This is a genomic window from Coleofasciculus sp. FACHB-542, from assembly GCF_014695825.1.
In the GTDB taxonomy this organism is placed as follows: domain Bacteria; phylum Cyanobacteriota; class Cyanobacteriia; order Cyanobacteriales; family FACHB-T130; genus FACHB-T130.
This window is the reverse complement of sequence record NZ_JACJPB010000055.1, coordinates 57,672-113,443: the sequence shown is the minus strand read 5'-3', so window position 1 is coordinate 113,443 and position 55,772 is coordinate 57,672. Positions and strand designations below refer to the sequence as shown.

Here is a 55,772-nt window from a genome sequence, read left to right as displayed (position 1 = left end):
GCTGAACGGGAAGAAAACGTTTATTTGTCAGCCCGGAACGTTGCCAAAATGAAGATCATCCCTGCCACCCAATTGAATATCTTTGACCTGTTGGCAGCTGACAAAATCGTGACAACGCCATCCGCCCTTGCCAAAATTCAGGAGGTTTACAGTGAGTCAGTATAACCCCCGCGAACTTGCGGATCTGGTGTATCGACCGATCGTAACTGAAAAGGCAACTCTGCTGATGGAGCAGAACAAGTATGTCTTTGAAGTTGTTCCCAAAGCGACTAAGCCAGAAATTAAAGCAGCAATTGAAGACCTGTTTAAAGTAAAGGTTGTGAGTGTGAATACCCTTCGCCTACCGCGCAAAAAGCGCCGCGTCGGCAAATTTGCAGGGTTTAAGCCTCAGTACAAGCGAGCAATTGTAACTCTGGCAAGCGGAGAAACCATCACCCTCTTCCCAGAAGTTTAATAAGTTGGAAAGTTGAAAAGTTGAAATTTTAAATTTTAACTAATTTCAACCACCTCAACGGAAAGCCGCCCTACAAGCGTCTTCAAACTTCAACCTTCAAACCTCTTTTTTAAGTTATGGGCATCCGTTCTTATCGGCCTTATACTCCCAGTACTCGTCAAGTGACCATTTCGGACTTTGCCGAAGTTACGCGGAGTGAGCCGGAAAAGTCACTAACCTACACAAAGCACCGCCCCAAAGGTCGAAACAATCGTGGGGTGATTACTAGCCGCCGTCGAGGTGGTGGTCATAAACAACTCTATCGGGAAATCGATTTTCGCCGCGATAAGCGTAATATCCCGGCAAAAGTGGCAACCATTGAGTACGATCCAAATCGCAATGCCCGGATTGCCCTGGTTTATTACCAGGATGGCGAAAAGCGGTATATTCTTCACCCAGTCGGCTTAACCGTCGGTACAGTTATCACTGCTGGCCCAGACGCCCCAATTGAAATTGGCAACGCATTACCATTAAGCAAAATTCCGTTAGGAACTGCCGTTCACAACGTAGAACTGACTGCTGGACGGGGCGGGCAAATTGTTCGCGCTGCTGGTGCCACTGCACAAGTAGTCGCTAAAGAAGGTGACTATGTCACCATCAAGCTACCCTCCGGTGAAGTCCGCATGATCCGCCGCGAGTGCTACGCTACCATCGGACAAGTCGGCAATGTTGAGCATCGCAACTTGAGTGCTGGTAAAGCTGGTCGTAATCGCTGGAAGGGACGCCGTCCAAAGGTAAGAGGCAGTGTCATGAACCCAGTCGATCACCCACATGGTGGTGGTGAGGGACGGGCACCAATTGGTAGAAGTGGACCAGTCACACCTTGGGGTAAGCCAACTTTAGGTGCTAAGACCCGTAAGCGGAACAAGCCAAGCAATAAATTAATTGTCCGGCGTCGTCGCAAATCTTCCAAGCGAGGTCGGGGCGGTCGGGAGTCCTAGGATTTTAGATTTTGGATTTTAGATTAGCAATACGTCCAAAATCCAAAATCCAAGATCCAAAAATCCAAAAGTAATTGGGGTTATTTGAACTATGGGTCGTTCTCTTAAAAAAGGTCCTTTTGTTGCGGACCATTTGTTGAAAAAGATTGAAAATTTGAATGCTAGGGGCGATAAGCAGGTTATTAAAACTTGGTCTCGTGCTTCAACTGTATTACCGCAAATGGTAGGTCACACCATTGCGGTTCATAACGGGCGGACTCACGTGCCAGTTTACGTCACCGAGCAAATGGTAGGGCATAAGTTGGGAGAATTCGCTCCAACTCGCACCTTCCGGGGACACTCGAAAGATTCCAAGGCAAAGAGGTAATTTTGAAGTTTGGGTTTTGAGATTATTCAGAATTCCAAATTCAAAATTATTAAAAGGGAGAAATCTATGGCAGTTGATACTACAGAAGAAGTGAAAGCGATCGCGCGATACATCCGGATGTCTCCCCACAAGGTGCGCCGGGTTCTCGACCAAATTCGGGGACGCTCCTATCGGGAAGCACTGATCGTTCTGGAATTTATGCCCTATCGGGCTTGCGATCCCGTCCGCAAGGTACTGCGCTCAGCAGCCGCCAATGCCGAACATAACGCCGGTTTAGATCCCGCGAGATTAGTGGTTTCTAAGGCTTATGCTGACCAAGGCTCAACCTTGAAGCGCTTCCGACCCCGCGCTCAAGGTCGTGCATATCAAATTCGTAAACCAACGTGTCATATCACTGTAGCTGTTGCACAAGCAGCGGCAGATGAATAACACTACTTTGGCTAAGCGCTAGTTGTCAGAAACAAGCTTTTGAACAATTAGCAATTAGCAATTAGCTGATTTAAGAGGACGCATTCGTGGGACAGAAAATTCATCCAATTGGTTTTCGGCTGGGGATTACCCAAGAACATCGCTCCCGTTGGTTTGCGGATGCTAAGCGCTACCCAGAACTCCTGCAAGAAGACCACACTATTCGGCAGGTCGTAGAGAAAAAACTCAGTAACGCTGGTATCTCCCAAGTACGGATTGAGCGCAAAGCCGATCAAATTGACTTAGAAATCCACACAGCTCGACCGGGTGTTGTGGTAGGTCGCGGTGGTACTGGCATTGAAGTATTACGCGGCGATCTTCAAGAAGCTTTAGGCGGTGGCAATCGTCAAATTCGGATCAACGTGATCGAAGTAGCACGGGTAGATGCCGACGCTGGACTGATTGCTGAGTATATTGCTCAACAGTTAGAGCGACGAGTTTCCTTCCGGCGCGTCGTGCGTCAAGCGATTCAACGTGCCCAACGAGCTGAAGTCCAGGGAATTAAAGTACAAGTCAGCGGACGGTTAAACGGGGCGGAAATTGCCCGAACCGAGTGGACAAGGGAAGGCAGAGTTCCTCTGCATACTCTTCGAGCCAACATTGACTACGCTTACCGCACTGCCAAAACTATTTACGGCATTCTTGGCGTTAAAGTTTGGATCTTCAAAGGTGAAGTGATTCCTGGTCAGGAAGAAATTCCGGCTCCTAACAACGCTCAGCCTAGACGTCGTCAACAGCGTCGTCGCCAGCAATTTGAAGACCGCTCTAATGAATAGGTTGATAGGTAATCGGTAATCGGTAATGGGTAATCAAAAAGAAAACGCCCAATTACCAGTTACCAATTACTAATTACCAATTATCAATTACCCCTTACCAAGTCATGTTAAGTCCCAGAAGAACAAAATTTCGCAAACAGCAGCGCGGGCGGATGAACGGTTTGGCAACTCGCGGCAGTAGCCTAAACTTCGGTGACTTTGGCCTCCAATCCACAGAACCTTCTTGGATTACCTCCCGTCAAATTGAAGCCAGCCGCCGAGCCATGACCCGCTACATCCGTCGGGGTGGAAAAATCTGGATTCGGATCTTCCCGGATAAACCAGTTACAATGCGCCCTGCTGAAACCCGTATGGGTTCTGGTAAAGGTTCGCCGGAATTTTGGGTAGCTGTCGTGAAGCCAGGCCGGATCTTGTTTGAGATTGCTGGGGTTCCTGAAGAAACCGCCAGGGAGGCGATGCGTCTAGCTTCCCACAAGTTGCCAATTAAGACGAAGTTCATCACTCGTGAAGAAGAAGGGACTGTGTGAGTTATGGCTCTGCCCAAGATAGAAGAAGCCAGAAATTTAGGCGATCGAGAACTGGCTGAAGAAATTTTAGCTGTCAAGCGTCAGCTGTTTGATTTACGGCTGCAACAGGCAACCCGACGCTTGGAAAAGTTACACCAGTTCAAGCATACGAAGCATCGTTTAGGTCAGCTCCTAACTGTAGAAGGGGAGCGGCAACGGGCTGCAAAGGCTCAAAAGCCACAACCAGATGCAACATCCGAGGAGTAGACCCCAATGGCAGTTAAAGAACGAGTTGGCTTGGTCGTCAGCGACAAGATGCAAAAGACCGTAGTGGTTGCTGTCGAGAACCGCTCACCGCACCCCAAGTACGGAAAAATTGTAGTGCGTACAAAGCGTTACAAAGCTCACGACGAAGAAAATCAGTGCAAGGTAGGCGATCGCGTCCGGATTTCCGAAACACGTCCTCTAAGCCGCACCAAACGATGGGCAGTGGCTGAAATTCTCAACCGTGAGGTTCAATAAGTAAAGTTATGAGTTTTGAGTTTGTAAAGGCGGGTTCATCGAAAATTTCGATTTGACACCGATATTTAATGAGGTAAACCCGTCAGTAACAAGTTTTAAGCGGAAATCTAACGAAAGAATGTCGGGAATAAAAATCAAACTTCTTACGTTCTTTCTTTTGCTAAAACTTAAAACTTACAGCTCAAAACTATTATTCAAAACTTACGCATCCGAAGCTAAGAACTATGATTCAGCCCCAATCTTACCTTAATGTCGCAGACAACAGCGGCGCTCGTAAATTGATGTGCATCCGCGTCTTAGGTGCCAGTGGCCGACGCTATGCCGGTGTTGGCGACGTAATCATTGCGGTCGTCAAAGATGCCATTCCCAATATGGCGGTTAAAAAGTCGGATGTTGTGCGAGCCGTGATTGTCCGTACCCGAAAAAATATGCGCCGGGACAGCGGTATGAGTATTCGCTTCGATGATAACGCCGCCGTCATCATCAACGCAGATGGCAACCCTAGAGGGACGCGCGTTTTTGGGCCAGTTGCACGCGAGCTGCGCGACAAAAACTTCACCAAAATTGTTTCTCTAGCTCCGGAGGTACTCTAATGGCCGCAAAAAAACAGTCTAAAAGAAACGGGACGAAGCTTCCCCAGCGCTATAAAATGCATGTCAAAAAAGGCGACACAGTACAAGTGATTGCCGGTCGTGATAAAGGCAAGGTTGGTGAAATTTTGCGGACGCTTCCCCAAGAAAGTCGAGTAATTGTCAAAGGCATCAACATTAAAACCAAGCACGTTAAACCTCAACAAGAAGGTGAATCCGGTCAAATCGTGACAGTAGAGGCACCAATCCATAGCTCTAACGTGATGCTTTACTCGGCTCAACAAAAGATTGCCAGCCGCATTTGCTACACCTTGAATGAAGAAGGACGCAAAGTGCGGATGCTCAAAAAAACGGGTGAAATTATTGACTAAATAGTTGTTAGTTACAGCATATTGCTAATTACTAACTGCTATTTCCCCTGACCAAGCCCAGGGATATTAAGGAAAAAACAATGACACAAAAACTGAAAACGCTGTACCAAGATACGATCGTTCCTAAACTGATGACTCAGTTTAATTACACGAATACCCATCAGGTACCCAAAGTCATAAAGGTTACGGTTAATCGAGGTTTAGGTGAGGCTTCTACCAACGCTAAAGCGTTGGAATCTTCCCTTGCTGAAATTGCCAAAATTACGGGTCAAAAACCAGTAGTGACGCGGGCGAAAAAGGCGATCGCTGGATTTAAACTTCGCCAAGGGATGCCAGTCGGCGTGATGGTGACTCTGCGGGCGGATCGGATGTATGCCTTTCTCGACCGATTAATTAACCTGTCCTTGCCACGGATTCGGGACTTTCGCGGCATTAGTCCCAAGAGCTTTGATGGTCGGGGAAATTACAGCCTAGGCATTAGAGAACAGCTGATATTTCCAGAAATCGAATACGACAGCATCGACCAAATTCGGGGCATGGACATTTCCATTATTACTACAGCAAATACCGACGAAGAAGGCCGCGCCTTGCTAAAAGAAATGGGAATGCCTTTCCGGGATCAATGAGGCAGTCAAAATAAGGAGGGAATAATGGCGGCAAACGACACAATTTCAGATATGCTGACTCGCATTCGGAATGCGAATCTGGCGCGGCACCAAACAACAGAAATACCAGCGACAAAGATGACTCGCAGTATTGCCAAAGTCCTCAGGGAGGAAGGCTTTATTGCTGAATTTGAAGAAGTTGGCGAAGGGATTAAGCAACACTTGCTAATTTCTCTAAAGTACAAAGGCAAAAACCGTCAACCGATTATTAATACCTTGAAGCGGGTCAGCAAACCTGGTCTGCGGGTCTACTCTAACCGCAAAGAACTACCCCGCGTGCTGGGCGGTATCGGAATTGCGATCATTTCTACCTCCAGCGGCATTATGACTGACCGGGAAGCACGGCGTCAGGGTGTAGGTGGAGAAGTGCTTTGCTACATCTGGTAGATAAGCTAATAGCTATTAGTTATTAGCTATTAGCTCGATTGGCTGGTAGGTTTCAAAAACCTAGAAAAGCACAGACTTTCGGACTCACCGATAGACCAAAAGCTAACAGCTAACAGCTAACGGCTAACGGCTAATTGATTAGGAGGATTAAGTCATGTCTCGTATTGGCAAACGCCCTATTAATATTCCTGCTAAGGTACAAGTCTCGATCGAAGGGCAACATGTTGCAGTGAAAGGGCCTAAAGGAGAACTATCCAGGGTTCTACCATCTGAGGTGAGTATAGAGCAGGAGGGAGAAACGATCTTGGTCAAGCGGCGGGATGAATCTCGCGCAGCTCGTCAACGCCACGGTCTTTCTCGTACTCTGATTGCCAACATGGTCGATGGAGTTTCCCAAGGATTTCAGCGTCGTCTAGAAATCCAGGGAGTCGGTTATCGTGCGGCAGTTCAAGGTCGCAATCTGATTCTGAGCGTGGGTTACAGTCATCCAGTTCAGATTGAACCTCCCGACGGTGTTCAAATGGCCGTAGAAAACAACACAAATGTAGTTGTAAGCGGCATTGATAAAGAAATCGTAGGAAATATCGCTGCTCGAATCCGTGCTGTCCGTCCACCGGAAGTTTACAAGGGTAAAGGCATTCGCTATGCGGGTGAAGTCGTAAGACGTAAAGCTGGAAAGGCAGGTAAGAAGTAAAGATGAAGCTAACTCGTAAAGAACTAATTCAACGTCGGCATCACCGGGTGCGGCGTAAGGTAAATGGCAGTAGTGAGCGTCCTCGGTTAGCTGTCTTTCGATCCAATCAGCACATTTATGTCCAGGTAATTGACGACACTCAACAACGTACTCTTGCCTGTGCCTCAACTTTGGAACCGGATCTAAAATCACAGTTAACAACAGGAGCTTCCTGTGCCGCCTCTGTTGAGGTAGGCAAGTTAATTGCTCAGCGAGCGATCGCTCAAGGCATTTCGAGGGTTGTCTTTGACCGAGGCGGCAACCTTTATCACGGTCGAATCAAAGCCCTGGCAGACGCTGCTCGCGAAGCTGGGTTGGATTTCTAAAGACAAGCATGCAAAAGGCAAAAGTAAAAAGAAAGAAGTTTTTATGTTCATATTTCTACCTTTGATTTCTCTTTCTTTTGCCTTTTTACATTTTTAGTTTTTACTCTCACTCTCAAGGTTCAGGATAAAACTATGGCAAAAGAGCGTCGGAAAAGTTCTGCACGTCGGGAAAAAGAAATCACCTTTCAAGAACGGGTGATCCAGATCCGTCGTGTTAGTAAGGTCGTCAAAGGCGGTAAAAAACTCAGCTTCCGCGCGATCGTTGTCATTGGCAATGAGCGCGGTCAAGTTGGCGTCGGCGTTGGCAAAGCAAGTGATGTAATTGGAGCTGTTCGTAAAGGCGTTGCCGATGGCAAAAAACACTTAATTGACATCCCCTTGACCAAGGCAAATTCTATCCCCCATCCTATTAACGGAGCCGGGGGTGGTGCCCAAGTGATGATGCGACCCGCAGCTCCAGGAACGGGCGTTATTGCCGGTGGTGCTGTACGTACTGTGCTGGAGTTAGCAGGTGTGCGTAACATCTTGGCAAAACAGCTGGGTTCTAATAACCCCTTGAACAATGCTAGAGCTGCCGTGAATGCTCTTTCCACCTTGCGTACATTTTCTGAAGTGGCTGAAGAACGCGGGATTCCTATCGAAAATCTCTACGCCTAAATTTAGCCATCAGCGATTAGCTATTAGTGACTCTCAGTTTAAAGGCAACTTTAATATCTTGGACAAACAATAAAACACTAACAGCTAATAGCTTCCCCAAAAAATAAGTCGTCAATCCTCAAGGTCAAGCGAATGAGATTAGAAGATGCAGTTCCTAAAAAAGGCTCAAAGAAGCGCCGCCGACGCATTGGACGAGGTATAGCAGCTGGTCAAGGTGCCAGTGGTGGCTTTGGGATGCGCGGTCAAAAATCTAGATCGGGGCGGGGCACACGACCCGGATTTGAAGGCGGACAAATGCCACTGTACCGTCGCCTGCCTAAGTTAAAGCACTTTACGGTCATTAATCGTAAGCAATACACTACGATCAACGTAAGTAAGCTGGCATCACTCCCTGCTAACACGGAAGTGACTCTAGACTCATTGATGGAGTCTGGCATTCTCACCGCAAATCATGGTTCTCTGAAAATCCTCGGTGACGGTGAACTGAATGTGGCTCTGAACGTAAAAGCAGCAGCTTTCACTAGCTCGGCTCGCAGCAAGATTGAAGCCGCTGGTGGCAGTTGTGAAGTTGTTGCTGCCCGTGCCCATAAGGGTTAAACATATTGCATGCCAGCGTCTCTTGCTCATCGTTGAGGTATTCCTTACATGGTCGTTAGTCGAGACAAAAGCCCAACTGCTCAGGAAACCTTTGCACAGATGGCTCAAGCAGCCGGTCTTAGAGGTCGGCTGCTTCTCACCATCGGCTTGCTGATTTTAGTTCGCATTGGCATCTTTTTGCCAGTACCGGGGATTGACCGGGCTAGGTTTGCTCAAGATATTCAAAATAACCAATTAATTGGATTTCTGGACATCTTCTCTGGGGGCGGAATTACCGCCTTGGGGATTTTTGCTCTAGGGATTTTGCCCTATATCAATGCCTCCATCATTATCCAATTACTAACAGCTGCCATTCCTTCTTTGGAAAAATTGCAGAAGGATGAAGGAGAAGCTGGAAGGCGAAAAATCTCTCAGATTACTCGCTATGTAGCGCTGGGAGGGGCTTTGATTCAAACTAGCTTCATTGCGGTATGGCTTGAACGCTATGCAACAAACGTTCGGGGACCCCTGTTTATCGCGGAGACTGCACTCGCTCTAACCGCTGGTTCAATGTTTGTTATGTGGGTGTCAGAGCTGATTACGGAGCGGGGGGTTGGTAACGGTGCTTCTTTGTTGATTTTCATCAATATTGTTGCAGTTCTACCTAAATCGCTTGGGCAAACTATTAATTATGCCCAGGTTGACAATCGCAATGTGGGACCCGTGATCATTCTGCTGCTAGTTTTCCTAGTCATGATCTTGGGAATTGTGTTTGTCCAGGAGGGAACCAGGCGGATTCCGATTATTTCAGCACGCCGACAGGTAGGTAAACGACTCTACCGGGAAAGGACGAGCTACCTGCCTTTGCGGCTGAACCAGGGTGGAGTTATGCCGATCATTTTTGCCTCTTCCGTTCTAATTTTCCCAGGTTTCCTAGCTCAGATGACTCAAAATACGGGCAATAATCCGGTCTTGAGTCAAATACATCAAGTTCTCAATCAAGTTGCGAATGCTCTAAATCCAAATAGTCAGACGCCCGGAGTTTATGAGGTCGTTTATCTGATCTTGATTCTGTTTTTCAGCTACTTTTACGCATCTTTGATTGTAAATCCTGTGGATTTATCACAGAACTTGAAAAAGATGGGAGCCAGCATACCTGGCATCCGTCCAGGTCGGGCTACTAGCGATTACGTGGAAGGAGTTTTGAATCGGCTAACTTTCTTAGGCGCTATCTTTTTGGGATTAGTGGCAATTGTACCCACAATTGTAGAAAGAGCCACCGGCATTACAACTTTTCAAGGGCTGGGAGCTACTTCTTTGCTGATTTTGGTGGGCGTGGCAATTGATACAGCAAAGCAAATCCAAACCTATGTCATTTCCCAGCGCTATGAAGGAATGGTGAAGCAGTAGTGACGCGATTGATTTTTTTGGGGCCGCCAGGAGCGGGGAAGGGAACTCAGGCACATATCCTCGCTCAAGAGCTGGAAATTCCTCATGTTTCCACGGGTGACATATTGAGAAATGCCAAGGCTGCTGGAACTGAACTCGGTTTGAAGGCGAAGTCCTATATGGATCGAGGTGAGTTGGTTCCCGATGCTTTGATATTGGATTTGGTGCGCGATCGCTTGACCCAAACAGATGCCCAATCCGGTTGGATTTTAGATGGTTTCCCCCGTAACGTCTCTCAGGCAACTTTTCTGGATGAATTGTTGCAAAAATTAGACCAAGTCTCCGATTACGTTCTCAATCTGGAAGTGGCGGACGAAGTTTTGGTAGATCGGATGCTGGAACGAGGTCGCAAGCAAGGACGAACGGATGATACAGAAGAAGTCATTCGTCATCGTTTGGAAGTTTATCGCAACCAAACGGCTCCGCTAATTGATTTCTACAAGCAGCGCCAACAGTTGGTTTCAATTGATGGCGATCGCTCTCTAGAGGAAGTTACTTCCGCACTCAAACAAGTTGTTCATTCTTGACAGGAGCGGGTGCGATCTCCCAATGTCAGGGGTCAGTTCGTTGCCAATCTACTTTCCGACTGGCGGCTGGGACTGACCCCCAACCTGATGAAGTAAATTTTTGATAAAATATGTTAATAAGACCTTGACTGTCAGTCAGGGGAATGAGCTGTGAATGACAGTAGGCAAGCTGAAGAATTGAGGAAAAGGATAACTTGGCTAAACAAGATTTAATTGAAATGGAAGGCACGGTAACAGAATCCCTGCCTAATGCAATGTTTCGCGTCGATTTAGACAATGGGTTTAATGTATTAGCCCATATTTCTGGGAAAATCCGCCGGAATTACATCAAAATTCTACCGGGCGATCGCGTCAAAGTGGAACTCACCCCATACGACCTAACCAAAGGCAGAATAACTTACCGGCTACGCAACAAAAAGTAGTTGCCAAAAAAAGCGACTCGCTCGTTTTTAAAAGCTTGTGTTATGAAAAACTTCATCAATTAGATGAACTTTTAAATACACTTAAAAAGTGATATAATGTAGAGCTTGCAATGTAGCCAAAATAGGCATGAAAGTTCGAGCATCAGTCCGAAAAATTTGTGAAAAATGCCGCGTCATTCGGCGGCGCGGTCGAGTCATGGTGATTTGTTCTAACCCAAAACACAAGCAACGCCAAGGTTAACTCAACCCGATCCTCAGGACAAGTTTATAGCACTAAAAGCAAGACTAGGGAGACAACAAGCGTGGCACGGATTGCTGGGGTAGACCTTCCTCGCGATAAACGCGTAGAAATTGGTCTGACTTACATTTATGGAATTGGACTCTCGCGCTCCAAAGAAATTTTGGCAGCATCCAAAGTTAATCCAGACACAAGAGTAAAAGACTTAAGTGATTCCGACGTTGCTGCTCTGCGCGAAGCAGTGGAAAGCAACTATCAAATTGAAGGGGATCTCAGACGCTGGGAGGCGATGAACATCAAGCGCCTGATTGACATTGGCACCTACCGGGGTCGGCGTCATCGAATGGGCTTGCCAGTTCGGGGTCAACGAACCCGTACAAATGCGCGAACCCGTCGCGGCAGACGTCTCACAGTCGCAGGTAAGAGAAAGGCACCAGGGCCGAAATAACCTTCTTGTGCTAGCTGAAAAGCTAAAAGCAGAGGCTTGGATTTCGGTCGTTTGCTAAAAGCAAAATTGACCAACCAATTCAGCCAACCCATTATAACTACTGTCAACTAGATCCACATGGCGCGACAACCAACAAAAAAAACAGGTCCAAAAAAACAAAAACGCAACGTACCTAATGGCGTAGCTTTCATTCAGTCTACTTTTAACAACACGATTGTCACGATTTCTGACACGAATGGAGACGTCCTCTCCTGGGCTTCAGCTGGCTCAAGTGGCTTTAAAGGAGCGAAAAAAGGAACTCCTTTTGCAGCGCAAACCGCAGCTGAAAGCGCGGCTCGCCGAGCGACCGATCAGGGGATGCGTCAGATCGAAGTCATGGTTAGCGGTCCAGGAGCTGGTCGAGAAACCGCGATTCGAGCGCTGCAAGGGGCGGGGCTAGAAATTACCTTAATTCGAGATGTGACGCCAATCCCCCACAATGGCTGCCGTCCGCCCAAGCGACGTCGAGTCTAGAATTGCTTTGACAGCGATCGCTGTCAAAGCAATTCGTAATTAGCAGCAAGTGGCAAACAGCTAACTGCTAAATTGGCATTGAGACAGTAGGGGCAATGCTAGGGAAGAGCTTCTAGCGTTCTTTCCAGGGGTTTTATGAAGAAGGGAGGTCACTCCGTGGCGCAGTTTCAAATTGAGTGTGTAGAGTCCAAAACTGAGAATAATCGGAGCCAATATAGCAAATTTGTCCTGGAGCCTCTAGAACGGGGTCAAGGTACCACCGTCGGCAATGCGCTGAGGCGGGTTCTACTGTCTAATTTAGAAGGGACAGCCGTGACAGCTGTTCGGATTGCTGGGGTTAATCATGAGTTTGCCACAGTTGAGGGAGTTCGGGAGGATGTCCTAGAAATTCTGCTGAACATGAAGGACATTGTACTCAAAAGTCACTCCTCCCATCCCCAAATTGCTCGATTAACTGTCACAGGCCCAGCAACGGTGACAGCCGGACGATTTGATTTACCCTCTGAAGTTGAGGTGGTCGATCCTAATCAATACGTTGCTACCCTAGCAGACGACGCTAGGTTGGAAATGGAATTCCGCATCGAACGAGGAAAGGGATATCGCGCCGTAGACCGGGGACGAGATGACACTGCTGCTTTGGACTTCCTCCAGATTGACGCTGTGTTTATGCCCGTGCATAAAGTTAACTACAGCATTGAAGATGCCCGGATTGACGGTTCTCTGGAAAGAGACCGACTAATCCTTGAAATCTGGACGAATGGCAGCCTCAGTCCCCAAGAGGCACTTTCTCAAGCGGCAAGTATTCTGGTGGATTTGTTCAATCCCCTGAAAGATATCACCCTCGATCCGATGACGGTAGACTATGCCGATGATGAAGATCCTACCAGCCAGATCCCAATCGAAGAATTGCAGCTTTCGGTGAGGGCATACAACTGTCTCAAGCGAGCGCAAATTAACTCTGTAGCTGACTTGCTGGATTACAGCCAAGAGGATCTACTAGAGATTAAAAACTTTGGTCAAAAGTCGGCAGAAGAAGTCATCGAAGCCTTACAGCGGCGACTAGGAATTACCCTGCCTCACGAAAAGGCTGCGAAAACAACTTGAAGTAAAGAGTAATGGTAATAGGTAGAATTAATTACCGATTACCCATTACTTCTTCACCGAGTACCCATTAGCAGTTACCAATTCCCAATTAGCAATTCAAAATCGTTATGCGTCACTGTCGTCGTATTCCAAAACTAGGTAAGCCTGCCGACCAGCGTCGAGCGCTGTTAAGGGCGCTGACAACCGAATTAATCCGTCAGGGCCGAATCACAACCACAAAGACGCGTGCTAAGGCGCTGCGCCCGGAAGTGGAAAAAATGATTACTCTGGCAAAGGACGGCTCTCTGGCAGCCCGCAGGCAAGCCATGGGCTACATTTATGACAAACAGTTGGTTCATGCCCTGTTTGAGCAAGCCGCTAGCCGTTACGGCGAACGCAACGGGGGATACACTCGTATCCTGCGAACTGTGCCACGTCGGGGTGATAATGCTGAAATGGCAATTATCGAGCTGGTTTAACGTGAGGACTGAGGACTGAGAGAATTCAAAACTCACTACTCACTACTCAAAGCTCATCATGTTACAAGCCATGCCATTATCAACCCAGCGAGTTGCCCTGGTAATCCAATACCTGGGCACTCATTTTCATGGCTGGCAGCGACAACCTAATGGGCGCACCGTGCAGGAAGAGATTGAAACAGTTCTGTCTAAGGTCCAGGAACGACCTGTTACTCTACACGGTGCGGGGCGCACTGATAGCGGTGTGCATGCAGCAGCACAAGTGGCACACTTTGAGGCTACGGGTCCCATTCCGGCTGAGAAATGGGCTGCGATTCTTAATTCTCATCTGCCCGATGATATTCTGATTCGAGCCTCAGCCGCTGTGGGTTCAAACTGGCACGCTCGGTTTTCTGCGAGCTGGCGTCGGTATCGATACACGCTCTATACAGATCCCAAGCCAAACTTGTTTGTGCAGCCCTTCAGTTGGCATTATTATTATGCACCGCTAGATGAATCTCTCATCCAGGCAGCTTTAACCCCTTTGATAGGTAGCCATCATTTGGCTGCTTTTCACAGGGCAAATTCGGCGCGATCGCATTCCTGGGTGGATGTGCAGGCGGCAGAGTGCTACCGAGACGGCTCATTTATTCATATTGAGATTCAAGCCAACGGATTTTTGTATGGCATGGTGCGGCTGCTGGTGGGATTACTGGTGCAGGTAGGAAAGGGAGAGCGATCGCCAGAAAGCTTCACCGAGTTGTGGGTAAACCAGCGTCGTCACGAAGTAAAGTACTCTGCGCCCGCTAAAGGCTTGTGCCTGTTGCGAGTTGGCTACCCAGAGTTTCCCTTTCCCCCGGAAGTCTGGTTTGACACCCAGCCTAAGTTGGTCTTGCCGACTGTCACCGCCGAATATTGCCTAAGTTGAAAGCTTGAAGATGAGAAGGTTGAAGGTTACAAGGTTCTTCAACATTCAAAGCTCCAACTTACCAACTTTTGACTCACCCCTTGAAGCGTATAAAAAGAACCATGAACAAAACCCCCATCCCATCTCAAGATTCCATCGAACGCAATTGGTACGTCGTTGATGCCGCAGAGCAGCGGCTGGGTCGTCTGGCGAGTGAAATTGCCATGATTCTCAGAGGCAAAAACAAGCCTACCTTTACTCCCCATCTGGATACCGGCGATTTCGTGATCGTCGTCAATGCCGAAAAAGTGGTAGTCACCGGAAAAAAACGCACTCAAAAGCTCTACCGGAAACATTCTGGACGTCCGGGCGGAATGAAGACGGAAACCTTTGCTAAGCTACAGGGCCGTATCCCAGAGCGGATTATCGAACACGCCGTGCGCGGGATGTTGCCTAAGAGTTCTCTAGGGAAACAACTGTTCACCAAGCTGAAAGTTTATCCGGGACCATCCCATCCCCATGAATCTCAACAGCCCCAGGAACTCAAAATTCAAACAATTCCAGGAGGAGAAAATTAATGCAAGCAGTAGAACAAAGTGGTCGAGTCGTTTATTGGGGAACAGGTCGCCGGAAGTCGTCCGTAGCAAGAGTTCGCCTGGTTCCCGGAAGCGGTCAAATGATTGTCAATGACCGACCGGGCGACAATTACTTCAATTACCAACCGGCTTATATGTCAGCGGCAAAAGCCCCCCTGGAAACTCTGGGTCTGGAAAATGAGTATGACATTCTGGTGAAAGCCCACGGTGGTGGATTAACGGGGCAAGCTGATTCGATTCGTTTGGGAGTAGCGAGAGCCTTGTGCCAACTCGACCCGGACAATCGCCAACCGCTGAAAAGCGAAGGCTACTTAACCCGCGATCCCAGAGCGAAAGAGCGGAAGAAATACGGCTTGCACAAAGCCCGGAAGGCTCCGCAGTACTCGAAGCGATAAAAAAGCGATCGCATTTGAGTTGGTCATCGATGGTAGGTGCGAGGTCGGCCTCGCACTCACTGATGCTGGAAAGCTAGAATTATATAGGGACATTACCCAGTCGAGGAGTAATCATGGCAAGACAAGGAATTCATCCAGAGTGGTATCCAGAAGCAAAAGTTTACTGCAACGGAGAAGTGGTAATGACCGTTGGCTCAACACAGCCAGAACTTCACGTTGATGTTTGGTCGGGGAACCACCCCTTTTACACTGGAACCCAGAAAATTATTGACACCGAAGGTCGGGTAGAACGCTTCATGCGGAAATATGGAATGTTGGAAACTACCCAACCCCAAGGTGATGATTCGGGTTCCCAAGGCAAAAAGTAGCGGGTCGGCTTGCTCGTAGCGCGACCCGCCTGATGGGTCGAAGTTATTGATGATAAGCTTTCCTGCTGTTTTTGTGGAGCGATCGCATTTCCTATGGCTGAAACATACCTGCTGGAAAAATTAAATTCCGTTGAGCAGACCTTTAATGAGTTAACTCGCCGACTGGCAGATCCAGATACCGCCTCCAATCCAGATGAGTATCAACGGGTGGCAAAAGCTCGTTCCTCATTGGAGGAAGTTGTTAATACCTACGAAAGCTGGAAAACCACTCAGCAAAACTTGGTGGGAGCAAAACTGGTACAGAAGGAATCTGCCAGCGATCCTGAGTTGCAGGAAATGGCAGCCTTGGAAGTGGAAGAACTGGAAAGCAAGCTTGAGCATTTGGAAACACGCCTCAAGATTTTACTTTTGCCCCGCGATCCCAATGATGACAAAAACATCATGTTGGAAATTCGCGCGGGTACAGGTGGAGATGAGGCGAGTATCTGGGCTGGAGATTTGGTGCGGATGTACTCGTACTATGCCCAAACTCAAAACTGGAAGATTAAGTTACTCAGCGAGTCGCGGGCAGAGTCGGGTGGTTTTAAAGAAGCCATCTTGGAAATCCAAGGCGACAACGTTTACAGCCAACTGAAATTTGAAGCAGGCGTCCATCGGGTACAACGAGTGCCAGTGACGGAAGCTGGAGGGCGGGTTCACACCTCAACGGCAACAGTGGCGGTGATGCCAGAGGTGGATGATGTAGAGATACACATTGACCCGAAGGATATTGAAATGAGTACAGCTCGCTCTGGCGGTGCTGGCGGTCAAAATGTGAACAAGGTAGAAACTGCTGCCGACTTGTTCCACAAGCCGACGGGGATTCGGATTTTCTGTACGGAAGAGCGATCGCAGTTGCAAAACAAAGAACGCGCGATGCAAATCCTCCGTGCCAAGCTTTACGAAATGAAGCTGCGCGAACAGCAGGAAGCTGTGACCTCCATGCGGCGTTCTCAGGTAGGTACTGGCTCCCGTTCGGAAAAAATTCGTACTTACAATTACAAAGATAACCGCGTCACCGACCATCGTCTGGGTCAGAATTACAGCCTTAACCCAGTTCTGCAAGGCGACCTAGAACATATTATTCAGGCTTGTATTTCTCAAGATCAGCAAGAACGCTTGGCAGAATTAGCCGCTTCCACTACCAACGCTGAGTCGCTTAATTAAGATGAGCGCTAAATGTATCGACAGACGCGATTAATCGCGTTTTTGCCATCCTGAACCCAGCCGACGTATAAACGGCTGGGTTTTTATTTTTATCCAGATCATCTCTAGTAAATTGCCCATAATCAGGGAAACTCAGCCTGCCAGCGAATGCTGGAAAATTAACAAACCTGCTCTTAGACGCGATCGCTTCAACATCAGTGGTTTTGCCTCCTATATCACTATCCGCAGGCTGAAATTCTGGCAAAATTAGCTAAGGAACGGTTAGACCCTGCTGTGTTGCTCGAAAATTGGAATAGCGATCGCCCTTCCCTAAAAAAGAGCTAACTTTTCCTCTATCTATGTGGATTGGAAGTGAGACTAGGATAAATCAAACTGTCCAAATGCCTTTTTTTCTTGTATTTTATTCTTATTAGAGAGATATCAATAATTCCTCATGTATTATTAATAACACTATTAAGTCAAGGTTCTCTAACTCTATGTTTAAGTAAATCAATGTAAAAATAGACTCTTGTAAATTCCTTAAAAAAACCGTTCTAAAGGCTTGTATAAATAGCGTTGACCAGAGGTGCCGAGATGCCAAACAATAATCAAGCTTCGGATTGGAATTACGATCCAAACGATCCCTATTCTCCAATCTACTATAAGGGAGCAGTCGTTGGATTTATAAAACCAGAATATGCACTCCGAATCGTTGACTTTCTCAATGAAGATGAAAGGCTACGCAAAGCTCTCAAAATGGCCTGTTTTGACTTGATAACTGAGGCAGGGGGCGATACGAGTAGAGTCGATCTTTTAATGAAAAGATATATTGCAAGTACCGAGCGTCCTAAATATGGATCGGCGGCGGTCGCCTTGCTGTTAAGGGATAGACAAGATGAACTTGATATTAGTGATAAAGAATTTGCCCGATTCTGCGATTCTTATCGATTGTCTTGGAAAGAGCTGAAAGAGATTTTTCTAGGAAAAGAAATTAACGATAATCAGCTAGGGCCAATTGCACGAATCGTAGGGAAATCTATTGAAGAGCTGATTGAAGTGCGGGATGGGCCACCTCCCAGAGGCGATCGCTAATGTGAGTAAGCGTGCCGGAAAAATTAAATACAACTGATTATTTGGGAAATTTGATCCTGGAGAAGATTTACCAATCTTTAATCACTTTCCTGAATCAAGGAATACCAGTAGTTGTTATTTGCTCTGAGCAGGTGATAACAAAAGCGCCTGAAGTCATAGACGAGAAGAAGGACTTATGTAATCTAAAATCAGCTTTCCACTCAGTACACCTAGAGAAAGGCGATCGCGCTGTTGGATTTTCAAGTTGTCTACCAACAGTTGCCAATTCCGATTTTAGAATTAAATTTTGTTAAGATAAACTGGACTCTCTCGATCGCCTGACGGACTTACTGGCAATACCAACAGACATCCGTCAACTAATTCGCTCATTCCCCCAGCATCCTTGGAGACTCTTGATGTTACGACTTGAACATATCAGTAAAATTTATCCCACCGGCGAAGTTCTCAAGGATGTCAACTGGGAAGTCAAACCGGGCGATCGCATTGGCTTAGTCGGCGTTAACGGTGCCGGAAAATCGACTCAGCTCAAAATTATTGCGGGGGAGATGGAACCCACTGCTGGGGAAGTGATTCGTCCTGCAAATTTGCACATTGCCTATCTGACTCAAGAATTTGAGGTAGATCCGACGCGCACTGTGCGAGAAGAACTTTGGACGGTTTTCAAAGAAGCCAACGAAGTACAGCACGCTCTGGCGCAGGTGCCGAGAGAAATGGAAACTGCGAATCCAGAGGAATTAGACCGACTGATCCACAAATTGGATCGGCTACAGCGGCAATTTGAAGCGTTGGATGGCTATGGGTTAGATGCACGGATTGAGAAGATGTTGCCAGAAATGGGGTTTGCGCCAGAAGATGGCGATCGCCTCGTTAGTGCTTTCAGCGGTGGCTGGCAAATGCGGATGAGTTTGGGCAAAATCTTACTCCAAAAACCCGATTTATTACTACTGGATGAACCAACGAACCACCTGGATCTAGAAACCATTGAGTGGTTGGAAACCTATCTCAAAGGGCTGAAGACTCCAATCGTGATAGTATCGCACGACCGAGAATTTCTCGACCGTCTTTGCACCCAAATTGTAGAAACAGAACGCGGCGTTTCTACCACCTACCTAGGTAACTACTCGGCTTATTTACAACAAAAAGCAGAAAACCAAGAAGCCCAACTCAGCGCCTACGAACGCCAGCAAAAAGAACTAGAAAAGCAGCAAGTCTTTGTTGATCGTTTCCGTGCTAGTGCTACCCGCAGCACCCAAGCGAAAAGCCGTGAGAAACAACTAGAAAAAATCGAACGGATTGAAGCGCCGACTGGGGGATTAAGAACCCTGCGCTTCCGCTTTCCTGACGCTCCCCGCAGTGGTCGCGAGGTGGTAGAAATTCAGAATTTGGTACATACTTACGACGAAAAAATTCTATTTTTAGATGCGAATCTACTAATGGAACGAGGCGATCGCATTGCCTTTCTCGGTCCGAACGGGGCTGGAAAATCAACCTTGTTGCGTCTAATTATGGGCATGGAACAACCTACTGAAGGTTCAGTTCAATTAGGCGCTCACAACGTGATTCCTGGCTACTTTGAGCAAAATCAGGCGGAAGCATTGGATCTGTCTAGAACTGTCATGGAAACTATCCATGATGAAGTTCCTGAGTGGAAAAATGAGGAGGTTCGCACACTTCTAGGACGCTTCTTGTTCAGCGGTGACACCGTATTTAAAAAAGTTGAGGCTCTGAGCGGAGGTGAAAAAGCTCGTCTGGCGTTAGCAAAAATGCTTTTGCGCCCAGTTAATTTAATGATTTTGGACGAGCCTACTAACCACTTGGATATTCCGGCTAAAGAAATGTTGGAAGAGGCAATCCAAAACTACGAAGGTACGGTAATTTTAGTCTCCCACGACCGATATTTTATTTCCAAAGTTGCCAATAAAATTGTCGAGATCCGTGACGGCGAATTCCGCCTATATCGAGGAGATTACCATTACTATCTAGACAAAATTGCTGAAGAAAAAGAGCAGGCAAGATTAGAGGCGATCGCTGCTGATAAAGCTGCTAAGAAAGCTGCAAAAGCTGCTAAGGAATCTAGCAAACGCAAATAAAGTCTAGAAGTCGTTTTTTAAATGCAGAGAACGTAAAGAATCGTCGCAAAGGAACGTCAGCAGTAGTCTCACCACTGCTGACGTTCCTTTGGCAATAAAGATAGGTTTAAACCCTCGCTTATTGCGTTCTTGAGAGCTAAAAAGGTACGGCGCTTAGGGTGGGCTTTCCAAGTTTCCAAAAGTCTTACTTTAGGTAGATGCAAGTTATAATAAAAAGACTAAGTTTCCATCGCTGGAGGAAATCGTGCCACTTTCCTCGACCTGGCGAACAACCAGCAACAAGCCTTAGAAATCTTGGAGCCTTGGAAGCCGCTTTATGCAGACTTTCCTTGTCTGTCCTCTCAACTACGAAACGCCTATGCATCGGCTGGCTGTAACTATGGCGGCTCAAGGCACCGACGAGCTAGCCAACCAAGTCACCGCAGAACTGTATCGCTGGTTTCTCAATGCGATTGCGATCGCTCTTGGCAGATCCCGCTGAGTTAGAAACCACTCTACGCTCCAGCAAGAATCGGGAATTGTTTCGTTTTCTTGACATATCACGGTCGATCTGTTCTTAAAGCCAAAAAGCCTGCTTGCAAAGCCTGTACCTTATTAGACTTGTTTGCTAGTGCGGGTTAGATGGTTTAACAGACACAACAACCGGGGAAGACCAACGCATTGTGGCAGACTAGGCGATGTGTAAGCTTGACGCCTACTGATCTTGCAGGTGCGTCAAGCGGTTGTCATCAAGGGAGTAGCGCTCCCTTACATACTTTTAGCGATCGCTTCCTACCAGGACTGTCTTCAGAACCCTGTAACAAAATAGTCATCCGAGCTAGAGAGAATTGCTGTGCTGTCCCTGGCAAAAAAACTAAAAAAGCTAGCAGAAGCTACTAAAAATAACACTGCGAGTACAAAGGGCGATGATATCATGACGGAGAAATTACTGAAAACAAAGGGCAATTGAGTATGGCGCAAGCACCTGTCTCTCCCGTGGTGCTAGTCATTCTAGACGGCTGGGGGTACCGCGAAGAAACCGATGGCAACGCCATAGCCGCCGCTAACACACCTGTGATGGATAGCCTCTGGGAAGTCTATCCCCACACACTCATCTATACCTCCGGCAAGGCTGTAGGGTTGCCAGAAGGTCAGATGGGTAACTCAGAAGTAGGCCATCTCAACATTGGTGCTGGTCGGGTTGTACCGCAAGAATTAGTTCGTATCTCAGACGCCGTGGAAGACGGTAGTTTACTGAGCAATCCTGCACTGGTGCAAGTCTGTCAGGAAGTCAAGAGCCGGGGTGGTAAGCTTCACCTAGTTGGGCTTTGTTCCGAAGGTGGGGTGCATTCTCATCTGGCGCATCTTCTAGGATTACTGGATTTAGCGAAAGCGCAAGAGATTCCCTCAGTTTGTATCCACGCGATCGCAGATGGACGCGATACCTATCCCCACGAGGGGATAGAGGCAATTCAGAAGATTCAAGACCACATTGACCAGATTGGGGTCGGGCGCATTGTCACCCTCAGCGGTCGCTACTACGCAATGGATCGAGACCAGCGGTGGGATCGGGTGAAACGCGCCTACGATGTGATGACTCAGGATGGCTTGGGAGATGGTCGCTCGGCGCAAGAAGTTTTGCAGGCTTCCTATGCTGAAAATGTCACAGATGAATTTATTATCCCAACCCGAATTGCTCCTGGAGCTATAGAAGCGGGGGATGGTGTGATTTTCTTTAACTTCCGACCCGATAGATCCAGACAACTTACCCAAGCCTTCGTGTCTCCCGGCTTTAAGAGGTTTGAACGACAGCATATCGAGCCGCTGAGCTTTGTTACTTTTACTCAGTACGAACCGAATTTACCAGTTTTGGTGGCTTTTGAACCCCAGAACTTGAGTAACATCCTGGGAGAAGTGATTGCCAATCGGGGACTGCGCCAGTTTCGGACTGCTGAAACCGAGAAATACGCCCACGTTACTTATTTCTTCAACGGCGGTCGGGAACAGCCTTTTGAAGGGGAGGATCGGGAACTGGTACCGAGTCCAATGGTTCCAACCTATGACCAAGCACCGGAGATGTCAGCAGCAGCGGCGACGGATGTAGCGATCGCTGCCGTTGAAAAACGCATTTACTCCTTCATGGTCATCAACTACGCCAACCCAGACATGGTGGGGCATACAGGTCAGATGGAACCAACAATTCAAGCCCTGGAAACGGTAGACCGATGTTTGGGACGCCTTCTAGAAAGCATCAATAAGGCGGGTGGCACGGCGATCATCATTGCCGACCACGGGAACGCTGAATATATGCAGGATAAAGAAGGCAACCCTTGGACGGCTCACACAACGAACCCTGTGCCCTTTATCCTGGTGGAAGGGGAAGGGTTAAAAATTCCCGGCTATGGGACTGAAGTGACTTTGCGAAGTGATGGACGTTTGTCGGACATTGCACCGACGATTCTGGAAATCTTAAAGCTGCCACAGCCAGTAGAGATGACAGGTCGTTCGATGCTGGTTCCTCTGGAATTTGATGTCCGCGCCAATCGCACACCCGTGCGAGTTTCTCTGTAAAGTTCTAGGAGCTAATAGCTAATGAATCATTGCATCTTGCTGATGCTTAGCGGTTAGCTCTTAACGATCCGCAATTCACGATTCTTAAAAACTGACACCGAACAACCAACTATGAATCTATATAGCATCCTGCAAATTATATGGGCGGTTTCTTCCGCAATTCTGATTGTTTTAGTGCTGCTACATAGTCCTAAAGGAGACGGAATTGGGGGGATTGGCGGACAGGCTCAATTGTTTACCAGCACTAGAAGTGCAGAAACAGCGCTGAACCGAGTAACCTGGATATTCACTGTCATCTTTCTGGGTTTGTCGGTAATTTTGAGTATGGATCGGTTATGGCAATAGCATCAAATCGTGATGTACGATAAATGATGATTTTTGAGTGGAAAAAGGAGAAAACTGGGAAAGTTGAAAAGGCGAAACCTTCAAACTTTCAAACTCTTAAGCGAAGCCTACAGAACCGCCTGTGGTATCCAAACTCTTTTCAAAACTCAAAACGATTCATTCGGGTGGGGATCGCGATCGCTACTTGCTTATTGGCGGTTTTAGCCCATTTTCGGGTGGTGGATGCGGGTGATGGTTGGGCATCTGAAGTGTCACGCCAGCTATCAGCAACCTCCTTACCGACACTCCAAGCGCACGTCTTACCACCGACACTGTTGCAATGGCAAGATACCAGCAACAGTGGTGATTACTTCTCTCAAGTGAAGCCTACCCCCGTTGGCTATCTGGTTTGGTCGCAGTTTCCGGTTAAGGTGTTCGTAGAGATGCCAGAAACTTCCACCGCCAGCCAACAGTGGGCAAGTGCTGTGTTAAAAGCTGTGCAGGAATGGCGCGTTTATTTGCCCATCCAAGTGGTCGAGCAGTCAGAGATAGCTGATATCAAGATCGTGCGATCGCTTCCTCCCCTCAAGCCATCCTTTAACCGCCGCACCGGGGAATTTCACCTGCCTCGCGCTCGTTCTGCTGAAACCCGCTATGAATTCTACCTCAACCCAGCGACGGGCACCCCATCTGTACTATCCCATCGATTTACGATCCAACTGAGTCCGACTCAAACCGGCGACTATATTCAATCCGCTGCCCGTCACGAACTAGGGCACGCACTAGGTATCTGGGGGCACAGTCCTTTAGAAACAGACGCCCTGTATTTTTCCCAGGTGCGTAATCCTCCCCAAATTTCTTCGAGAGACATCAACACCCTCAAACGGATCTACGAGCAACCAACGCGACTGGGATGGCCTTTGCCCAATGCCACCCAAAGCCAGCTTAAGCTTAGAGTAGTGGCGAATAAAACAATACGCGATTACTCTTTGAGAAGGATGACTAGCTGATTTTCGTTCTCCCTGGATAACGCCAATCACTCAACTGGACTCGCCGTTCCTGTAGCAACTCAGTATAAAGTTTTACTAATTGCTCGATGTTGCGGCTGAGGGTATATCGCTCTAAAACCCTTGCGATCGCTTTTTGTCCCAGTCGCTGCGTAAACTCCGGGTTGCCTCGTAACACAGGCAGTAGAGTTCGCAACTGCCCCGCAACCCCTTGAGTTCTGAGAATTATCCCAGCGTCTCCCTCTAAGGGATTCCCCTCCAAAACTTCACCATCAGCACCAGCATCAGTTGCTACACAGGCGACGCCACAAGCCATTGCTTCTAGTAGGGAAAGTGAAAGTCCTTCCACCAGAGAAGGCAGAATAAACACATCAGCTCCCCGCAAAATTTCGATTCGCCGTTGCTCATCCGGTTCGGTTCCCCACCAGATGATTCCGTATTCTGAGTCGTAAAAAGGCTCTAAAGAGGGCTTCATCGGCCCGTCGCCGACAATTAATAATTTACACTCCGGCCCCATTTCTGACTCTTTCCAGGCTCGGAGCATTGCTTCCACATTTTTTTCGGTAGCAATTCGACCCTGGTAGACAAAGAGGCGCTTAGCGTTTAATTCAGATTTGATGTTAGAAGGCCCTGGACAATACTTCTGGACATCAACGCCATTCGGAATTACAGCTACCTTTGATGCTGCCACTCCCAATCGTGCGAGTAAATCCCGCTGAACTTGAGAAAAGATAACCGTTCGGTCGTAATACGCCAGGAAAGGTGCATACAGCTGATAAGTCAAAAGCTGAGTCCCTGATTTGAGATTTCGTCGCTTCCCGTCAAAAGGGGTATGGAAGGTGGAAACCAGGGGTAAATTCAGTTCTTCGCAGATTTCCGGCAGTAGGAAATCTAGGGGTGATAAAGTGAGCGAGGCATGCACCAGGTCTGGCTTTAGCTCTTCAAGCGATTGCGTCAAAACCTTTCTCGATCTCAGGGTGGGAATCGTATAAACCTGGGACTTGTACAGGAAAGGTAGAGACACTTCTTCACATCCAGGCCAAGCCTGGAGGTCAGATTCTTCGTCTTGGGCAAAGTGGAGAAAGCTAACTCGATGGCCCTGGTCTAACAACGCATTCGTAACTTCTCGACTGTAGGTGACATTGCCGCAAAAGGGTGATTTTTTTCCGAGCCAGGCTATGTGCATTTTCTAAGAGTTTTGAGTTTTTAGTTTTGAGTTTTGAGTTATGAGTTAATCATTCAAAACTCGTCATTCAAAACTCATCACTTTTCTTTTCCTGTACCGGAAATATACCAGGTTAAGAGTCCTCCTGCGATCGCGATCGCTGCTAAACCGAGAAATACTGCCTGTAAACCCAAAATCGTCTCTGCAACGCCTGCTAAGGCTAATGGCAGGCTTAGAGCAATATTAATGACGTTGTTTTGTAACCCAAAGACTTTCCCTCGCATTTGGTCGGGAGTTTCGGCTTGGATGGTTGTTTGCATCGGGATAGCCACCAGCGACCCAAAAAAGCCCAAAAGCGTTGTCAACAGGAATGCCAGCAATAGCTGCTTCGTAAACAATCCCAGACCAACCAAAGAGGCTGCCGTTCCGATAGAACCATAGAGGCTGAGCCGAGTATGGGAGAACCGCTGCCCAAAGTGTCCTAGCACCGTTGCCCCCCCAACCATGCCAACCCCACCAGCTGCGAGTAAAAAACCGAACTGAGAGGATTTCAAACCAGGAATAACTTCTGCCATCCGCACAGCTAGAACCGACAGCGCCGCAAAAACTGAAAATAAAATTACCAGTTGGATCAGGGCATTGCGAACGCGGCTTTGTTCGTTTAGGTAACGCAGTCCGTCGCGCAGGTCTTCCCAAACATGGGGCGATTCGTGTTCGGGAGCGTTCGTTTTTTCCCCTGTGCGGAGGATCATCAACAGCAATCCCGCGATCGCATAACTGCCACCCACCACCAATTCTTTGCCAATGTCCGCTCCCCCACCCAAGCGTCCCACCAGGGTGTCGGCAATTCCGAGTAACGGCTCTCCCACGGCAAATCCCACGATCACTGAAGCCATCATTGTCATCGTGTACAGCGAGTTCGCTGAAAGCAGATGATGGCGTCCCACAACTAGCGGAATCACTGACTGCTCGGCAGGAGCAAAAAACTGCGTCAGTGTAGAAATCAGAAACGTTAATCCCAGCAGGATGCAGAATCCCACCGGCAACCCTCCAAGAGTTAACCAGCCATGCGAGATCCACAGCAGCGGTGGCACTGCCAAAACCAGTGCCCCCCGCAGCAGGTTCGTTGCCACTAGCACTGCCTTCTTAGGCCACCGATCGACATACACACCCGCCACGGAACCAAACAGTATGGCGGGAATCGTAAAAGCCATCATGATCGCCGATACCCACACGCTGATTGTCTGATCGGGTGCTTGAAAGTGAGTGGCAATCAATGCAATCACCAGCACCAGATACACCTTATCCGCTATCTGCGAGAAAACTTGTCCCCCCCATAGCGCCAGGAAATTCCGGTTTTTTAGAACCGGCAAAAATCCTTGTGCGTCCTCCTCTACTTCCTCATTCTTTACTTCCTCATTGACAACCAGATTGGACGGTGAGGCGCTGTGGTTCAACCCTCCATTTGAGGGAGCGTCCGTTTCTGTATCTATCTCTGGGGTTACAGCATCGTCCACCGGGGAGTGGGGGAAAGAAATCGCAGGGCGAACCTCTTCCCATTCAGAAGTTTCAGGGGGTGTTAAGCGCTCGTCAGACAAGGGGCGTGATGTGGTAGGTGTTGACGATCCAGTAAAAGCAGGGTGGGGGCGCTCGGAAGCGGGAACGCTGAGTCCGGAAGAGCGAGGAAATTTTCCTTCCTCAGTCCACCGTTCGCCGTCCTCAATCCTCTGTCTAGACTGACTTAGGGACATTCGAGCTTGTAGATCGGAATCATACCGTTGCATCATGGTTCAGGATAAATTCAGCTGGGACGAGAAACAAGCATCCATCAAAGCAGCAGAGCGAATTGACCGACCAAAGTGATACTGGACGTACTGACGTAACAGTTGCTCTACTGAAACCCAAGCGGAGTCTTCGGAAGGATGAGGGGTTAGGGATGTCGGATGAGTTAATTTTTCATTGCTTTTTCCGTTCTGGGGTAGCTCTGGCTGAGCCAGCTGCTGTAGCAGCGCCAGCTCGATGGCGTTCAGTTTGGTGTTCAGCATCAAGGGCGTTTGTGGATGAACAACTGTTTGGTAGTTCCCACTGGCTTCCTCTGGCATTGTGCTTTGACCTTGAGGTGAAAAGCCGATGGCTGTAGGCGAGAATTTCTCCTTTACTGCCATGCCTTTTGCTGTACTACCAGACATGCGCGATCGCGCTTCGGCTTGCAACCGTTCTAATGCTGGTAAGCTCACCGTTCCACCGGCAGTAGTACTAAACCCAACTCGCCAGTCTGGATCGGTAAATTCCGGCATCAGGGGATGCCGCGAGACACAACAATGTTGAACCTGCGGCGCAACGCCAGCCAAAGCCATCAGGTGAAACACGCCGTGGGCTAAGTGAGCTAAAACCAGAGCCGCGCTGTTGGCAGGCAACCGCTCTAACCGATGCAGATGTTCGTTGAGCAGCTCATACAATTCCATTTGCGGCTGATCGCTCAACGCTTGACAAAGAACCACTTCCGCCAAGTATTGGCTGGCTGTCAGTTTTTGGAGATCCTGACTTAAGCCGGGGAAAGATTCTAGCGTTTCTGCCTGAGTAATTTTATCGAGCGATCGCCCTTTGGCAATCAGTAGCTCATTCACTACAAACAAAGCACTCCTACCGCCTAGCTTCGAGTGGTGCTTGCGTGCCCCCGGTGCTACAGCCCGAATCAAACCAAATTCAGGCGTCAAAATCGTTAGCAGCCGGTCAGACTCGCCCAGCGCCATACTCTTTAGATTGATTCCGGTTGCTTTGTAAGTTCGACTCATGACGTGGGGTAATTGGTCAAGAGGTGATGGGTAATTGATCAAGAGGTAATGGGTCAAGAGTTAGCAGACTCATTCCCGATTACTCATTACCAATTCCCCTTTCCCTCCTTCTCCAGCGTATCGCGCTGACGAATCAGATCGGGGCCGTGCGACGTGCCTAACCGCGTCGCTCCTGCCATGATTAACTCCAAGGCTTGCTCCGGGGTACGGATTCCCCCCGATGCTTTAATTCCGACCCGTTCTCGTGCGACTTCTTTCAAAAGTTGGATATCCGCTACTGTGGCACCCCCAAACAAACCAGTGCTGGTTTTTAAAAATGCCACTCCTGCATCCATACATATTTCCGCTGCCAGTCGTTTCTCTGCATCTGTCAGGCGAGTGGTTTCTAAAATTGCCTTGACGGTTTGACCCGTTTCACAAATTTCTGCAATTTCCCGGTGTAGTTCCTCAGTCTTCCCAGTTTTCAACCAACCCTGGTTGATGACAACATCCAATTCCACCGCCCCATTTTCGACGGCTTCTTGGGCTTCGTAGAGCTTAACCGCTGATGTCGTCGCTCCAGAGGGAAAACCGATGACTGTACAAACTTTCGGCTGCTTGCCTTTGAGAAGCTCAGCCGCTTGCCGCACGTATGCCGGATAGACGCACACTGCCGCGAACTGAAACCTGTCAGCCTCTTCACACCACTGCTTAACCTGCTCTGGGGTTGCCGTTGGATTTAGCAGCGCATGATCGATAAATGGAGCAATATCAATATTTGGCTGAGTAACAGCCATTGCTTCTCCTCTCGCTCACCTTACCTATTGTTAACTTTTATCAGATATTTAAGCAAAATTAAACAAAAGATCGCGGAATCATTACCGGCTAGCCTGTAGCTTTAATCGGACAGGCGATCCAGACAGACAGGTGTTCTTCCCTTACCTGATGGGAGGTTGACACTACCGACCCAAAAATGGTGAGAGCAATTGGATAGTTAAGCCGTCGCAAACTTAGGTTAAAAATATTTAGAGAAAGGAAAACAAGTTAAAAATGTCTGATAAGCCAGGGTTAATGGGACTGGGGGGTATATTTTTTGTAGTTGGAGCGGGTATGGTACTTGGCAGTTTTGTAAATTACCATCAAAAGCAAGATTTTATTAAAAGCTCATCCTCTACTACAGGTACAATCATTAATTTAAAACTTCAAGTATCTAGAAAATCGCGGGCTTATTTCCCTGTATTCCAATTTCAAACCCCCAATGGAGAAACGATAAAGGTTGAATCTAATATGGGGAGTAATCCACCCGGATATGAAATTGGGCAATCCGTGCCGATTATTTATAGCCCTAATAATCCGAGCGAAGCAGAGATAAACTCTTTTTGGTCACTTTGGTTTGCGGCGATATTTTTATTGGGAATGGGAGGTCTTTTTGCCGTAATAGGTTTAAGTATGCTTGTTCACGCTTTACCCTTCAAGAAATCTAAAACTACAGGAGATTTTGCTGATGAAGAATCTTTGATAAATTAGGAGTAAATTTTGGTGTACAAAGAATATATCTAGTAATTTTTAGCTCAGTTAAAAAAAAATCCAAAATTTTTTTCCGATATCAGACAGTTAAGTTTTAAGTCTAAGTTTTAGAGCGATCGCTTTGTGTAACCTACTCTAGCTTCAGTTTAATGCAGGTGAAAGCGATCGCTCTTTATCTTAATTGACGCTAGTTTATCTAAAAAGCTTATTTCTTCGGTGTCTTTGCTGCCTCAAAGGGCGTGTACTTCCCCCCCAAAGCTTCCACAATCGTGCGGGTATTCGCAACCATCATATTAATGTAAGAATCTCCATCGCTACCAGCAGCACCAATCGAGTCAGAATAGAGCTGGCGTGGGGCTAACTTTACCCCAGATTCCTCTGCAACAGTCTTAATCAAAGCCGGGTTAATTGTTGTTTCTGCAAAAATCGCCGGTACAGTCGCAGCCTTTACAGATTCTACTAATCGCTTTACTGTTTGGGCGCTGGGTTGTTCTTCTGTACTGATGCCAATCAAAGTGCCAGCAACGGGAATGCTATAGGCACGAGCATAATATTGAAAAGCGTCGTGGCTTGTTACTAATTTGCGCTTATTTTCTGGAATCGTTTTAATTTCCTGGGTAATCCAACTATCCAGTTGTTTTAATTCACCCGTTAGCTGCGCCGCATTCTGAGTAAATTTCTCTCTGTCTTCGGGTGATAGCTCAATCAAGGCGTCACGAATGGCATTTACCATTTGAATGACGTTATCAACATCGCCCCAAACATGGGGATCTGGCACCACTTCTCCTCTGCCTTTATCCAGTTGCAAAGACTTCACAACTTCCCCTACAGCAACTTTGCGAATCTTGCCGCCGGTTGCGTTCATCAGTTTAATCAGCCCTGGCTCCAGGTTATAGCCGTTATATAGAATCAGGTTCGCTTTCTCTAAAGCCTGACTATCTTGAGGCACAGGTTCATAAACATGGGGATCGGTTCCCGGTTTAAGAATGCCTTGGATCTGAATTTCGTCTCCCGCCACCTCCGCAGCCAAGTCTTCAATGATAGTGCTAGTGGCAACTACATTAGGTTTACCATTTGCAATTGGATTTGCACGATTTGAGGAAGGCTGGGTACAGCTGGATAAGGCAAAAGGCAAGAGAATTCCTAGGCAAAGGCTAGAAACCAGAGTCAGAGGATTCCCCGATTTTGCCTGGGAAAGGCAAAAATTACTTTCTTTTACCTTTTGGGAGAGCCTAGAGCGCTGTACCATCAATTTCACCTATCTTTTAGATTATTTCTCTTTATAGATGTTTTCATATTCTTTTCATTATTAGAGTAATCTAAAAAGAAAGCAAGATAAAACCACCCTATGAATACTGCCACCTTCTCCCCTGATACCGATTGGGCAAAAATGGTTTGCCATCTGCCAGCCGCCTCACTAGAGGCCTCTACAGCAATTAAAATCAGCCAGGTGGGAGTGCAGTACCGCACGGTAGAGGCGCTACGGAATGTCAGTTGTGTAGTGGCACCGGGACGTTTGACAGGGATTATTGGCCCCAATGGTGCGGGAAAAAGTACCTTGATGAAGGCGATGTTGGGATTGATTCCCGTGACGGGTGGCACGGTGCTGTATGGCGATAGACCTTTGATGGAGCAACGGGAACGGGTAGCGTATGTGCCGCAGCGATCGCAAATTGACTGGACTTATCCGGCGACTGTTTGGGATGCTGTAATGATGGGGCGTGTCAAGAAAACTGGCTGGTTTCGTCGCTTCTCTACGGTAAGCCGACGGGTGGCAGCAGAGGCTTTGGATCGGGTGGGAATGAGCAATTATCGCGATCGCCCGATTGGACAACTCTCCGGAGGACAGCAGCAGCGGGTATTTTTAGCGCGGGCTTTAGCCCAAGAAGCAGAGGTTTTCTGCTTTGATGAACCGTTTGCCGGGATCGATCAGAAAACCCAAGCAATTATTTTTGACATTTTCCGCGACCTTGCCGACGCTGGAAAAACGGTTCTCGTTGTCAATCACGACTTAGGGGCATCTATCACCCACTTTGATGACTTAATTTTATTGAATACTGAGTTAATTGCCTCCGGTTCGCGCCACGAGGTGCTGAGTCAGGAAAACCTGTATCGTGCCTATGGCGGACAGGTGATGTTCTTTACAGAAGCAGCTGCGTAGAGGCGGTCTTTATCTCATTATCTATCCGCCCAGAAATATATTTCATCAATCCGCCCGGAGTGAGTTTTAAATTAAAGAAATCACTTCTCACTCCCCCTTAAACTTTGTGTCCTTTGCGCCTGGAGCGGTTAGAATCCTCTAAATTTTTATGTTAGAAGCGTTGATTGAGCCGTTGCAGTACGGCTTCATGCAGCGATCGCTGATTATTGCCATTCTCGTCGGCTTGCTGTGCGCTGTTGTCGGTAGCTATCTGATGGTGCAACGGCTGGCATTGTTGGGAGATGCCATCAGCCACTCGGTTTTGCCAGGGTTAGCGATCGCGTTTATGGTAGGTGCCAATATCTTTGTCGGGGCATTTATTGCCGGGGTTTTGAGTACGATGGCGATCGCTTGGATCAGAACGCGATCGCCAATTAAAGAAGATGCCGCAATGGGTATTGTTTTCTCTGCCTTTTTTGCCCTCGGCGTCACCTTAATTACCACGATCCAAAAAGATAACAAAATTGACCTCAATCACTTCTTATTCGGCAATATCTTGGGTGTTACCGTTGAAGAAGTCCGCGACACTGCGATCATTGCCGCAATTGTCCTATTGGTGGTCGTGCTACTGTACAAAGAATTATTATTTTATACCTTCGATCCCTTGGGAGCGCAGGCAGCGGGATTGCCTACTAACTTGCTCAATTTTGGCTTAATGCTGCTGATTGCCTTAACCATTGTTGCCAGCATGAAAGCTGTGGGTGTCATCCTAGTGCTATCGCTGTTAATTACACCAGGAGCAACCGCCTATCTATTAGTGAAGCGGCTGCACAATGTGATGATAGTTGGGGCGGGGATTGGCATTATTTCCAGCATCAGCGGGATGTACCTCAGTTATTACCAAAATTTGCCTTCCGGCCCAGCGATTGTATTAGTTGCATCAGGATTATTTGTTTTAGCTTTATTATTCAGCCCTAGCTACGGAATCTTCACGAATAAACAATCGGATTTTGGACAACTCTCGCCAGTTTGGCGAGAGTTGAAACAGCTGATGCGATCGCGCTCGTAAGGCATATAGATATCCAAATCAAGTTATCGTTTGTCCAACAATTTCTTGGATGTCTCTACCTGCTCCTGTGCTACCTGGACGAACTCCTGTGCTACCTGGAGGAACTCCTTGACTGCTTTGGTATGTTTTTCTGTTGCCTTGGAGTGTTCCTGTGCAGCTTTCACGAATTCCTCTGTTGAGTTTCCATCATGCTGCTGCGATGCCTTGGCGTGCTGCTGCGATGCCTTCGCATGCTGCTGTGTAGCCTTTCCGTACTCTTCTATCAACTTTCCATGCTCTTGGGCGCTCTTTCCGCGCTCCTTTAGAGTCTTTCCTACCTCCTCGATTAACTTCCCATGTTCCTCTGAGACCTTCGCGTGTTCCTCTGCGGCCTTCGCGTGCTCCTCTGATACCTCATGCATAATGACTTTACCTTCCTTTTTCTCTACCAACCTGTTTTTTGTACAACCCGCTTGTCTCAGGTTAATACTTGTTTATCCTTCTCATCCTCTGGCTTAATATAGGTTTGGTCATGTTGACCCACTCATCGCAACGACGATCCTACTTATTGCCAACTAGCTCCTTTAAAAGTTGAGAAAGAAGTTGTTTTGAAGTTTCAACTGCATCTGGCTGATTTTGAAGGGAAAGACAGCAGCACTTAGTTGACCGATCCCTGCAAGTGGCTGCCTAAGAAAACCCAGGGATAAAACTACTGTGACGCTAAGTTTATCTAATTTCTTATTTGTGTTGATCGTTAGAAATTAGGGTTTCAACAAAGTGTTATGTAGACAAATTGTTTAAGAATTTCAGAAGATGAACTACGAGCAATGCAAGGTGCGATCGCTCAGTTTCGTAATGAGGCGGGGAAAGCGATCGCAACCTAAATTGGAATCAATACCAGCACAGTAGTGGCGAGTGCGATTTGCAAGAAAAAGTTTCTCTACAACCTGTGGGGCGATCCTGTGAAATCAGGAAGGTAGGGGCATCCACAAAGAATGCTCCTACCCGATCAAATCAGAGTCAACTAAGAGTCTGCGAACGAGAATCTAGATACTCTTCAGTTCTGTTTACGCTTTTGCAGAGCTTGACTTTTCTGGCGTTCCAGTGCTGTGGTTGTCAGTTTTGCCATTTTTGTGATGGGTATGTCCATTCCCGTTACGCGGCAAAATTACTCCATAACCACCGTGGTTGCGCTCATAAATGACGTTAATCTCACCGCTTTCAGCATTGCGGAACATATAGAAGTCATGATCCACCAGCTGCAACTGTTCCAAGGCTTCGTCCATCGTCATTGGCGGCATTGCGAAGTACTTGGTACGCACCACTTCTGAGGGGAGTTCGGGGGTGCGAGAACCAATGAGATCCTCTGGCACTGGCTCTTGTTCTACCACAATGCCAGTCTTCATTTGAGTCTGGGTCTTCTTATCCAGACGCTTTTCTTTATATTTCCGGAGTTTGCGGGCAATTTTATCGGCAACTAGGTCGATGCTCGCGTAGAGACTCTCGCTACTCTCTTCAGCACGGATTACTGTACCGTTGGCAAAGATAGTCACCTCAGCGGCTTGTTTTGGATTTATCCGGGGATTGCGAGCCACACTAAGATGCACGTTTACTTCGCTCGTCAAACTCTGAAAGTGGCTGACTGCCTTGTCAATTTTTTGATTTACGTACTCACGAATCGCGTCGGTAATTTCAATGTTTTTGCCGTGGATAACAAGCTTCATACCGGATACTCCATGCTGTACCGTTGTGATAATTTAGAAAGCTCAGCAGAATTGCGGCTTTCTCAGTAGCGATCGCGTTCCCGTTTTTTGGTGTTAGCAAACGTTGAACGGAGCCAAAACTTTGAGCAGTAGCAAATTTTTACCGATTTCACACTGTTGCTAGGATGTTCTTGCTGGCAGTCCCTCAGCTAGAGGGGTTGTCAGCAGCCCTATCGCAAATAAGCAACTGCCGATGTTCTTGTTTAGGTTTCCTAGGGTGCTATTTAACTAATGTACATTCCCCAGCTTGGTTGCGATCTCCAAGTCTATCTTTGGGGTTATTTTGAAGAGACATCCTCCCTCAACACTTGAGGTTATAACTTCAACACTAGCACTTTGTATTCTAGAGAACTTATGCCTTTGACTTCTCTTCAGAATCCTTTGCATCTTTTGACATTTCTTGATTCCAGCAGATTAATTATGCAAAAAATATAAGTCAAATTACTGTTGATTTTTGCCATGATTTTAAGTAAGTCTGAAGGGTCTGCTGGGAAAGCCTCGGAGCAACTGCGCCAACTCCGGTTATACAATCGGGGGCAGATGCCCTATTCGGCAGCTTGGGACTGGCAGCGATCGCTGGTTTCCGAACGCATCAACGATCCTAGTCTGGCGGATGCCCTGATTTTGCTAGAGCATCCGCCGGTTTACACGCTTGGGCAGGGAGCCAGTCTAGAATTTCTTAAGTTTGACCCCGCAGCAACCGACTGGGAGGTTTTCCGAGTGGAACGGGGGGGTGAGGTAACATACCACTGTCCGGGTCAGCTGGTGGGTTACCCAATCCTGAATCTGCGCTATTACCAGCAAGATTTGCACTGGTACTTGCGGCAGTTAGAAGAGGTATTGATTCGGGTGCTGGATGTTTACGGGTTAAAGGGCGATCGCGTTGCCGGAATGACTGGCGTTTGGCTGGAAGGCTGTAAGGTAGCAGCGATTGGCATTAAGGTCAGCAAGTGGATTACTATGCACGGCTTTGCCTTAAATGTTTGTCCCGACCTCACCGGATTTGAGCGCATTGTCCCTTGCGGCATTGCTGATAAGTCGGTTGGCAGTCTTGCCCAGTTCGTACCCGGAATTGACTTGCACCAGGTGCGCCAAGAAGTGGCGAAAGCCTTTGCGGAAGTTTTCCACGTTCAGCTAATTGTGCAAAATTGCTAATTGTTTATTGCTGTTTAGTCTTTATTGAGCGTATTGACCTGCAAAAAACTATCTAAGTCAGCGTAGGAGCCTGCGTAGGTCACGGTGGGCACTTCATAGCCCTTTAGATTGACGATATATTGCTTAAAACCAGTCTCTTGCTTTGCCAAAGAGATGAGATATTCGTGAGTGGTTTCTCCCACAGCAATATCCAGACCCAGTTGCTTGGTGGCAGATTCCAGACGAAATGCCGCATTCACCGTATCCCCAATCGCGGTGTAATCGGGGCGATCGCCACTGCCCGTGTTCCCAACCATTGCAAAACCCGTATTAATTCCTGCCCCAATTCGCAGCGGAAAGGGCACGGGATATTTATTGCTCAAATCCATTGTGATTTTATGGAGGGCGCTCACTGCTTGACAAATGTTGAGCATATCCTCATCGGTCACTCCTTGGGGTCCATGAAACCAAATCGCCATGACCGCATCGCCAATATATTTATCAACCCAGCTGCCATACTCTCGGATGATATTTCCTGCATGACGGAACCAAGTACCAATCACCGCCGATAATATTTTTTCATCTAGTTGCCGGGTGAGAACTGTGAAGTCGCGGATGTCTACCACCATGACTGACATCAGACGGCGTACGTGCAAAGTCGAAGTCAGCGTATCCTTGTCCCCGCTTGGCAATGGCTCATTGTTGCGGTTGGCGGTAGGGCAGTGAAACTCTAGATCCGTCTGACCAAAGGTAAGGCGATCGCCATTGCGTAAAGTAACCGGAATACTGACTCGTCTGCCATTGACAAAGGAGCCGTTGCGACTTCCTAGGTCAATTAGGTAGAACTCGCCGGTTTCGGTACACTGCAACATTGCATGGTTGCGAGAAATCCAACGATCCGGCAACACAAAATTGTTGTCGTCACTGCGACCAACTGTCCAGCAGTTACTACTTACCAAGGGGAGATAGCGATTGCCGGACTCGGTACGAAGGAGTAAGTAAGGAGTGGGTCGCAAAGTCACCACAGGCTAGAGAAGCAACGACGCATCGTATGGAGTGGTTAAATTTTAGCTTTCTTCTGGAGCTTGATGGGTAATTTGGGAACCTTTGTAACTAGATGTCCCGACATGAATAAATTTTTCAGGGGACACTTTCAAGATATTTTTAAGCCATAGTAGCAGCCAGCCAAAACAGACCGTCTACCAAGATTGTACTCAAAACGGCTCCACCAAAGGCCCACCAATGCAGCTGGCGCGATCGCAATGGTACCAGACCAACACCTAATAGGATTCCGAGAAGCACGAGTGCCCAACTGGTTCCCCAGGGGGTGCTGACTTGAGCGATCGCACTTTGAAAAACCAGTGATGCCTCGCTTGGTGCAACTTGCATGACGGTTCGCCAGTGTGGAATCAAACCAGCTAAGTAGAAGTATATATCTGTTACTGCCGTGCCAAACAGGGAGCCAAGATAAAATAGGTTGCCGACAAGACCCCAACGGCGGGTCAAACACCATAAGGCAAACGGTAAACCGATGGCTTCCACCGGCAAGTGGATCGTGGGTTCCCAGCGCAGCCAGCCCCAATAAATCGACCCTGCTAACCAACTCCAGCTAAATCCCAGCAGCAAATCTCCCCACACATGAGTCGCAGGACGCCGTCTGAGAACCACGCTCAGCCAAACCCACCCGGCTGTCATTACTAAACTCAGTTCTGGTAGCAGCCGCACTAAAGGGGCTTGCACAAACACTGGCACGGATACCAGAAAAGACGCAGCTGCGAAAACTAACCAAGCTTGGCGGGTGCCGATTCCCCAATCAAAAAACCCCAACAGAGTTTTACTTGGCTGGGGGAGATTACCAGGGACAGAAGAAGATGAATTAGAAAACCAGGTATCGTTAAACAAGATTTTGTTAATATTCTTTACTTTAGTTTACATCTTTTACGATATCACAGGAAAAATGCCCTAGGGGGGGATATAGAAATCTTAGCTGAGTTTTATTGAGCAATACAAGTGGCTTTTCGGAGTAGGGTGGCAGAAAATGAATGGGAAGTTGGGAGAAACTCAGCGTTGAGAGTCGGAGATTTTCTAAAAATTGCTCGTCTTATGTAATGCCTGTGTTATGTGTAGTGGCGCAAGATGCCTCTGCCAGTGACTCGCAAAGAAGAAAGAAGAAAGGCTGACTTGTCTGGAATGCTGCTTATTAGAGGATTTCATGGCTGTATCAAAACGTAAAAAATTGGCGATTCTTGGTGTCGGTGCTGCCAGCACTGTGTTGACCTTCCCCTTAGAAGCGATGGTAAGGGCGCAAGACGTGGCACCCGTTGCCGCAACCACACCTCAGATGAATATCTTTCAAGCGGTGGTTCTAGGCATGGTGCAAGGGTTGACTGAGTTTCTGCCCATTAGCAGTACGGCGCATTTGAAGGTGGTGCCGGTGGCGCTAGGATGGGGCGATCCAGGAGTCGCCTTTACCGCCGTGATTCAGCTGGGCAGTATTGCCGCAGTGCTGTGGTATTTCTGGGGGGATTTGACGCAAATTACAACGGGTGCATTCAAGGCGATCGCTCACAAGAATTACGAATCCAACGACTTCCGTATGGCACTGGGAATCGTTTTGGGAACCTTACCCATCCTCTTTTTTGGACTGCTGATCAAAAAGTTTATTCCCGACTTTGACAACTCCCCGTTACGGAGTATGGCAGCGATCGCGATTGCCTCTATTTTCATGGCTTTATTGTTGGGAATTGCCGAGCGCATTGGCAAGAAAAAGCGTAACTTTGAGCAATTAACACTTCAAGATGGCATTTTGATGGGATTGGCTCAGGCTTTGGCGTTAATTCCCGGCGTTTCTCGCTCCGGCTCCACCCTGACTGCTGGACTATTTATGAATTTAGAACGGGCAACCGCTGCCCGGTTTTCTTTTTTATTAGGAATCCCAGCAATTACCCTGGCAGGGTTAGTGGAATTAAAAGGTGTTTTAGAAACAGGACTAGGAGATGGTGGACTGCTGCCTTTGCTGGCAGGAGTCATCTCAGCTGGAGTATTTTCCTATCTCGCGATCGCGTGGCTGCTGCGCTTCCTGCAAACCCAGAGTACGTGGGTATTTATTTGGTATCGGTTAGCATTTGGAATAGCTATCTTAGGCGCGATCTTCGTCAAACTAATCCCTAATATTTAATTACTTTTTCTTCTCCTCCCTCCGTGCCTGAAGCGGTTCGTTTCCTCCTAGTTTTATGAGCGAGATTTCTATTCGTCCAGCCTTAATTACCCAAGTCCTCCCCGACTCCATTGCTGCCGAAGTCGGGTTTGAACCGGGAGATGCAATTGTTTCCATCAACGGGATGCGCCCCCGCGACCTTATTGACTACCAGTTTTTGTGTGCGGATGAAGTGCTGGAACTGGAAGTTTTAGATACTGCTGGCAAAAGCCACTCGGTGGAAATTGAGAAAGACTACGACGATGACTTGGGGTTGGAATTTGAAACTGCCCTATTTGATGGCTTAATTCAGTGTAATAACCGCTGTCCTTTTTGCTTCATCGATCAACAGCCTCCCGGTAAAAGGCGATCGCTTTATCTCAAAGATGACGACTACCGCCTCAGCTTTCTCTATGGCTCATACTTAACCCTGACCAATCTCACCCAGAGGGAATGGGACAGGATTGAGCAGATGCGCCTCTCTCCCCTCTACGTTTCCATCCATGCTACCGAACCAGAAGTCCGCAGCCGCCTGTTAAAAAATCCCCGCGCCGCTGAGATTTTGCAGCAACTGCGGTGGTTTCAAGAACGGCGTCTGCAAATCCATGCCCAGGTTGTTCTCTGTCCTGGCATTAACGATGGCGATCGCCTAGAGACTACCCTGGGGGATTTAGCCTCTTTTCACCAGGGAGATATCCCGGCTGTCGCCTCTGTGGCAGTGGTTCCGGTCGGTTTGACACGTTTCCGTCCAACCGAAGACGAACTAACCCCAGTGACGCCCCAGAAAGCCGCTGAAGTGATTTTGCAAGTCCAGGCACTCCAGGAGAAATTCCGCAACCAGATGGGATCGACTTTTGCTTGGTTAGCCGACGAGTGGTTTTTAATTGCTGGGCAAGAATTACCGCCAGAATCAGACTACGAAGACTATCCTCAAATTGGCAATGGGGTTGGTTCGATTCGCCAATTTCTCAAGGAATTTCAGCAGGTTGCCGCGAAAAAATTGCCGCGACGTTTAAAAACATCCCAAAAATTAACTTGGGTGGTGGGGAATGCAGTGGAAAAAGCCTTTGAGCCTATCTTGCAACGTCTGAATCAAGTGCAAGGACTGCAAGTAAATCTGGCGGCGTTGCGTAGCGAATACTGGGGACAAGAGATTAGCGTCACTGGCTTGTTAACGGGTCAAGATTTGCTGAAACTAAAGGGAAGAGATTTGGGCGATCGCATTCTCCTCCCCTCAGTCATGTTAAAACACGGCGATTCTTGCTTCCTAGATGACATGACGGTCGAACAACTCGCCACTGAGTTAGGTACACCAATCTTGCCCATCAATGGCATCGAAGAACTCATCGACGCCTGCATTCACCCTTGATCCGTCAAGCCTTTAGCAACTGAAGCCACGATAGCGGGCTGAGGTAGCATTTTTTCATACAAATCGAGCAAAAGCCTTTCCTTGAGATCCCAATCAAAAACTTCCTTCACCCGCTTTTGTCCCGCTTGTCCCATTCGCAGCCGTAACGCTGGATCTTCAGCTAAACGAGTCATCGCAGCAGCTACGTCGCGTGCGACTTGTTCGGGATTTACCGCCGCCACTTTAATCCCAGTTTCCTCCGTTACCTGTACCGCTGGCCCTCCCAGATCCAAACAAATGACTGGACGCCCCGCCGCCATCATTTCCGCACAGACAAATCCCCCAGATTCGTGCAGGCTGGGATGAACGAGGACGTGGCAATGCCCGATTTTAGATAGGGTTTCCTGGCGCGGTAAAGCGCCCCAGAAGCGAACTTTATCCGCCACTCCCAGTGAGTGAGCGATCGCTTCCAATTGTTGCCGTTCCCGTCCATCTCCCACAATCCAGTATTCTGCTTTGGGAATTTGAGCCAAAGCAAAAGCGCGAATCCCCAGATGCACTCCTTTCCAGTGGATGAGGCGACCCACAGTAATAAACCTTATTGGGCTATCATCAGGCACAATATGGTGTGCCAATTGACTAATTTCTTCCTTAGATAAACCTACTTGCGAAGCGATTTGGACATTTTTTACTCCAAGCGATCGCAACCGTTCTGCCGTTTCCTCAGTGGTTGCTAATCCTACATAACTTCGCTTTGCAGTCAGCCGCACAAATGGATCTTGTTCACCCACTGATTGAGCGAAGTTTCGCAGCAATTCATAAACCTTGCCACGCCGACTAAAATCTTTCCAGAAAGCTTTTGGAGCCGATTCAGCGCCTCCGACAGGTCCCCAGATGAAGGGAACTGGCAACAGTGCTAAAAAGCTAGGAGACCAGTGTTTCACATAAGTGACATGACGCACTAAGTCAAAGCTAATCTCCCGATGCATCTGCCTTGCCAGAAAATAAGCTTGTACTTGCCAAAGGTAGTAATGAAGTTGCACCAACCCTTGTTTATTCCGCCAATCTTCCGTCCAATTAAATGGGTCGAAATAAATAAAGTGTAAATTGGGAACTGGGTGACAATCCAGCTCGGCTTCGATTGCTGCACGATAACCAATTCGAGTTAACACCCAAACTTCGTGATGATTCGCTACTTGCCGAACTGTATTCCAGCCTACCCCTTCCTCAGAGCCACACCCTGGTTCACAAGCGTATGCAGATAGAAGGATTTTCATAGGCTTTTACCTCTTATAAAATTAGTAGCTTTACCTACCTATAGTTCCCACCCACTTTCAAAATTACCCACTTTCTCCGAATTATTTTTTTGTTCCCCACCTAAGCTCGAGAACGCAATTTTAGAGGCTCTGCCTCCATTCAATATCATTCGGAATTTATTTAACTTTTTTGTAAAATATTCATTGCTACTTCTGCCATCGCTTTTGCTGCTGCTTCTGGGGTATACTGCCCAATCAATTGCTTTGATTTTTCTCCCATTGAAGCAGCAAGCTCTGGATTATCTATAAAACGGTACATTCCTTCCGCGATTTCTTCGGGCTTTTGTGGCTCAAACAAATACCCATTTTCTCCTTCTATCACCATTTCATAAGCGCCTGCACCTTTAGAACACAATATGGGTTTGCCAAACACCATCGCTTCCAGTACCACCATTCCCCAGACATCTTCAAATGTAGGGAAAACAAAGACATCGGCATTCTGAAAATAGGCTCCTAGTTGCCCGTAGTCTAACCATCCTATCCAGGTAACAAGTTCTATTAAATTGTTGTCTTTAACAAAAACTTCCAATTCCTCACGTTGCGCTCCATCCCCAATAATTACTAGCGAATACTCAGAATATCCCTGATTTGTAAGAAGAGAACATGCCTCTAATAAGGGCTTTATCCCTTTTCTAGAAATTACTTGCCCGACAAATAGAAAAACCGGACGTTTTAACCTTAATTCACTAGGTTTGGCAGCTTCAAGACGTTCCCGCAAAGCTTGGGGTTCAGGCACCAGATAAGTTTTAGTAAAAATTTTTCTTTCGTCAGCTCCAATTACCTTATGAAGATAGTTTTTGCCATCATTGCTATTAGCAATAAAAGCATCTGTAAATTTAACCATTAAACGACGCGCAAAGGTACGAAGTTTAGAATCTTCAAAGTTTGTGTTCGGTGAGCTGCCATCATAAATAATTACAACTTTCCAACCTCCCAAAGGTTTAAAAAGCAGTGCTAAAACAGTCCATATAGAGAAAGCGCTGGCAAAGACAACATGAGGCTTAAACTCAAGTAACTCATTCACAATCTTTGGGGAAGCTACCATAAAACCGCGACCATAGCCACCCGATACTTGAGTTGCCTCTACAAATTTAAATTTTCCTACAAGTTTAACCGCGGAAGCTCCTGGAGCATCAGCATCGAATTTCGGCCAAAGACAGCCAGTATAAAAAATTGTATTCTTACAGATTTTCGTAAGTTCGTACAAAACAGGTCGCCAGTAAGAGCCAAATTCGACTGAGGGGATCGCAATAGCAATGCGGAGATCGTCTATTTTTAATTTTTTATCGCCAGAATTTATAATTTTCATGTTCCCACCTGTCCCCGTTTGCTAAAGCTTGAGAAAAGCAATTTTCTATAGGGCAGCAACCAATAAATAGGCCATAAAATTCCAGCATGGCGCTGAGCAAATAACTTCCGTTCTTGGAATGTGAAATTTTTAGGTTGTTCTGCCTTTTGCCATCGTTCGCGAATCGGCAAATTAGAATCCATCCAGTTTGCGTACAGAGGGTTTCCGGAACAGGTTCCGATGTAGCCTGGAGCTAACCAAACCGTATATCCTTTTCCTCTCGCGCGTAACCCATAATCAAAGTCTCCCGCATAATGCTTAAAGTCAGGCTCTAAGTTTCCGATTGCTTGGAATATTTCTTTAGGAATCAATACACAATTTCCATGCATGGTGTCACATCGTATAGCTTTTTGGCTCGGTTCTAGCCAGCGAAATTTGAAGGGATGCCACCACGTACTTTTCACAACGCCGCCGTAAGAAACCGTATTCGTCTCCGGATCGCAAGTCGCCCCTGTTACAATGGCTGCTGCATTTCCTTGCGAGGCTAAAAGATGAGAGGTTGTCAGCAAATTACTTAAAGCTTCTGGGTAAATTAGCGTGTCATCATTCAGCCAGAGATGATAATCATGAGGGTGCTTAATGGCTTCAGAAAATGCCACTCGCATTCCTCCATTCCAGAATAAATTTCCATCTCCCTGGATAATCTTTACTTGAGGATAATATTGGTTGATATCTGCTGCTGTACCGTCACTGCTGCCGTCATCTACAAGATAGACCCAAAGATTAACGTTAGTTGGGAGTACCTGGTTGAAAAGTGCCTCTAGACTTGCTAAAGTCTTTTGCTTACGGTTATAGCAAGTGATAAGAACAGCTATGCTAGTATTTTCCATCAGCGCCTCACATTATTAAAATAAATGTTAGTTGTCATAATAGCTATATTATTCCTGAACTTGGGAATACTAAAATTAGAAGCATGAACAATGTATCAACGTAATTGCTTTTTTTGGCCAACCTATATTCTACAATTTAGCAAGCCCTAAGCTTACCTTTTCTAAAATTAAAGAATATTTTCAATATTCTTGATATTGATTTTTATTAAGCTAGTTTATAGCGGCTTAATTCACTTTCTGAGGTCAACAATATGTCTGAGGCAATGAAATTAAATTTAGGCTCTTTCGACCGCATTTTCTCTGGCTGGATCAATACAGATATTACTCCTCATATCTGGGTTTCAAAAATCCCCTTTTTACCTGATCTCATGTATAAAGTAGGGAAGCTCGATCGAGAACGATATGACGAGCATCAAAAAGGAATTTTTCGTCAGCTTACATATCTGGATCTGACTAAAAAATTTCCCTGGTCTGATAATAGTGTTGATGCAGCATATACATCTCATGTACTTGAGCATTTATACTTAGAAGGCGCTTTAAATTGTATCTCTGAAGTTTATCGAGTTCTGAAGCCAGGTGGAATATTTCGGGTTGCAGTTCCAGACCTCGATCAATTAATAAAGAGCTACAATCCTAGCTGTCCTGAAGTATTTTTGACAGAATTTTTAGAAGCAACGCAGACGTTAGAAAAAAATCGCCACCACTGGCACTATAACGAAAATTCGTTGCGAAAAATCCTCTTGGATACTGGATTTCGGGAAGTGGTTAGATGTAACTACCGAAACAGTCAAATAGCAGGGATTGCAGAACGAGAAGAACGCCCAGAATCCCTATTTATGGAATGTATTAAATAATAGTTGAATGAGTAGGGTGGGCAATGCTCACCCTAAAATTTTATATTCATGGAACATAAGTGGAGGGAAAAAGAGGGATAAGATGATACAGACCCATATAAGTCTGAAAACCCGTGTTTAAACCTACATAGTATGAAGGAATAATAATATTTAGAATGACCATATAAAATAATATAAGATGCCCCGGAAAGACTTTTTTTTCCCGAATCAGGATAGCAAAAGCAATTAACATTCCAAAGAAACCATAGCCTACATTTCTGCTAGTATCCACAATCAAAAACATTGTAGAAATAGGGAATGCAATGATACAAGCGATCGCACTTACCAAAAGTGTCTCGCCCTGACGCCAAAGTATCCACAAAATATACAGGGTAATAATCCACAATAGCTTGTAGGAGAAAAAGAACCCTGCTAATCCCAACATTGGATTTTCAGCTAAGTACTGCAATGCCGTCTTATTCTCCAGTATCAAGTGTGCCTTTACTGGACTATCCAGAGAAAATCCACTGCCAGCAAACCAAATAAAACAGTAAATGGGGACTAAGGATAAAGCGGTTAATACTTCTCTTCTGGGAAAACAGAAAATAACAATTGGGATAAAGACAAAAGCACTGGCTTCATGTGTGGCTAAGGCAAAAGCAAGGGTTGCGAGTCTTCCCTGCCGAGTCATAGGGATACAAGCTGGAAGTAATAACAGGCTAAAAAATAGCTGATCGACATAGCCCGGAAATTGACAATTAAAAATTAAATAACTACTAGTTGTAATTGAAAGGTAATATAAACCAACTTTTTGATAATTTATTGATTCGGATTCAATTTCTTGTTGCCCCTCATCAGTCTCCTTTGAACCGAATATTTTGGACTCGATAAAGGTTAAAGTCAAGAAGATTAAAAGATAGGTACAAGCCAGAGAAAAAATGTAATATAGGAATGGTCCACTCATGTGGATAAAGTTAGCGATCGCTAGCATAAGCAAGCGTCGATAATACCAGTCGGCATTTTGACTAAAAGGCTCTAAACTCCTAATGGCATACTCTAAACCCATCACCCCTGGACCTAAAGGATAGCGAAAAGGGACGATGAGTACAGATATAATTGCGAAGATGGCTAAGGAGGCGATCGCTCTTCTTTTAAACCCAGACTGAAATAGTGAATGACGCGACTTAATAACCGATATTAAAATTGGGTATGCAATAACTAAAGTTGCGATAAAAAAGAGAAATCCTTTGATAGGGATTATGCCGTAATTAGTAGTAATCTCAGCTAGTTGCTGCGGAGCAGTTTTGGCTAGGATTTCTGGAGAAATTACCCCCTGGCTGAAACGACTTTCGATTGCTTGAACAGTTGTAGAAACCCAATCTTGAGGCAGGCGATTGAAAATTGCTTGAAACGCCATGATTATCCTATTCTTCGGCGCATTCGCTACTGCATACAAAGTAGCTACAGCTATCCAGAAAAAGGCTGGAGGAATAACATTCTTTTCTTTGAGCGTATCAAAGAGTACGTAATGTAAGTATTTCTCTGAGCGTTTCAACATCTAAAAAATCCCTAGATAAAATTTTGTTGGTTATACAACACTGCGTACTATCTCTAAAAAACGCCTACCGTATCCTTTGATTTGTTCAACATTATCCTGTTTAGCTAAACTTTCTTTTTCTACATCTGGTCCTGGTGTTAATGTAGTGAAACTTTTATCAATCAGTGCTGCTAGTTGTTCCGCATTACTACGCTCAAAAAAGTAAGAATCAGGAGGATTCTGCTCCAGGTGAACAGGAAAGTCAGAAAGTAACATGGGTTTACCAAGAGAACGTGCGTCCTCTACAACCGTACTCCAACCTTCAAATAAAGAAGGCTGAATTACAGCTAAAGACCTCCTCATGAGCTGAATTTGGTCTACACGAGGAATTAATCCTAAAAGACGTACTTGTTCGCTAATTCCTAATTCCTCAATTCTTGTTAAGAGGTAATTGTAATAATCAGGATTACGATAATCAGTAGCACTTCCAGTACAAACAACGGTAGGTGTAAGCCCCTGTTGTTTCAGTAGCCCCAAAGCTTCAATTACCACAGCATGATCTTTATGTTTCCAAAATTGATTGCTGATCAGGAAAAATTTATCTGGAAGTTGATAACTTTCTTGCGTTAGTTTGGGATCTAACTCAAACCATTCAGGTGCGGGACAGCTTACAAAATTCATTACAACACTTCGAGAAGCTGCTTCCGGATAAAGATGTTTAAAGTCTTCTTGTGCCATATTGCTACTGAGGACAATAATAGGAGCAGCGTGAGCAATTTGTTGCTGATCTCGATTACGTTGAGCGATTTCTTCCGGAGAGAAAAGGTTGGGTAAGTGATAGTGTTGAAAGTCAGGAATCCAACCTCCCCACTGATAAGGTGAGCGGGTTCCTGCTATGGCCGGGTAAAGAAAATTTATTTTTTGAGGATTTAGTAGTTCCAGAGGAATGAAAGAGATACGCTCAGCTAAAAAATTACACATTTTTAGATAGGCACGCTGCCACTTGGAAGTAGCATAAATTTGGTGAACGTAACCCCGGGCTGGTTCTATTAAATTTATATCTTTATCGTGAACAGCGATTGTTAGCTTGATATTCGCTTTTTCTGTTTCTGGTAAAGTAGCGATCGCACGAGCTAAATTCTGAATATATAGCACGCCCCCTAGCCAGCCAGAGCCACCCACCATATTGAGGCAAATATGTAGATTTTTTACCATCCTAAAATCTCAGCTCGGCACCATTGAACATAGACGTTTATACCCCTTTCTATCGTTACTTCAGGGATAAATCCAATTTGGGAAAGTTTGCTCATATCGGCTTGCCAGTTTATCGGAGTTCCGACAGGAGTACTATTATCAAATTCAACCAGAATATCTTCTCCTAGTTTAGCTAACACTAATGCTGCTAATTCTTTGATTGTTGTTTCGACACCATTTGCAAGGTTATAAACCTCGGCTTCAAAATTAGCTTTTTCAGCAAGAATCTGAAGTGCCCTTGCTACGTCTCTACCATGAATAAAATCGCGGCTTTCGTTGCCAGTACCTCGTAACTTTAGTGCGGGGTTTATCAAAGCTTTTTGACACATATCCCAAAGAACTTGTCGCCTCAGTCCTGGCCCATAACCCGAAAAAATGCGTACTATAGCAGTGGGTAAGTTATAAACTTGGAAAAACTCAGCGCAAAGTTGCTCAGACATCAGCTTATGAAAGCCATAGGGAGAAATTGGCTTCAAGCTTTGGTTTTCCTGAATGGGTAAGGTTTCAGGATTTCCATAGACAGCAGCACTAGAAAGATAGATTAAACGACATTTTGGAACATAAAGACGTAATGTATCTAAAAGGTTGAAAGTGACAGCAACACTGTTGCTAAAATCTGCTGATGGATCGCTAATTGAAAGCTCTACTGAAGCTCTTCCAGCGCAGTGAATACAAACTTCCGGTTGCAACTCTTGAACAATTTTTGCTAGATCCGCAGAAGGCAAATTTAATTTTTCATAGCGAAACAAATCTTGTCTAGGTGCATTCTCTGGAGGGCGATTTCCCAGCCCAATAACACTCCATCCAGTTTCTGTAAACTGACGAGCAACATATCGCCCGATAAACCCTGTAACACCTGTAATTAAAACAGTTTTCATGGAAATATTTTTTATTTATTCGTAAAATTATCTATTTTCTTCCTACTTTGTTAGTCTAAATCCCCGAAGAACTTGCTAACAGCGATTGTTGGCATTCTAGTAGCGGGAAAATTTTTTTTTAATATTGCTAAATATTCATCTTCACCAGGAAGATATCGATCGCCATCTTCAGAATAATCTTTAGCCCTTACCCACTCTTGCGATCGCATATCAAATCTTTTAACAATTCGACATGGATTTCCTACCACCACGCTGAATGGGGGAATATTGCAATTTACTACGGTGGAAGCTCCAATGATTGAGCCGTATCCTACTTGGACGCCTTTCAAAATAGTCACGTCTACACCCAGCCAGCAATTTGTGCCGATGTCTATTACTCCATCAGTAGTTGTTAAAGCAGTGTGATACGGAATAAACGGAGAAGTGTATTCGTGCCCACTTCCTAACAGTTTACAGTCATTACCAATTAAACTGTAGTCACCGACTTTTATTAAAGCTCCAGCACTATAAAAGTTTCTCCGACCGATAAAACAGTTATCACCAACAATGACAGAAATTTTTTCTTTTTCTCGTTTGTTAATGACAATTACTGTTTCCGAACCGATAACTGAATTTTGACCAATTTTTACATTACCCCACCCCAGTACATGAACCGATGGATCGATATAAGAGTTTTTACCTACATTTTGCCTTTTACTAAAATGGGCTTTTAAGTTACCTCCTAGCCATTTAATCCTGTCTATTTGAGCGTCTGTTAGTTTAGATACTATAAAGCGCTTCATTGCTTTTTACCCGCGATCGCTTACTACTTCTTTGCTATTTAAAATCTTCCGTTCACCTTCAGGAACTTTGCCAATAATCTGGGCTGGATTCCCCGCAACAATCGTCCAAGCAGGGACATCTTTTGTAACGACTGAGCCAGCACCGATAATTGAGCATTTTCCAATCGTCACCCCTCTTAAAATAATTGAGTTACAAGCAATCCAAACATCCTCTTCAATAATGACTGGTTTTCCATTTAGGTTTAAGTCTTTAGGAAAGCCTTTTTGGATAATGTGAACGAATTGTTGATGACGCGCTACCGGATCGAGTGGATGAGTTTGATTGTCGAATATATTTACATTATGAGCAATGATTGTTCTATCTTTTATTTCAATTAAAGTGTCTGACCAAATTTTAGAGCCTTGGGCTAAATAACAGAAATTGCCTATTTTTATTTTTCCTCCAGGAAAAGTCATTAATTGACCTTCGATGTGAGTGTTTTCACCAAGAATAATACTATTTTTATCGCGATCGTGGCTTATCAGTGAATTGTGGTCTAAAACGCTTGAACTATTGCCAATTACACACTTTTTTTTGGTTAAATTAGCATTAATTTTAGACTTAATTTTGGAGAAGGGGTTCATCTCGTAATTACTCCTTAAGCAAAACTTTTTTGAAGTTTATTTTTAACTTTAGTAAATAGGCTTCTATTGTCAAAAAAGTTTTCTTGAAATAAGGTATCTGCTTCTACATCTCGAATCATAAAAGGAGGATGCTTCAAAGGAAAGCTAATTTCTTGCGTCCCCATTTTACCTAAGGGATTTTCAGTAGAAAAAGTGTGAGTTGCATTGGCTCCGAAACCAATATTCGTAATCAAATTAACTTCAGGCACTATTTTTAATCCATGTTGAAGCCAACAAGCTAGCAACCATTGATAATCCCAACAGGATCTGTTTTTATTTTGGTAGGCATCTTGAAATATTTTTTGCCAAAACAAATAATGTTTTGGTACCCTTAAATAATTTTCTAGGAACCGACTCTCGAAAATTTCAGGCCATTGCTTAATGTCATAATCAAAATATTTCCAAGCTCTACGCCAGGATGCCCAACCCCAATTTCCACCAAAGTAGGAAAAATAATAACTTTGTCCAGGTAACTTCCGTTCGCCTAAAAGATTGGTTCCCGCAATACTCATTACTCTTTCATCATCGCGATATTTTTCTAATAACTCCTCGCAAAACTGAAAGAAAGTTGGATGAGGTAAACAATCATCCTCGAAAAGGATGGCTTCTTCTACTTGTTCAAATACCCAATTAATACCTGTAGCTGGACGTAAACCGCAGCCTAAATTTACATCTGAATAATTTTTTATAACTTCGCAATCCCAATCTACAGTGTCAATAATTTCACGAGTAGCAGCGCACTTTTCTGCTTCACCTGGTTGATCGCTACGAGGGCCATCAGCAACTACTAAAAGCTTCGGCGGTTTTGCCTGACGAATTACCTCAAAAACCTTGGCTGTAGTCTCAGGTCGTTTAAAGATTAACAAAGCAACGGGAGTTTTCATGGTCACTTATCAGCAGTCATATTCTGTTTATATTCGGAGTAATGTAGGAGCATACTGGAAGCGATCGCTCCTATTTCATCTAAAGGAGTCTGAAGCGAAACATAGCGATATCGAAAAGCAGCCAATCGAGGCTCTGTCTCTTGATAGAGGATATCTTGCGCCACGTTTCCCCACCGATCCTCTGGCATCAGATCGAGAGTCATGCCAGCATGACCAGAAGGTAACAGCATATTAGAACCATGTACACCAATGACCAAGCGGCTTTGGGAATAAACTTGGCACATTTGCCTCTCAGTGTCTGAATTAAACTTGTTTACCCGCAAATCTTCAATCCAGTCGGGAAACTGAGTTTTCCTCCCCAAACCAGCGATCGTAAACTTTGCTAAAGGAACTTTAGAGCGAATCTTTAAAAATAGTTTTTGCACTCTTTCATTCTGAAGCTTGAGGGCAATATCAACCATCTTTAATTTCCTCAAGGTTTTGAAGAGAAGCGGATTACACCAAATCCGATCGTCGCGCCAAATAAAGGTTATTTGGTTTGAATCTTTATCAAAGCTATGAGTGGTAACCCGCGTAAATTTACTAATATCAAACTGACTCGGATGAGAATATGCCTTACTTACGTAAATTTTATCAAAACGCTTGGATTCCTCAGAGATAAATTGGTCAAACTTCGGATAGTAGCATTGCCCTTGCTGTAAAGGTATATTTACCGTCCAAATTTCTGTAACGCCCTCTGGAACCATCCATCTCAAGAACTTTGGGACGATGACAATTAAGCCGCAATCTGGGTAATTATTTAGATATCTTTGGACATTAAGCAGCTTTAACAAACTATGCCCATAAAGATAATCAATACAGTTTAAGATAATGACACGTTGATGCTGCTTAAAAACCTCCTTAGATATCGCAATCTCTTCAGATTGGGGGTTTTGCAGAGAGTAAAGAAGTTTTTCACCTAACCAATACTTACAGGATTCATTTCCAAAAACGTCGCCTTTTGCTAAATCAATTTGATAAGGAAAAGTGACAGCATGACCAACTTCTAAATCTTCAATAATTTCTATATTACAGGAGTCGCACTTAGATTTTACGCAAATATGCATTCCCTGCCAAAGAACACCTTGAGGATTAAGCAGTGTACCGCTGTGGGGACAGGTAGATTTGTGCTGAATGCTTGGTTTTATTTCAATCATTGCACGATTCCTTTAATTCTTGTAGCAGCCTTATATAAATTACAAGAGCGTAGAATAAACTTACCGATTGGCTTTAAATCTGGAATGATAAAGTTGAGAACTACAGTTACAATGAAATAAGTAATCAAAGTTGCTATGGTAGCTCCAACCGCTCCATCCTTAGGAATTAGATATAAATTTAAAACTATATTTACAACTGCCCCTATAAAAGTTAAAAATAATTCATTTTTGGCTTTTCCTTCAATCATAATAAACGCATTTCTCGCAAGACCAAAACCGCTACCAAACTGTGACCAAACATAGATTGATAGTATTATTGCTGAAGCTGCATACTTATCTCCGTACAAGAAATGAACGACGTAAGTGGAAAGCAGTGAAACTGGAATTGCGATTATCAACCACAAAATTAAGGTTAAATCAAAGTAAGCCTGAAATTTTTTGAAATATTCAATCTCCCCTTGAGCCTTCGCCTCAGTGAGTTTTGGGAAAAAAGATATTTGCATGATAGAGGGAATAAAATCAAATATCTGCGAGATCTTCACAGCAGCGGCATAAATGCCTAATTCATATTTAGGATCGAATTTAAGTTCTTGAGCAGAGAAGGAACCCAGCATGACCTGATCGATAGTGGAATAAATATAAATGGCGATTCCCGACACAATCAAGGGCCAACTTTCTTTGATTAAGTTCTTTGCCTGAGGGAGACTGCTACGCCATGCTTTTATATCCTCCCCGCTATTTTGATAAATTATTACCAAGCCCACAGCAGCTAAGGCAAGCTCTCCACATCTTGCCCAGGCGAATGCAATGAGAGGAGCTTTAATTTGAATTAAGACAATTCTGACAGCACAGACAAGCAAATAGGCGCAATTTTTAACAACAACTGTATATTTAGATTTAACTTGCGAGCGGAACCAAAGATCGATCGTCTCGAAAGCTTGAAAAATGGTTCCAGCAGCGATAATTCCTACCAGCCAATGAGTTAAAGAGTCCTGAGGCTGTAGTAAGGAAATTGCGCCAACCGCTAACAAAGTTGTTACAACACCGCCAATAAGTTTTAGTGCGAGGGAAGTTCCAAGGGTTTCATTCTTGGTAGATAGATCGCGCACAATGTCACGTACTACGATGCTATCAAGCCCCAGGTTGGCAATTGGCCCTAACAGGGCTACAAATGCGATCGCATAATTAAATAAGCCAAACTGTTCCGGCCCTAGATAGCGAGCTACCCATATCCCTACAATTAGGCTTAAGCCCATTTGGAGGATTTTGTCAGCGAACAGCCACGCGATGTTGCTGAACACCTTGCGTAGACCAGGGCTAAGCTTTTGATTGACCAGACTCAGCTTGTCTAACATCAGAATTGGGCAATTTATGAAGGGATAAAGATAGGGTTCGAGAACTAGGTCGTCCTACAGAACCCTATTTGTTTTTGCGATGAACAGAACAGAATCGATTATTTACCTTTAGCACCTTGCAAAACTTTTCTCACAAATTTTGCGGTTCGCATTAGTTTCGGTTGCTCCCACAAATACTGCAATAAATCTGTTTTCAGTTTCGCTGCCGCTGAATAATTTTTGTACATTGCAGGAATCAAACGATACTTCATTCCTTTGTACGTGGCATAATCTACAGCAGTCGGAGATTCTGCATTGCGGCTACCGAATTCATATATTGCTGGTAAATAATGAGCCGTGAGAGATTTGCGAGAATATTGGGGATTGAGTGTTTCCAAGGAACCGTGAATCGTTCTAGAGTTCCAGAATAAGACGTCCCCTTTTTTCAAGGCAGGAGCTTGAATATTACTCTTGTGAACATTGATATACTCCTTCAACTTTTCCAAGTAAAACCGATTAGATAGTTTTTCATCATCTGTTAACTCAAAGTCAACCAGATGAGATGTTGGTAAAACATAGAATCGACCCGCTTCTTCATGGATGTCCTCCAGAGCAAACCATCCAGCCAGTAAATGACCATTTGGCATCGAATCTAAATAGTACCAATCCTGATGGGCAGGGGTAGCCGTGTTCATATCAAAGAACATAGTTTGCATGAGGTTATGCTCCTTACTACCCGTCAGTTCAGTCAGTGCTTCCCTAACCTGCTGTAAACAGAAAATTTCTTTAGCTGCCTCAGTAAATCCTGGATAATCTGGGTAATCGTGAACATCTCTAAAAGATTCTTCAGAGTATCCATTGGGAGTAATTGTATTGGTTTCCCATTTATTCGTTGATTGTCTAAAGAAAGGAGAGTTAGATGAAAGGATATTGGAGTTATACTCTTTTAAAATATTATTAATCAAATTTTCAGGAATGAGATTTTTAAAAACATAGTATCCGTTAGTTTCGTAATAATCTTTAGGTGTGTCCATAAATTAAATCCTTTAGGAACTGATTGTTTTAGTTCACTTTTAAACGTATATTATTAGATATCGACAAAATTTTCCTACGTAAATATCCGGAAATTAAAGATCGAGAAAATTTTCCTACGTAAATATCCCGAAACAGTGTTGAATGTTATTGCAACACGGCTTAACATATTTGGCTGAAACTCATCCTTAATTAAAGCGATCGCTTACCGAGCCTCTAACCCTTCTAGCGATCGCCTGATTGAGCAGAAACCCCTCAAGACCGGCAAACCAGTTCTTAAGCGCTGGAATTCTCTTGAGAACTTTTTCCTGTAGCGTCCAGGCATAATCGAACTGTTGCTATAACATAAAACAGCCAAGCATAGGTAATTGATATCAATCCAGTTTCAGTAATATTTGTCATAACTGCCCACGTAATCAGTAGCAGGGGCATGACTAATTCAGGTTCTTGGGTACGTTTCATATACTGAACTGCTAAAGCAATATTTGTTAAGAAAGAAAGACAAAAGAACCCTAATCCTACGAATCCCAAGTCTACAGCTAGGTCTAAAAAACCATTATGAGAATGTTCTGGCTTAAATTGGGTTTTTACCACGATGATGTCAGCCGCTGGATCGGCTGCTCCTCGCCAAGACTGCCAAAATCCTTGGTATCCATATCCCAGCAATGGATGTTGTTTAATGTGGTTGATGACTAAAGGCCAGAAGTCTGTGCGTCCAGTTAATGTCAAATCTTTATTCAGTGTATCTACAATAATAAATTCGGCATTTTGGGTAATTACAATACACAAACACATGGCGATAGCCATAAAAAAGATTATGCAGGCAAAAGCTAATCGGGGAGGCAAGTTTTTGATAAAGCGGATAACGATTAACACGCTTATCAGTAGAACCAACAGAACTTTCCCCATTCCGCTGTTTGAGCGTTGTAAAGCAAAAATAGATAAAGCAGCAAAACCCAGAGATTGCCATTTAGTTTTTGGTTTGCGAACTGACTGTATATAACACATGACAGCTGTTAGACCCATCAAGAATCCAAAAGCATTTCCGTGGGGTAAAATTCCTTGCCAGCCCTTAGACGTTACTCCAATTGACGGTCTGAACAAAGCATAAAATACACTCAGTAAAAGTATGATTTTGTTGATAGTAAGCAATAAATCAAATAGTTCTTTCCATTTATACTGCTTACCAACGTAAACACAAAAAGCAGTTGTGCCTAAAAAAACTATACTAGCTTTGAGTGTATAAGTTGGAGTTTCTGACCAAGCCGCGGATAGAATTAATAAAAAGAGTAATCCGCAAAAATAAACATTATTAATGAGAAGCCTAGAAATAACAAAAACTGAATTTTTAATGTTTTGCAAGAATCGCGAATAAATAATGAATATAAAGGTGGCGTAAATGCCGATTTGAAAAATTGTCGAATAAAGCTTTTTTCCCTGTAGATATAAAGCTCTAGGATGGATTTTATCAAATCCGGTTAAAGTAACTCCTGCAATCGCAAAGATTATTAAACCAATAAAAATTTTTTCTAATGTTTTAGAGGTCGCTTGACTTCTACCAGCAAAGTTAAACAATAATAAGATATAAATAATCGCACTGGTGGCAGCGATTATTAACAATAGAGGGTTTGAAGCGAGAGTACTCATGTTTAATATTCTTAGACAAGAAATAACGCGAAGCTGACCCTATATGAGTATAGCGACTGATTAAACCAGAGAAGAATAATGTATTTCCGTATATTTACGAGTATTTAATTCTT

General features: G+C 45.5%; 64 protein-coding genes and 1 pseudogene (1 of these 65 only partly in view). 43 read left to right on the top strand and 22 right to left on the bottom strand.

From position 1 onward, the window contains the following. From rplD to H6F52_RS22865, 36 genes are all read left to right on the top strand, one after another. Positions 1-165: the 3' end of a 50S ribosomal protein L4 gene (rplD, locus tag H6F52_RS23040; RefSeq protein WP_190411898.1), read on the top strand. It extends 474 nt beyond the left edge of the window; only the last 165 of its 639 coding nucleotides appear in the window; its start codon lies off the left edge, out of view; its stop codon occupies positions 163-165. Next, positions 152-454, top strand: a complete 303-nt coding sequence (locus H6F52_RS23035; protein WP_190411897.1) for a 50S ribosomal protein L23 — start codon at positions 152-154, stop codon at positions 452-454. Before rplD ends, H6F52_RS23035 begins: the two co-directional genes overlap by 14 nt. Positions 455-570: 116 nt before the next feature. Next, a complete protein-coding gene (rplB, locus tag H6F52_RS23030; protein ID WP_190411896.1) occupies positions 571-1,434 on the top strand; it encodes a 50S ribosomal protein L2 in 864 nt (287 codons plus the stop codon). A gap of 91 nt (positions 1,435-1,525) precedes the next feature. Further along, positions 1,526-1,801: a 30S ribosomal protein S19 gene (rpsS, locus tag H6F52_RS23025; protein WP_190411895.1), complete on the top strand. Its 276-nt coding sequence runs from the start codon at positions 1,526-1,528 to the stop codon at positions 1,799-1,801. A 66-nt stretch (positions 1,802-1,867) separates the two neighbouring features. Continuing rightward, positions 1,868-2,230: a 50S ribosomal protein L22 gene (gene rplV / locus H6F52_RS23020; protein ID WP_190411894.1), complete on the top strand. Its 363-nt coding sequence runs from the start codon at positions 1,868-1,870 to the stop codon at positions 2,228-2,230. Between the two features lie 86 nt (positions 2,231-2,316). Continuing rightward, positions 2,317-3,045 carry a 30S ribosomal protein S3 gene (gene rpsC / locus H6F52_RS23015; RefSeq protein WP_190411893.1) on the top strand — a complete coding sequence of 243 codons (729 nt, stop codon included), beginning with the start codon at positions 2,317-2,319 and terminating at the stop codon, positions 3,043-3,045. A 104-nt stretch (positions 3,046-3,149) separates the two neighbouring features. Further along, positions 3,150-3,572, top strand: coding sequence for a 50S ribosomal protein L16 (rplP, locus tag H6F52_RS23010; RefSeq protein ID WP_190411892.1), 423 nt, complete (start codon positions 3,150-3,152; stop codon positions 3,570-3,572). Positions 3,573-3,575: 3 nt separating this feature from the next. After that, positions 3,576-3,818 carry a 50S ribosomal protein L29 gene (gene rpmC, locus H6F52_RS23005; protein ID WP_190411891.1) on the top strand — a complete coding sequence of 81 codons (243 nt, stop codon included), beginning with the start codon at positions 3,576-3,578 and terminating at the stop codon, positions 3,816-3,818. A gap of 6 nt (positions 3,819-3,824) precedes the next feature. Then, positions 3,825-4,073 carry a 30S ribosomal protein S17 gene (rpsQ, locus tag H6F52_RS23000; RefSeq protein WP_190411890.1) on the top strand — a complete coding sequence of 83 codons (249 nt, stop codon included), beginning with the start codon at positions 3,825-3,827 and terminating at the stop codon, positions 4,071-4,073. A gap of 224 nt (positions 4,074-4,297) precedes the next feature. Next, entirely contained in the window at positions 4,298-4,666 is a 369-nt protein-coding gene (gene rplN, locus H6F52_RS22995; RefSeq protein WP_190411889.1) for a 50S ribosomal protein L14, read from the top strand. Continuing rightward, positions 4,666-5,034, top strand: coding sequence for a 50S ribosomal protein L24 (gene rplX, locus H6F52_RS22990; RefSeq protein WP_242028859.1), 369 nt, complete (start codon positions 4,666-4,668; stop codon positions 5,032-5,034). Before rplN ends, rplX begins: the two co-directional genes overlap by 1 nt. A gap of 80 nt (positions 5,035-5,114) precedes the next feature. Beyond that, positions 5,115-5,660: a 50S ribosomal protein L5 gene (rplE, locus tag H6F52_RS22985; protein WP_190411887.1), complete on the top strand. Its 546-nt coding sequence runs from the start codon at positions 5,115-5,117 to the stop codon at positions 5,658-5,660. Positions 5,661-5,684: 24 nt separating this feature from the next. Continuing rightward, the gene (gene rpsH / locus H6F52_RS22980) at positions 5,685-6,086 is read left to right on the top strand and encodes a 30S ribosomal protein S8 (RefSeq protein ID WP_190411886.1); all 402 of its coding nucleotides are present in this window, start codon (positions 5,685-5,687) and stop codon (positions 6,084-6,086) included. 154 nt (positions 6,087-6,240) lie between these two features. Continuing rightward, complete coding sequence (gene rplF / locus H6F52_RS22975) at positions 6,241-6,780, top strand: 50S ribosomal protein L6 (RefSeq protein ID WP_190411885.1); 540 nt, start codon at positions 6,241-6,243, stop codon at positions 6,778-6,780. 2 nt (positions 6,781-6,782) lie between these two features. Continuing rightward, positions 6,783-7,145: a 50S ribosomal protein L18 gene (gene rplR, locus H6F52_RS22970; protein WP_190411884.1), complete on the top strand. Its 363-nt coding sequence runs from the start codon at positions 6,783-6,785 to the stop codon at positions 7,143-7,145. A 132-nt stretch (positions 7,146-7,277) separates the two neighbouring features. Beyond that, positions 7,278-7,802, top strand: a complete 525-nt coding sequence (gene rpsE, locus H6F52_RS22965) for a 30S ribosomal protein S5 (RefSeq protein WP_190411883.1) — start codon at positions 7,278-7,280, stop codon at positions 7,800-7,802. Between the two features lie 132 nt (positions 7,803-7,934). Then, the gene (rplO, locus tag H6F52_RS22960) at positions 7,935-8,399 is read left to right on the top strand and encodes a 50S ribosomal protein L15 (RefSeq protein ID WP_190425624.1); all 465 of its coding nucleotides are present in this window, start codon (positions 7,935-7,937) and stop codon (positions 8,397-8,399) included. Between the two features lie 48 nt (positions 8,400-8,447). Beyond that, the gene (secY, locus tag H6F52_RS22955) at positions 8,448-9,788 is read left to right on the top strand and encodes a preprotein translocase subunit SecY (protein WP_190411881.1); all 1,341 of its coding nucleotides are present in this window, start codon (positions 8,448-8,450) and stop codon (positions 9,786-9,788) included. Further along, positions 9,788-10,354 (top strand): adenylate kinase, encoded by a 567-nt coding sequence (locus H6F52_RS22950; protein WP_190431834.1) that lies wholly within the window; start codon positions 9,788-9,790, stop codon positions 10,352-10,354. Before secY ends, H6F52_RS22950 begins: the two co-directional genes overlap by 1 nt. Before the next feature lie 194 nt (positions 10,355-10,548). After that, positions 10,549-10,776: a translation initiation factor IF-1 gene (gene infA, locus H6F52_RS22945; RefSeq protein ID WP_015203280.1), complete on the top strand. Its 228-nt coding sequence runs from the start codon at positions 10,549-10,551 to the stop codon at positions 10,774-10,776. 127 nt (positions 10,777-10,903) lie between these two features. Next, on the top strand, positions 10,904-11,017 hold the full coding sequence (gene rpmJ, locus H6F52_RS22940; protein WP_071782548.1) for a 50S ribosomal protein L36: 114 nt from the start codon (positions 10,904-10,906) through the stop codon (positions 11,015-11,017). Between the two features lie 61 nt (positions 11,018-11,078). After that, positions 11,079-11,462 carry a 30S ribosomal protein S13 gene (rpsM, locus tag H6F52_RS22935; RefSeq protein WP_190411879.1) on the top strand — a complete coding sequence of 128 codons (384 nt, stop codon included), beginning with the start codon at positions 11,079-11,081 and terminating at the stop codon, positions 11,460-11,462. A 117-nt stretch (positions 11,463-11,579) separates the two neighbouring features. Further along, positions 11,580-11,975, top strand: coding sequence for a 30S ribosomal protein S11 (gene rpsK, locus H6F52_RS22930; RefSeq protein ID WP_190411878.1), 396 nt, complete (start codon positions 11,580-11,582; stop codon positions 11,973-11,975). A gap of 135 nt (positions 11,976-12,110) precedes the next feature. Further along, positions 12,111-13,079: a DNA-directed RNA polymerase subunit alpha gene (locus H6F52_RS22925; protein WP_190411877.1), complete on the top strand. Its 969-nt coding sequence runs from the start codon at positions 12,111-12,113 to the stop codon at positions 13,077-13,079. 107 nt (positions 13,080-13,186) lie between these two features. Continuing rightward, a complete protein-coding gene (rplQ, locus tag H6F52_RS22920; protein ID WP_190411876.1) occupies positions 13,187-13,537 on the top strand; it encodes a 50S ribosomal protein L17 in 351 nt (116 codons plus the stop codon). A gap of 58 nt (positions 13,538-13,595) precedes the next feature. Continuing rightward, positions 13,596-14,444, top strand: a complete 849-nt coding sequence (gene truA / locus H6F52_RS22915; protein WP_190529469.1) for a tRNA pseudouridine(38-40) synthase TruA — start codon at positions 13,596-13,598, stop codon at positions 14,442-14,444. 101 nt (positions 14,445-14,545) lie between these two features. Then, positions 14,546-15,001 carry a 50S ribosomal protein L13 gene (gene rplM / locus H6F52_RS22910; protein ID WP_190411874.1) on the top strand — a complete coding sequence of 152 codons (456 nt, stop codon included), beginning with the start codon at positions 14,546-14,548 and terminating at the stop codon, positions 14,999-15,001. Next, on the top strand, positions 15,001-15,414 hold the full coding sequence (rpsI, locus tag H6F52_RS22905; RefSeq protein ID WP_190411873.1) for a 30S ribosomal protein S9: 414 nt from the start codon (positions 15,001-15,003) through the stop codon (positions 15,412-15,414). The genes rplM and rpsI overlap by 1 nt, the downstream gene beginning before the upstream one ends. 113 nt (positions 15,415-15,527) lie before the next feature. Continuing rightward, a complete protein-coding gene (gene rpmE, locus H6F52_RS22900; protein ID WP_190529471.1) occupies positions 15,528-15,782 on the top strand; it encodes a 50S ribosomal protein L31 in 255 nt (84 codons plus the stop codon). 93 nt (positions 15,783-15,875) lie between these two features. Beyond that, positions 15,876-16,988, top strand: coding sequence for a peptide chain release factor 1 (gene prfA / locus H6F52_RS22895; protein WP_190431830.1), 1,113 nt, complete (start codon positions 15,876-15,878; stop codon positions 16,986-16,988). 573 nt (positions 16,989-17,561) lie between these two features. After that, a complete protein-coding gene (locus H6F52_RS22890; protein ID WP_190429488.1) occupies positions 17,562-18,059 on the top strand; it encodes a hypothetical protein in 498 nt (165 codons plus the stop codon). A gap of 395 nt (positions 18,060-18,454) precedes the next feature. Continuing rightward, entirely contained in the window at positions 18,455-20,149 is a 1,695-nt protein-coding gene (locus H6F52_RS22885; protein WP_190411868.1) for an ABC-F family ATP-binding cassette domain-containing protein, read from the top strand. A gap of 316 nt (positions 20,150-20,465) precedes the next feature. Then, on the top strand, positions 20,466-20,630 hold the full coding sequence (locus tag H6F52_RS22880; protein ID WP_190536846.1) for a hypothetical protein: 165 nt from the start codon (positions 20,466-20,468) through the stop codon (positions 20,628-20,630). A gap of 470 nt (positions 20,631-21,100) precedes the next feature. Next, the gene (gene gpmI, locus H6F52_RS22875) at positions 21,101-22,699 is read left to right on the top strand and encodes a 2,3-bisphosphoglycerate-independent phosphoglycerate mutase (protein ID WP_190536845.1); all 1,599 of its coding nucleotides are present in this window, start codon (positions 21,101-21,103) and stop codon (positions 22,697-22,699) included. 111 nt (positions 22,700-22,810) lie between these two features. Continuing rightward, entirely contained in the window at positions 22,811-23,044 is a 234-nt protein-coding gene (gene secG, locus H6F52_RS22870; RefSeq protein ID WP_190411866.1) for a preprotein translocase subunit SecG, read from the top strand. A gap of 23 nt (positions 23,045-23,067) precedes the next feature. After that, the gene (locus tag H6F52_RS22865) at positions 23,068-24,033 is read left to right on the top strand and encodes a peptidase (RefSeq protein ID WP_190536844.1); all 966 of its coding nucleotides are present in this window, start codon (positions 23,068-23,070) and stop codon (positions 24,031-24,033) included. On the opposite strand, the gene H6F52_RS22860 is transcribed toward H6F52_RS22865, so the two are convergent. The 4 genes and pseudogenes from H6F52_RS22860 to deoC form a co-directional block, all read right to left on the bottom strand. Then, positions 24,026-25,216 carry a glycosyltransferase family 4 protein gene (locus tag H6F52_RS22860; RefSeq protein WP_190529477.1) on the bottom strand — a complete coding sequence of 397 codons (1,191 nt, stop codon included), beginning with the start codon at positions 25,214-25,216 and terminating at the stop codon, positions 24,026-24,028. The two genes, H6F52_RS22865 and H6F52_RS22860, sit on opposite strands and share 8 nt — an antisense overlap. Positions 25,217-25,293: 77 nt before the next feature. Further along, the gene (locus H6F52_RS22855; protein ID WP_242033123.1) at positions 25,294-26,982 is read right to left on the bottom strand and encodes an MFS transporter; all 1,689 of its coding nucleotides are present in this window, start codon (positions 26,980-26,982) and stop codon (positions 25,294-25,296) included. Then, positions 26,966-27,990, bottom strand: a pseudogene (gene recO, locus H6F52_RS22850) (DNA repair protein RecO). Before recO ends, H6F52_RS22855 begins: the two are co-directional and overlap by 17 nt. An 86-nt stretch (positions 27,991-28,076) precedes the next feature. Beyond that, entirely contained in the window at positions 28,077-28,766 is a 690-nt protein-coding gene (gene deoC, locus H6F52_RS22845; RefSeq protein ID WP_190536842.1) for a deoxyribose-phosphate aldolase, read from the bottom strand. Positions 28,767-29,019: 253 nt separating this feature from the next. Between deoC and H6F52_RS22840 the strand changes: the two genes are divergently transcribed. Further along, positions 29,020-29,496 carry a DUF3592 domain-containing protein gene (locus H6F52_RS22840; RefSeq protein ID WP_190536841.1) on the top strand — a complete coding sequence of 159 codons (477 nt, stop codon included), beginning with the start codon at positions 29,020-29,022 and terminating at the stop codon, positions 29,494-29,496. A 205-nt stretch (positions 29,497-29,701) separates the two neighbouring features. Here the strand turns inward: H6F52_RS22840 and H6F52_RS22835 are convergent, their stop codons facing one another. Continuing rightward, positions 29,702-30,745, bottom strand: coding sequence for a metal ABC transporter substrate-binding protein (locus tag H6F52_RS22835; RefSeq protein WP_190536840.1), 1,044 nt, complete (start codon positions 30,743-30,745; stop codon positions 29,702-29,704). Between the two features lie 141 nt (positions 30,746-30,886). Between H6F52_RS22835 and H6F52_RS22830 the strand changes: the two genes are divergently transcribed. Continuing rightward, on the top strand, positions 30,887-31,657 hold the full coding sequence (locus H6F52_RS22830; RefSeq protein ID WP_242031488.1) for a metal ABC transporter ATP-binding protein: 771 nt from the start codon (positions 30,887-30,889) through the stop codon (positions 31,655-31,657). Between the two features lie 148 nt (positions 31,658-31,805). Then, entirely contained in the window at positions 31,806-32,705 is a 900-nt protein-coding gene (locus tag H6F52_RS22825) for a metal ABC transporter permease (RefSeq protein ID WP_190411858.1), read from the top strand. Between the two features lie 23 nt (positions 32,706-32,728). Here H6F52_RS22825 and H6F52_RS22820 read toward each other — a convergent pair whose 3' ends face one another. Both H6F52_RS22820 and raiA read right to left on the bottom strand, forming a co-directional pair. Further along, the gene (locus tag H6F52_RS22820) at positions 32,729-33,136 is read right to left on the bottom strand and encodes a hypothetical protein (RefSeq protein ID WP_190431811.1); all 408 of its coding nucleotides are present in this window, start codon (positions 33,134-33,136) and stop codon (positions 32,729-32,731) included. Between the two features lie 615 nt (positions 33,137-33,751). Next, positions 33,752-34,408, bottom strand: coding sequence for a ribosome-associated translation inhibitor RaiA (raiA, locus tag H6F52_RS22815; RefSeq protein ID WP_190425827.1), 657 nt, complete (start codon positions 34,406-34,408; stop codon positions 33,752-33,754). Positions 34,409-34,906: 498 nt separating this feature from the next. Between raiA and lipB the strand changes: the two genes are divergently transcribed. Then, complete coding sequence (lipB, locus tag H6F52_RS22810; RefSeq protein ID WP_190529487.1) at positions 34,907-35,602, top strand: lipoyl(octanoyl) transferase LipB; 696 nt, start codon at positions 34,907-34,909, stop codon at positions 35,600-35,602. A gap of 14 nt (positions 35,603-35,616) precedes the next feature. Here the strand turns inward: lipB and H6F52_RS22805 are convergent, their stop codons facing one another. Continuing rightward, positions 35,617-36,606, bottom strand: coding sequence for an FHA domain-containing protein (locus tag H6F52_RS22805; RefSeq protein WP_190411854.1), 990 nt, complete (start codon positions 36,604-36,606; stop codon positions 35,617-35,619). 139 nt (positions 36,607-36,745) lie between these two features. Continuing rightward, positions 36,746-37,411 carry a DUF3120 domain-containing protein gene (locus H6F52_RS22800; RefSeq protein WP_199292376.1) on the bottom strand — a complete coding sequence of 222 codons (666 nt, stop codon included), beginning with the start codon at positions 37,409-37,411 and terminating at the stop codon, positions 36,746-36,748. A gap of 382 nt (positions 37,412-37,793) precedes the next feature. Between H6F52_RS22800 and H6F52_RS22795 the strand changes: the two genes are divergently transcribed. Together H6F52_RS22795 and H6F52_RS22790 are read left to right on the top strand one after the other, a co-directional pair. Continuing rightward, on the top strand, positions 37,794-38,759 hold the full coding sequence (locus tag H6F52_RS22795) for an undecaprenyl-diphosphate phosphatase (protein ID WP_190536839.1): 966 nt from the start codon (positions 37,794-37,796) through the stop codon (positions 38,757-38,759). 55 nt (positions 38,760-38,814) lie between these two features. Continuing rightward, the gene (locus tag H6F52_RS22790; RefSeq protein ID WP_190430913.1) at positions 38,815-40,146 is read left to right on the top strand and encodes a TIGR03279 family radical SAM protein; all 1,332 of its coding nucleotides are present in this window, start codon (positions 38,815-38,817) and stop codon (positions 40,144-40,146) included. Here H6F52_RS22790 and H6F52_RS22785 read toward each other — a convergent pair. The 3 genes from H6F52_RS22785 to H6F52_RS22775 form a co-directional block, all read right to left on the bottom strand. Continuing rightward, on the bottom strand, positions 40,137-41,402 hold the full coding sequence (locus tag H6F52_RS22785; RefSeq protein WP_190536838.1) for a glycosyltransferase family 4 protein: 1,266 nt from the start codon (positions 41,400-41,402) through the stop codon (positions 40,137-40,139). The genes H6F52_RS22790 and H6F52_RS22785 overlap by 10 nt on opposite strands. A gap of 160 nt (positions 41,403-41,562) precedes the next feature. Beyond that, positions 41,563-42,750, bottom strand: coding sequence for a glycosyltransferase family 4 protein (locus tag H6F52_RS22780; protein WP_190536837.1), 1,188 nt, complete (start codon positions 42,748-42,750; stop codon positions 41,563-41,565). Then, positions 42,747-43,619, bottom strand: coding sequence for a glycosyltransferase family 2 protein (locus H6F52_RS22775; RefSeq protein WP_190536836.1), 873 nt, complete (start codon positions 43,617-43,619; stop codon positions 42,747-42,749). Before H6F52_RS22775 ends, H6F52_RS22780 begins: the two co-directional genes overlap by 4 nt. 251 nt (positions 43,620-43,870) lie before the next feature. On the opposite strand from H6F52_RS22775, the gene H6F52_RS22770 reads away from it, so the two are divergent. Next, positions 43,871-44,473 (top strand): methyltransferase domain-containing protein, encoded by a 603-nt coding sequence (locus H6F52_RS22770; protein ID WP_190536835.1) that lies wholly within the window; start codon positions 43,871-43,873, stop codon positions 44,471-44,473. Between the two features lie 46 nt (positions 44,474-44,519). Here the strand turns inward: H6F52_RS22770 and H6F52_RS22765 are convergent, their stop codons facing one another. From H6F52_RS22765 to H6F52_RS22720, 10 genes are all read right to left on the bottom strand, one after another. Beyond that, a complete protein-coding gene (locus H6F52_RS22765; RefSeq protein ID WP_190536834.1) occupies positions 44,520-46,010 on the bottom strand; it encodes a hypothetical protein in 1,491 nt (496 codons plus the stop codon). 30 nt (positions 46,011-46,040) lie between these two features. Then, on the bottom strand, positions 46,041-47,204 hold the full coding sequence (locus tag H6F52_RS22760; RefSeq protein WP_190536833.1) for a glycosyltransferase family 1 protein: 1,164 nt from the start codon (positions 47,202-47,204) through the stop codon (positions 46,041-46,043). Further along, complete coding sequence (locus H6F52_RS22755) at positions 47,198-48,121, bottom strand: NAD-dependent epimerase/dehydratase family protein (protein ID WP_190536832.1); 924 nt, start codon at positions 48,119-48,121, stop codon at positions 47,198-47,200. Before H6F52_RS22755 ends, H6F52_RS22760 begins: the two co-directional genes overlap by 7 nt. Positions 48,122-48,171: 50 nt before the next feature. Continuing rightward, positions 48,172-48,903 carry an acyltransferase gene (locus tag H6F52_RS22750; protein WP_190431777.1) on the bottom strand — a complete coding sequence of 244 codons (732 nt, stop codon included), beginning with the start codon at positions 48,901-48,903 and terminating at the stop codon, positions 48,172-48,174. Between the two features lie 6 nt (positions 48,904-48,909). Beyond that, positions 48,910-49,527, bottom strand: coding sequence for an acetyltransferase (locus H6F52_RS22745; protein ID WP_190536831.1), 618 nt, complete (start codon positions 49,525-49,527; stop codon positions 48,910-48,912). Between the two features lie 14 nt (positions 49,528-49,541). Next, on the bottom strand, positions 49,542-50,450 hold the full coding sequence (locus H6F52_RS22740; protein ID WP_190536830.1) for a glycosyltransferase family 2 protein: 909 nt from the start codon (positions 50,448-50,450) through the stop codon (positions 49,542-49,544). Between the two features lie 2 nt (positions 50,451-50,452). Beyond that, complete coding sequence (locus H6F52_RS22735; protein ID WP_190536829.1) at positions 50,453-51,646, bottom strand: hypothetical protein; 1,194 nt, start codon at positions 51,644-51,646, stop codon at positions 50,453-50,455. Continuing rightward, positions 51,643-53,001 carry a flippase gene (locus tag H6F52_RS22730; RefSeq protein ID WP_190536828.1) on the bottom strand — a complete coding sequence of 453 codons (1,359 nt, stop codon included), beginning with the start codon at positions 52,999-53,001 and terminating at the stop codon, positions 51,643-51,645. Before H6F52_RS22730 ends, H6F52_RS22735 begins: the two co-directional genes overlap by 4 nt. A 98-nt stretch (positions 53,002-53,099) precedes the next feature. Beyond that, positions 53,100-54,014 carry a phytanoyl-CoA dioxygenase family protein gene (locus H6F52_RS22725; protein WP_190536827.1) on the bottom strand — a complete coding sequence of 305 codons (915 nt, stop codon included), beginning with the start codon at positions 54,012-54,014 and terminating at the stop codon, positions 53,100-53,102. 274 nt (positions 54,015-54,288) lie between these two features. Next, positions 54,289-55,659, bottom strand: coding sequence for an O-antigen ligase family protein (locus tag H6F52_RS22720; RefSeq protein ID WP_190536826.1), 1,371 nt, complete (start codon positions 55,657-55,659; stop codon positions 54,289-54,291). Positions 55,660-55,772 lie beyond the last annotated feature (113 nt).

Coding starts and splice junctions, on each gene's coding strand:
- rplB (WP_190411896.1), top strand. CDS start 571: ATGGGCATCCGTTCTTATCGGCCTTATACTCCCAGTACTCGTCAAGTG.
- rpsS (WP_190411895.1), top strand. CDS start 1,526: ATGGGTCGTTCTCTTAAAAAAGGTCCTTTTGTTGCGGACCATTTGTTG.
- rplV (WP_190411894.1), top strand. CDS start 1,868: ATGGCAGTTGATACTACAGAAGAAGTGAAAGCGATCGCGCGATACATC.
- rplP (WP_190411892.1), top strand. CDS start 3,150: ATGTTAAGTCCCAGAAGAACAAAATTTCGCAAACAGCAGCGCGGGCGG.
- rpmC (WP_190411891.1), top strand. CDS start 3,576: ATGGCTCTGCCCAAGATAGAAGAAGCCAGAAATTTAGGCGATCGAGAA.
- rpsQ (WP_190411890.1), top strand. CDS start 3,825: ATGGCAGTTAAAGAACGAGTTGGCTTGGTCGTCAGCGACAAGATGCAA.
- rplN (WP_190411889.1), top strand. CDS start 4,298: ATGATTCAGCCCCAATCTTACCTTAATGTCGCAGACAACAGCGGCGCT.
- rplX (WP_242028859.1), top strand. CDS start 4,666: ATGGCCGCAAAAAAACAGTCTAAAAGAAACGGGACGAAGCTTCCCCAG.
- rplE (WP_190411887.1), top strand. CDS start 5,115: ATGACACAAAAACTGAAAACGCTGTACCAAGATACGATCGTTCCTAAA.
- rpsH (WP_190411886.1), top strand. CDS start 5,685: ATGGCGGCAAACGACACAATTTCAGATATGCTGACTCGCATTCGGAAT.
- rplF (WP_190411885.1), top strand. CDS start 6,241: ATGTCTCGTATTGGCAAACGCCCTATTAATATTCCTGCTAAGGTACAA.
- rplR (WP_190411884.1), top strand. CDS start 6,783: ATGAAGCTAACTCGTAAAGAACTAATTCAACGTCGGCATCACCGGGTG.
- rpsE (WP_190411883.1), top strand. CDS start 7,278: ATGGCAAAAGAGCGTCGGAAAAGTTCTGCACGTCGGGAAAAAGAAATC.
- rplO (WP_190425624.1), top strand. CDS start 7,935: ATGAGATTAGAAGATGCAGTTCCTAAAAAAGGCTCAAAGAAGCGCCGC.
- secY (WP_190411881.1), top strand. CDS start 8,448: ATGGTCGTTAGTCGAGACAAAAGCCCAACTGCTCAGGAAACCTTTGCA.
- rpmJ (WP_071782548.1), top strand. CDS start 10,904: ATGAAAGTTCGAGCATCAGTCCGAAAAATTTGTGAAAAATGCCGCGTC.
- rpsK (WP_190411878.1), top strand. CDS start 11,580: ATGGCGCGACAACCAACAAAAAAAACAGGTCCAAAAAAACAAAAACGC.
- H6F52_RS22925 (WP_190411877.1), top strand. CDS start 12,111: ATGAAGAAGGGAGGTCACTCCGTGGCGCAGTTTCAAATTGAGTGTGTA.
- rplQ (WP_190411876.1), top strand. CDS start 13,187: ATGCGTCACTGTCGTCGTATTCCAAAACTAGGTAAGCCTGCCGACCAG.
- truA (WP_190529469.1), top strand. CDS start 13,596: ATGTTACAAGCCATGCCATTATCAACCCAGCGAGTTGCCCTGGTAATC.
- rplM (WP_190411874.1), top strand. CDS start 14,546: ATGAACAAAACCCCCATCCCATCTCAAGATTCCATCGAACGCAATTGG.
- rpsI (WP_190411873.1), top strand. CDS start 15,001: ATGCAAGCAGTAGAACAAAGTGGTCGAGTCGTTTATTGGGGAACAGGT.
- rpmE (WP_190529471.1), top strand. CDS start 15,528: ATGGCAAGACAAGGAATTCATCCAGAGTGGTATCCAGAAGCAAAAGTT.
- prfA (WP_190431830.1), top strand. CDS start 15,876: ATGGCTGAAACATACCTGCTGGAAAAATTAAATTCCGTTGAGCAGACC.
- H6F52_RS22890 (WP_190429488.1), top strand. CDS start 17,562: ATGCCAAACAATAATCAAGCTTCGGATTGGAATTACGATCCAAACGAT.
- H6F52_RS22885 (WP_190411868.1), top strand. CDS start 18,455: ATGTTACGACTTGAACATATCAGTAAAATTTATCCCACCGGCGAAGTT.
- H6F52_RS22880 (WP_190536846.1), top strand. CDS start 20,466: ATGCAGACTTTCCTTGTCTGTCCTCTCAACTACGAAACGCCTATGCAT.
- gpmI (WP_190536845.1), top strand. CDS start 21,101: ATGGCGCAAGCACCTGTCTCTCCCGTGGTGCTAGTCATTCTAGACGGC.
- secG (WP_190411866.1), top strand. CDS start 22,811: ATGAATCTATATAGCATCCTGCAAATTATATGGGCGGTTTCTTCCGCA.
- H6F52_RS22865 (WP_190536844.1), top strand. CDS start 23,068: ATGATGATTTTTGAGTGGAAAAAGGAGAAAACTGGGAAAGTTGAAAAG.
- H6F52_RS22860 (WP_190529477.1), bottom strand. CDS start 25,216: ATGCACATAGCCTGGCTCGGAAAAAAATCACCCTTTTGCGGCAATGTC.
- H6F52_RS22855 (WP_242033123.1), bottom strand. CDS start 26,982: ATGATGCAACGGTATGATTCCGATCTACAAGCTCGAATGTCCCTAAGT.
- deoC (WP_190536842.1), bottom strand. CDS start 28,766: ATGGCTGTTACTCAGCCAAATATTGATATTGCTCCATTTATCGATCAT.
- H6F52_RS22840 (WP_190536841.1), top strand. CDS start 29,020: ATGTCTGATAAGCCAGGGTTAATGGGACTGGGGGGTATATTTTTTGTA.
- H6F52_RS22835 (WP_190536840.1), bottom strand. CDS start 30,745: ATGGTACAGCGCTCTAGGCTCTCCCAAAAGGTAAAAGAAAGTAATTTT.
- H6F52_RS22830 (WP_242031488.1), top strand. CDS start 30,887: ATGGTTTGCCATCTGCCAGCCGCCTCACTAGAGGCCTCTACAGCAATT.
- H6F52_RS22825 (WP_190411858.1), top strand. CDS start 31,806: ATGTTAGAAGCGTTGATTGAGCCGTTGCAGTACGGCTTCATGCAGCGA.
- raiA (WP_190425827.1), bottom strand. CDS start 34,408: ATGAAGCTTGTTATCCACGGCAAAAACATTGAAATTACCGACGCGATT.
- lipB (WP_190529487.1), top strand. CDS start 34,907: ATGATTTTAAGTAAGTCTGAAGGGTCTGCTGGGAAAGCCTCGGAGCAA.
- H6F52_RS22795 (WP_190536839.1), top strand. CDS start 37,794: ATGGCTGTATCAAAACGTAAAAAATTGGCGATTCTTGGTGTCGGTGCT.
- H6F52_RS22790 (WP_190430913.1), top strand. CDS start 38,815: ATGAGCGAGATTTCTATTCGTCCAGCCTTAATTACCCAAGTCCTCCCC.
- H6F52_RS22785 (WP_190536838.1), bottom strand. CDS start 41,402: ATGAAAATCCTTCTATCTGCATACGCTTGTGAACCAGGGTGTGGCTCT.
- H6F52_RS22780 (WP_190536837.1), bottom strand. CDS start 42,750: ATGAAAATTATAAATTCTGGCGATAAAAAATTAAAAATAGACGATCTC.
- H6F52_RS22775 (WP_190536836.1), bottom strand. CDS start 43,619: ATGGAAAATACTAGCATAGCTGTTCTTATCACTTGCTATAACCGTAAG.
- H6F52_RS22770 (WP_190536835.1), top strand. CDS start 43,871: ATGTCTGAGGCAATGAAATTAAATTTAGGCTCTTTCGACCGCATTTTC.
- H6F52_RS22765 (WP_190536834.1), bottom strand. CDS start 46,010: ATGTTGAAACGCTCAGAGAAATACTTACATTACGTACTCTTTGATACG.
- H6F52_RS22760 (WP_190536833.1), bottom strand. CDS start 47,204: ATGGTAAAAAATCTACATATTTGCCTCAATATGGTGGGTGGCTCTGGC.
- H6F52_RS22755 (WP_190536832.1), bottom strand. CDS start 48,121: ATGAAAACTGTTTTAATTACAGGTGTTACAGGGTTTATCGGGCGATAT.
- H6F52_RS22750 (WP_190431777.1), bottom strand. CDS start 48,903: ATGAAGCGCTTTATAGTATCTAAACTAACAGACGCTCAAATAGACAGG.
- H6F52_RS22745 (WP_190536831.1), bottom strand. CDS start 49,527: ATGAACCCCTTCTCCAAAATTAAGTCTAAAATTAATGCTAATTTAACC.
- H6F52_RS22740 (WP_190536830.1), bottom strand. CDS start 50,450: ATGAAAACTCCCGTTGCTTTGTTAATCTTTAAACGACCTGAGACTACA.
- H6F52_RS22735 (WP_190536829.1), bottom strand. CDS start 51,646: ATGATTGAAATAAAACCAAGCATTCAGCACAAATCTACCTGTCCCCAC.
- H6F52_RS22730 (WP_190536828.1), bottom strand. CDS start 53,001: ATGTTAGACAAGCTGAGTCTGGTCAATCAAAAGCTTAGCCCTGGTCTA.
- H6F52_RS22725 (WP_190536827.1), bottom strand. CDS start 54,014: ATGGACACACCTAAAGATTATTACGAAACTAACGGATACTATGTTTTT.
- H6F52_RS22720 (WP_190536826.1), bottom strand. CDS start 55,659: ATGAGTACTCTCGCTTCAAACCCTCTATTGTTAATAATCGCTGCCACC.